Genomic DNA, 57,671 nt, shown 5'->3' with positions numbered 1-57,671 from the left:
GAGTGGATTTTCATATTTTTGAAATTGCAGATAGCGAACGCTATATAAATCGAGTAACAAATAACTAAGCAAACTAAGACAATACAGGAGGATTTTAACTATGCAAAAAACATTAGCTAAAGAATATATTGAATCTGTAGCAAAGGCTTTATTAGAAACATCTCCAAGAGAGGTAATAGAATTTAAAACAGTATTAAATGCACACCCACAAGGTAATGAAACTCATGCAGGGATTAACGAAGTAATTTCTCGTATTTTCACTGATCCATTATTGACAGAACTCTTATCTATTGTAGGAATTGAATCTGATGAGAAAACAATACAAGAACCAATTCTTGCTAGCTTATTAGCTTCTCAAATTTCAACTCAACAACTTTCTAAACAAATTCGTGAACAAGTAGCGAAAGTAGATATGGATTCTTCAGTAATGATTCCTTACATGAAATTAGAACCAAAGGCTAATCTTTCAGCTTTCATCAAGGAACAAGCTGCTTTCAAAAAACTTGTAGAAGACATAAAGGCTCAATCCGAAGTGAATACCAAAGAAGATTTTGCTGCAAATATTAAAGATCAAGTAGAACAACAAAGACCTGCTAAGACTACTGAGGGAAAAATAAAAAGTATCCTTGATGAAGTTGTTAACGAAATTATTGAAGACGGAGCTGCTAGTCAAACAGTTTGCTTAGACCCTAGTGGAATTAAGGTTTACGAAATTCTATTTTCTTCTGTTTTCTATAAAAAGGCAAATATGTTAGGTTTTAAAGAGTCTGTAGAGTACAAGCACGAATACACAGCATATATCCTAAGTGAACTTGCTACTTATTTAGTTGAAGAAGAAGGCTTTAAACTATCCTTTGAGGTGGTAGAAGATAAGGTAGTAGCAGGTTTAGCTTAATAGCCTGGTATTAAAGAATATAGGATGGAAAAGGCTACCCTTGTTTTCTGGAAATAGTGTAGTAGACAAATGGTAAAAACAGTGCGGTACAGAAAAAAATAGATATATCAGTTCTCTTCATTTAGGAGGGCTCAATAAAGTAGATTAAGTTTAACCTTGAACTAAAAAGAGGAAGTGGTTAATTTAGTCGTGCATTTTAATCTATACGGAGGTGTACGACTATGGCCATTCCAGTTATACAAAATCTTGTGGCTGCAAGTAAATATCCAATCAAAGCTCCTTATTCTATGAACGCAGAGTATATTACAGTGCATAATACGTATAATGATGCTCCTGCAAAAAACGAAATAAATTACATGATTGGAAATAACAATGAGGTTTCATTTCATTTTGCAGTAGATGATATTGAAGTTATTCAGGGTATTCCAGTTAATCGTAATGCTTGGCATTGTGGAGATGGCAGTGGGAATGGAAACCGAAAATCTATCGGTGTTGAAATCTGTTACTCGTTGTCTGGTGGTCCAAGATACGAAAAAGCTGAAAGTTTAGCAATTAAATTCGTCGCCCAACTGTTACGAGAACGCGGATGGGGAATTGATCGTGTGCGTACTCATAAGAGTTGGACAGAGATTGGTGTTCGAAACGGTAATTCTAGAGCAGTTAAGAATTGCCCACACCGTATCTTAGATGAAGGGCGCTGGAATAGTTTCTTAGCAGCAGTCCAAGCTGAACTTACTGGTACGGGTGCAACTATAGCACCACCAGTAACTCAACCGCCATCTTCAGATGGTATTGGTGTTGTTGAGATTCTTGTTCCAGAACTTAATGTAAGGGAATTTGCTAGCTTTGATTCACGAGTTGTTAAGACAGTGAAAAAAGGTGAAATGTATCAAACTTGGGGACTATCTAATGGTCTATACAATGTTGGAGGAAACCAGTGGGTGTCAGCAGGTCCTGCTTATGTTAAGTTTAATCCTGCAGGAAGTTCTAATGGAAATCCAGAAAATCTAGCGGGAAAACGTGATCCAATTGGGAAAATTACAACTACTGCAAATCTAAACGTTCGTACACAATCTTCTACAGATGGGGATATTATTCGTACTATCCCTAATGGAGAAACGTGGAATATCTACGATATTAGTGGTGGATGGGCGAGAGTGCATGATGGTTGGGTTTCTCTATCTTATGCAAATCTAACAAGATATTAATTTCCAAAAAAGTAGGCACATGTTGTGTCTGCTTTTTTATTTAGATAATTTAAAAGTTATTATTGACTTTATTTGATCATAGGGTTTTATTAATAATCTAGCAAATATATTTAAGATTAAATTAATAGATTTTAGGATGGTCTTCGCTGTGAGGAAGAAGAACCTAGTATTCGATACTAGATTAGGGGAGTGGTAGGAGCCCTTAATCTAAATATAAAAAGTAAATACCGGAAAATAAAAGAGAAGTACTTATGATTTTAAATATTATTTCTTCTCCGCTTAGCTGTGAGAACGCTTATCTTACACACATAGAGTTACAGGTTCAAGTTCGTCATTTTAAAAAATTATAGTTCTATAGCTCTGCATAGCCTATGCGGTAGCACGGATTAAAATACCGTTTGGGTCGTTTGTTTTTAATAAAACGAAAAGGAGTTTGATATTAGTTGAAAACATTTTTAAGCAACTTAGTCCCAAGGGTTTATAAGAATAGAAATACAATAATTATTTATTGGCTAGGTTATGAATTAGTACTAGGTAACTAATGTAACGATAATACTACAGATAGATATACTAATGGTCGAAGAGGATTCCTAGCTAAGTGGGTAGTAGTTGGTAAGGTTTACGCGATTTTGTAACCTGTTCTTTCTGGTAACTTATGATTATTTTCTCACTCGTACTATTAACAGATTAGATATATTTAAAATACTATATACGCCTAATGTAAAGAGTTTACTTGTGTAGAAAAAACTACGTGGGAAAGCTCTTTTTTTACCTTGATTTTTAATTTTTAAGTGCTTACGTTTTGAGAGGAGTTATTTATTAACAACTCATAAAAGCAGTTTGACGTTGTTTCATTAAAAACATTTTACTATAACATGAAATGTTTAAGGAGTACTTCTATTTTCATAAATCATGACACTACTAATGATAATCATATTTTAATAGAAATATGTAGGTATTTCTTTCAAAAAGATAGTAAATAAACTATCAGCAGTCTCCTTTTAATAAACTATAGAGAAAAATAGGGAAGAAATGCAATCTTCACGTGTCATAAATAGAAGTAAAGTTTTTATACAGGATTTTAAAGAAAAGTAAAATCTCCACTAAATCGGCTGTATTTCTGTTGTTAAAACTGCTTCATGACTATGTGGCAAATGAAACATTTTTACCAAATTAATTAAACATTAGTTGGAGGTAATTTATTATGCATCAAATTATTACAATTACGGGTCGCTTAACTCGTGATCCTGAGAGTAATACGTATGGTGAAAAGACAGTTTGTCGTTTTGCTGTAGCAGTAGATGATGGGTATGGAGATAAAAAAACTACTGATTTCTTTAATGTATCTGTTTGGGGGAAAATGGGTGAAAAGGTACAAAGATACCAAAAGAAAGGTTCTGTTGTGCAAGTAATCGGTAAAATGAAATCTTCTAAGAAGGATAAAATTACGTACTGGGAATTACGCGCAAATAACATTTTATTTTTTACCTTTGATAATAATAGTAATCAACAACAAAATAACTTTGAAATGTTCACTGGTGACATAAATATCAGTGATGATGATTTACCATTTTAAAGTAGGTTATTTATTGGTGGAGGTGATTATATGAGTGATCAGAGAAGGTTACGGTCGGAGTTAAAACAAGGGCTCCATCAATTTACGATGACCCTTTATAATTCTTATAGACAAACTTTATCGCATGAAAAATCTGTAGAACAAATATCCAACTGCTTAATAGAAGAGTATGAATATTTAACTAAACAAGTTATGAAACAAGAAAAAACTTTTAATCTTGGAAGCCTTGTTGAAAAGGTGGAAAAACGTGCTAAGGATGAAAAGGACCCCGTAAAACAGTTTGAGTTGTATGAAGATGTGGAAATTCTATTGCGTGCACAGGAACTTGTTACAAAATACGAAACGGGGAAGGGTAATAAATGAATATTGCAAAATTAATGTCTACAATTAATAAGTCTTGGTTTTGATAATAGAATGTTTTGTCGATTAAAAGATGATATGACCCATTTCATATCAACAAAGAAAGATAAATTTATTATGGATTATAAAAATTTTTTTACTCAGTCACAAAACATTAAAAATTGATTTAATACAGTACTTCCTATAAGAGATTCCAATACCTTTAAAAATAGATTATTTCTATTTAATAGATGTAAACTTTGTTTTTGGAGGATTTGATTATTTTCAATTTAGGGGTGAACAATTAAAGGATAAAGATATTGTTGTTATTGTTAGTCAGCAAACATATAAATTGTTCCTACCAATAGTTTCTCATCTTTATTCTACGCGCATTCATAATACACTCAATGAAGTAGATTCATACTTTCCTATGTTAGACAGTTCGGAATGGTCAACTAAAATACATTCCTGCTATAAAAAAGTGAGGATTACGACCATTCGTTCAGTATATATTTTTTGAAAGGAAGGGTTAGCTATGCTAAAGAATCGTTCATGTTCATGGTGTGATAGCACCGGTATTACGGAGAAAGGATTTTGCTGTATGTGTAAAGGGAAAGGGTATATGGAAGTAATTGATCAAGCAGTGTTTGCTGCAAAACAACAACCTAACTTATCATGTCTTATCCGCGCTATTTCTAAGCATACGACTCCGGAGCAATTTTCAAACATCATGAATGATTGTTAAGTCTTAGCCAATTAGTTCAAAAGCTCCTTGAAAGAGGCTCCCTTTTTTTAGAGTTAATACCCTTAACTAAAGTAGGGAGAAAGGTAAATGTACTAAGGTAAAGATGTTTGTAAGTCACTTGTTTGGTTTATATATGTATACAAGTTTAAATTTACCAGTTGATTATGATGATAAGGAACAAGAAAGGATCTAACCTGGCTTCCTAAAATTATTAAAAACCGCTACATTGAAATCCCTCGCTTAATACTCTAAAGAGATGTTTGAAAGAGGGATTTCAAATTAGGGGATGAAGCTGCATCAGAGGATATAGTTCATAAGTTAAAAGAAGCTTACGAGCAATTTAAAATTCCTACTAGCCTTGAAAAAAATAGTGGATGTAAAAATTTTGGAACTTGGATATGTGGTTAAGGTAAATTATGATAATTGTATGCACCAATGAGTGAAAGCTTAATAGCAACAATAATAGAACTTGTTTACTCTCCCTCAAGAACATGATTTTGTAAATGTGATTTAAGTTGGGAGAAGAAAAAGTAGGATATGGCTCTAATCTCTGTAATTCGTTATGGTGATTAAGTACCATATCTTCTTTTTTTGGGGTGTTGCATATGTTTAAAGATATTTTAATGAATAATAAAGGGGCATTAATTCGAATTATTGTCTTTGTACTAGCTTGGTTGAATCAGTATTTGACTTCTAAAGGCTATCAACCTTTACCTGTATTAGGTGAAGCAGAAGTTGCTGCTGTTGTTACATTTATCGCATCAGTGCTGACATTGATAAATGATAACAAGGTAACGTCAAAGACAAAAGAACTTAAGGAATAATGTCATCTTGTAAGACGGGCTTAAATGTTCGTCTTATTTTTTTACCGACTTATTGACGTTTTCAAATTAACTGCTTACGTTTCTATTGGGAGTTGTGAATAGGAGGATTTGCATTTATGAGTACTTACATTACCAAACGAAAATACAGCATTTAAATTGTAGCCACCAACTATAATAAATGCGAAAGGTAGGCGCTAAATCCGTTTGAAGAAGTTGAGCGCAATAGATATTACATTATAGGTAATGATGAAGTTGAGAGTTATGAAGAAAATTTAATAGATAACCAATTAGATAGAAAATATTTTTGTATAACCGAAAGGGGAAGCTCAAGATGATAATTACAGAACATGCCGTCAGGAGGTATAAGCAACGTGTTGGAAAAAGAACTGCTTCTAAGAAACGTGTTGTAATGCAAATTAATCGAGATCTTGCTCGTGATGTAAAATACCGCAAACCTTCTAAGGTTAAGAATCATTATATATTAGTAACATCTAGATACCAAGCTGTTTGTTACAAATCTAGAGTTGTTACCATCACTGGTCTGAAAGAGGATGTTACCAACTACAAGTATACCACTCGTTGTGATCAGGAGTTGAGTCTTGTTGCATAAGTGTAGTAAGAAACAAATGGCAAATATGAGAATGCAGTAATTTGTAAATTATGTAAAGAGATTCGGCTTTATAAGAACACTCAAGGAAGGGCCAAGAAATTAGAAACCAGAAAGAAAAGCAAACAGCTGGGAATGCCGTTTAGAAAAATAGAGATTTAAAACCCGGGATTACTTAATGGTAAAAGATAAAAAAGCTATAAATAAACGTTTTAAAAAATAATTATTAATCCTAAGTATTGGTTTTTACATATACATTTGAAGCGTTTTGAGAAAATTGCCCCCACTGCGTTTTTTCGTTTTGATGAAACATATCTACTTTATTTATCTAGTGAGATCATTCAATCAAGAAATAAAAAAATCCGAGAGGAAAATGAAAAGATAAATTAGTTAGAATATTTAGAAAGATGACAATGATTTCATTGAATGTTTATGTAAAGTTAATTGGTATCTTAAAAGGGAGTATGACAAAATTATTAGAGTGTAATACATATGTTTTTATATCTTAGGGGTGAAAAATTTGAATTCAGCAAACTTGGGTTGGTTTGTTTTATCTCAAACAATTTTGGGAATTGGCAGTTATGCAATTATGTGCGCTATATTCTGTTTAAGGTTCCATCGAAACATTACGATAATTTCTCTACTTTCATTTTTGACTAGTATTATTAATTACTCCATCTACTTTAATAAACAAGAAGGTATTGGTTATTTAGTACCGATTATAGGAATGCTGATAACTTTCCTTTATTTAGCTGTTATAGAGAAGCTTTCTATTATTTGGGCACTTGTAGTGACTGTTGCAGGAGGTGTCATTATACCTCTTATTATTCAAATTATGATCATATTTGCTTCACTTGGATTTTTTAGTCCTTCTGAATTGAAAGAGCATATTTGGAGGAATTATGCAATGGATATTACATCTGGTTTTAGCTATGCTTTATTAGCATTTGTTCTTTATTCTCAAGAGTGGACTTTTAAATTTGATTTCGAAAAAATACGTTTTAAATATGAGAAATATATAGTGATAGGAATTTCTCTTGTTGCGGCAATTGTTCTACCTGCTTCAATGTTTATGACACATGTAAAAGGTACTGATTTGAATTTAATATTTTTAACTATTAGCTCAACTTTAGTATTTATTCTACTTTTAATATTTTCCATAAGAAAAGAACGGACAGAAAAACAGTTTGACAAAACAATTAAGGAGGTAAAAACGAATGCTCAAAAAAATGATGTTTAATCTTTCAATGGCTGCAACTAAGATGTCTATTACTAGTAGTATTTCTTGGTGGTGGGAATAAATAATTAATGAAGAGGGCAGGCATCTTTATGATGATGGCTTTCTTTTTATAAATAATAATCAGATTTATTTGTAAATAAATAAAATGTCATAGAATCTTCATTCTAATTTAATTAGTTTTTTTATGTATAATATGGGAAAATTAAGTGGTACCAGTAATTATATCCATGGGATAATTTTACAAGAAATGTAAGCGGGAATGTCTATCTAAAAAAGATGTCCATGTGCTTATAATTTTTAGACAAGGTTCAGTTGGAAGAGTAGTAGGTTTTAATAATATTACTGAAAGAAGCCGAATTCACCATACTTATTCATATAACAAGGGAGTAGTAAATAAAATGTCAAACAAAGATAAATCAAATATATTTGAAAAAACATTTGGTGAACTACTAGAAAACAACAAAGAAGAGAATGATGCGGTGATTTATCAATCGAGAGATAAATTAGAAGAGGTCTTGTTAAGAGCAGAAGGGAAAAAAATCTTATCGCATGAAGATAGGGAAAAATCAACTGAGGGGTATATTTCTCCTTCCATTAAAGATGAAAAGTTGGAAGAGTTTGTAGGTGAAATGCCATTACCTCCTATTAATAGAGAACAAGAATCAAGGGCTGTATCTATTGGTTTACAAGAAATTCGGGAAATGAAGGAGTATATGTTGTATATTCATCGTTATATGATTAATGAATTTAATCGAATTTATGCTTCATTTCCAATTCTGTTTGCAAAAGACTTTGAAGATAAATTCGGCACTGCTCATAAGGAATTAGCCACAATAATGGAAGATATCGAGCGTTTCATTATTGGAGATATTTATAATGTAGAGGCAGTGAAAAATGATTTTAAACTCGTTCAAACCCTCGAAGGAAAGCGGCTGTCAATCCTCTATGATTTTTTAGAATATCAAAATAATAAAAAATTACAATAAGGACTTGTAAAATCAAGTGTAAGTGCTTATATTCTGTTTGGACATTTTATATTATGGTGTAAATGATTTTTAAGGTAAAACAACTGTTACAAATTTTGCGTAGGGATGAGGTAGTTTATATGGAGAACAAACAAATCGTATCATATAATGCACAATCAAGAGGTCATAAGACAAAGGGGAATACATACAAAGAACGTTACGTCGAGAATACATGCCCGGAGTGTCAAAATCCTCGTGCATATAAAGATGAATGGAAAACAAGGATTAAGTATACATGCTTAAAGCGTGCTTGCCGTCATCAGTGGTTTGAAAAGAAAGAGTTTCCTGAAGTTAAAGAATAAAAATAATGTATAAAGAGTCCGTTCTTTTAGGAGGGCTCTTTTTTATTTTACTTCTCTATAAAAACTTCTAACCTTCTCACTACTGTAACAACAGAAATATAATAATGAGAGGACTTGATTCAAAATGAAAACAAAAATTAAAAAGGGAAAAATAATACAGAACTGTTTAAAAGTCACGGCAGCAACCGTAGTGGCTAGCGGTGTAGGATTTCAATTTTATGAGATTCAAGAGTTAAACAAAGAAGTGAAATCCTTAGAGAAAAACCATAAACAAACTGTCCTAGAATTAAAAACCGCGAATGAAAACAACAAAGTATTAGAAGAACAAAAAAAACAAATTGCAGCTAATACAGAACAGCTTTCTATTGAATTAGAAGAAATAAAAAATGAAAACGAAGCTATTAATGAGGGGAAACATCAGTCTCAAGAAGAGAATCAGAAACTTCAAGCAGAGAATGCAGATTTAGCTAAGCAATTGCGCGAAGCGAAGGAATCTGCCAGGCCAGTGATGCCTGAAAAAACATCATCAGACAAATCTGATCCTCCTACTGCTAAAGATACTAGTGTTTCTAGAACGATTATGGGGATTGGTACTGCTTATACATTAAACGAGCCAGGAGTTACAGGTATAACAGCTTCAGGTAAGACAATACAACCAGGTATGATTGCAATGGATCGCTCGGTTCCAATGGGAACAAGAGTAAGAATTACATGTGATTCTTATCCATATATTAACGGAATTTACACTGTCGAAGATCGAGGTGGTGCTATAAAAGGAAACATAGTAGACATTTATATGACAGATGCTGACAGAATGAATGACTTTGGACGAAGAGATATCAAGATAGAATTTCTTAACTAGTTGATGATATGGATATCATTGGGCACGGTTGCTGAGAAAATCAGGAGAATATTAGAAGGAAAAGCAATTTTGGTATAACTATTATTTAGGTAAACAAACTGAAAGAAGTACAATGAATAGCGTAATACTTTATATTAAGAAAAATAGAATTAAAAAAGTTTTATAAAAATGGCCCATTGTATTATTTGATGGGCCATTTTTATGCATTCCTCAAAGAACGCGAAGTAAGTAGGAGAAGATGAGTTTGTTTCGGACAAGAGATGACAGGAGCCATATTAATTTTTCCACATACATAAAGTGGTACTATGTACCGAATGTATGTTTGGTGTATAATAGACCTATATCGAAATGGAGGTGAAAGAAATGAGGCGCAATAAAGTATCTAAATTTTGTATCTAACCAAATTAAGCACAGGCACTGGTAACTAATAAAATAGTTGGCTATTTACATGTTATATTCAATCACTTTCTATTCTCTTTGGGATAACGTATACAAAGATACAGGGAAAGGTTTGACATAGGGTATATGCTTTCACAAACTTTCTGCCATGAAGAAAGTGTTTATTTTGCCAAAAGAAGTGGATAGTATTGCGATTCAGTCGTCTATTTGCAACATTGCGGATGCATATACACTTTTTTTCAAAAACTAAACAGTATCCTGGGTTTCAAATCTAATAAGAACGAAGGAATCTTCTCATTAAAATAAACAGCTAGTAAAGGTAGCTAGAATTCATTAATATATGGAAAATTATTTGGACAAAGTCTCAAATTAAAGAATGAAGCGATAAGGTTTCTAACCGCATGGACTGTGAAGATGGTCTAATAAATTAGAATTCCAGAGAAATCTTTATTTAGGAATTTTCTCTTCTAAACGAAGTGAAAGTGTAGGCAGTTGAGTAAAGTATGTAATATAAATAGGAAGGAAAACGTTTTTCCACTAAATGAAATAAAAGTCTATACATCAGAAGAATTGAAAGATAAAATGGAACTTGACCTAAACCAACATTTAAAACAGGTAGTTGAAATGCCGAGTATGCTAGGTGTTTCACTAAGAATGGATTATGAAAGTATTGCTTCTATTTCAGATTGGTATGTAAATAAGAAAAAGCTATCGATTATATTGGCAGAAATACTGAATTAATTAGATTTTTTCTATACGATGACGTACTTAAATGTAGGATTAAATTCATTAGTGGCAAATATGTCGTGAAAGATGATTGAAGTGTGTAAACATTTATAAGTATGCTTTCAATCTTGAATAGGTAGGGCAGAATTTTAGGAATACGACAAAAGTGAGAAAATGAAGCACAATGTAGAATTACTCCAAGTTTTAAAAGAGGATTTAAGCAGAAAAGTTAATGTACATGTAGTTATAAAAAGTGTTTCACGTATAAAGGTTAAAAAATAATATGAGGAATTTGGACGATACTTATAAGATTGAACGTTACTCGTAAGTAGTACCTTTTACAGACATTAATTGCATTATGTACAAAAAAACTATGGAAAGATAAACGAATTCACTGCTTAATTTCGCCTTCTAACAGGGGATTTTTTGCGTTGTTTTCAAACATTTCGCACTTAAAAGACCTGTGGGAGGGAGAAAATTGTACAGATTATTATTACTTGAAGATGAAGTTGAAATCGGTAGCACACTTGAAATGATTTTAAGAAGCGAAAATTATCATATTGATTGGTTTACTACTGGTGATGAAGCAGTGAATGCTGCTGTATCTAATGATTATGACTTAATGATATTAGATGTCATGTTAAAGAAAACAGTGGGAGAGTTAAATACTCGTATTTCAAATGGCCTTGAAGTTGCAAGGTTAGTGAATCAAAAAAAGAAAATTCCATATTTACTCCTGACATCAAGAAGCGAACCGCTAGATATTATGCAAGGCTTAGATATGGGAGCAGAAGACTATATAACAAAACCATATGACTTAACGGTGTTGCTTGCGAGAATTCGAACAGTTTTAAGAAGAAGTTGTAGTAACGATATTTCTAACGGAGGAATTACTCGATGCGGTAATATTGAGATTAATTTATTAACGCACAAAGTAATTGTTGAGGGTAAGCATGTTCATTTAACTAAACAACTTTTCGAATTATTACATTACTTCATCATTCATAAGGGACAAATTATTTCTAAAGAAGAATTATATAAAAATATTTGGGGATATGATCCTTCAGAACTTCAAGAAACAAATACTCTGGAAGTAAATATCCGTAGGTTAAGAAATTCACTTGATGTTGATATAATTAAAACAGTTCGAGGTAAGGGTTATGTTCTTGAAGTCTCTAGTTGCTAGAAGGATAAAAAATAATAAATTACATATGAAGATAATGGCGGTGGCAGTCATTGCTGTTACCTTAATTACAATACCCATTCAGCTACTATTTTTTGTTTCTGTTGTTTTAAAAAATGGGGAAGAAGCGTTTAGTCATATGAAGTACAGGGCGATTCAGATTGAAAATGAAGCGTGGAGAATTGGCGGGGTTGATAAGATACATCAGGAATTTTTTGATGGAATTCTATTGAAAGGTGAAGAAATAAAAGTTTCATCTGCAGCAAAAAACACTGAATACACTTTCTACATTAAACAAAACGAAGAAGAAATAAGTAGTGTAGATAAATACTTTGCAGCCTTTTTAATAGAAACTTTAGTTAAAAGACATCAAAAAGAAATAAATAAATTAGGTAACATATCAATTCGTAACGATGAAACAAACGGCCTTTATTATATGACTTATAAGCATACTTTTAAACATAGAGATAATAATGAAACAATTATAGTAAAAAGAAACGTAACACCAATTGTTATAAAGCTAATAGAGAAATATCAAAAAGAATTTTTTATTTACTTATTGTATTTCATTATTGCTATAAGTATATTTATCTATTTTGGGCTGGGCCTAGTATTTCGCTTCTTTGGGAAAGCTCTTGAAAAATCATTTGTGGAGTTAAAAGAAAAGGATTACAAGGCTAGAATAGACATAAAGGATAGTTATGGAAAAGAAATAAGCAATGTTCAGCATAAAATCAATGATATTCTCGAGCAAATGCAAAATAATATTGAAGTTAATATAGAGTCCATGCAGGATGTTTCACATGAGGTAAACAATAAGTTAACCTCAATTAAACAATCTATTGATGTGCTACGATTTTACGGAACAAATAATAAACTAATTGTAGAACAAAAATTAAAGTCAATAGATGATAATATTGAACAAATTACAAAAGTTATGTCTACATTTCTCGATCTTGCAAAATTAGACCGGGGAATTTATATGGATGCTACAAAATCTCGGGATGTAAAAGAAATGATTGAGAATTACCTACAATATATAAAAAAGGTTTTTCCTGATTTTGATTTTATTGGTAAATATGATGTAAGCTCGCCAATTATTCATTTTAATAAAGAACATTTTGTATTAGCCTTAAATCCTATCATTGAAAATGCAGTTAGGTATTCATTGCATAGTAATGAGATAGTCATTCATATTCGAGAAGGTAAATATTCAAACTATGTATATATTGATATTATTAATTGGGGTATTCAAATCGAAAAAGAGGAAATCCCACAGTTATTTAATAGATATTACAGAGGGAAGAATATTGAAAATTCAATGAAAGGGTTCGGAATGGGTTTAACAATATCCAAAAAAGTGATGCATTTATATAAGGGGAAAATTCATGTAAAGAGTTATGAAGATGGCAAAAACATTTTTACATTAATCATACCCTTGCATCAGGAATCGAGAGGTGATACCTAATGGGAAATAAGATTAGGAAATTTCTCAATAATTTTGTGAAACGTGATAAACTACGTGTGCAAGTAGTTTTATTAACCCTTATACTTGTTCTTGTTTCAGCAATACCAGTCAATTTATTTTCTATTTATAATGAGCTACAACTAACAACTCAAAGAGAATTTGAATCTATGTTTTCCAGGGTAGAGAAAATACAGGACAAAATAGTTTCTTCAGGAATAGGTGCATCACAGGAACTTGATTCTGAGTTCTTTAAGCAGATTAGCTATCCAGGTGAATCAATGAAAATTCGCATGGGTGAACAAGGAGCACAAGATTATCATTATGCAGCTGAGTATGAACAGAATGATAAATTTGGTATGTTTGAAGCTCAAATACTGACCTTATTCGTCCCAACCTTTTTTGATTCTATTAAAGCACATATGAAATCACTAGATGCTACTGCTGATAAAGATAGTTATAGTTTTTATATTGATGAAAAAAATAAAGCATATGGTGAGATTTTACATTCTTTTAAACATAAAGGTCATTATGACACGATAATCATAAAAAAAGATATAACACCTAATTTGAAGATGCAAATGGTTAATAGCATGGAAAACTTCTTATATATGTTCATTTGGTTTTTCTTCTTTTCAGTTGTGTCAGTATTAGTATGTTTAAAATTTATTTTTAAACCATTACAAAGTGCAATCGATTCAAGTTTTGAAAATGTAGTAGATAATAATTATCAAACAAGGATTGAAGATCCTTTGTATGGAGAAGAAATATCAAAAATTGTTCATCGTTTTAATGCAGTATTAGACAGGATGCATGAGCTTGTACAAAACAATCTTAATTCCATGCAAGATGTATCGCATGAGATAAAGACATATCTTACGGCAATCAAACAATCTGTTGATGTTATTAAAATATATGGAAAAAGTGATGATAAACTAGTTGCTGAAAAACTAAATGCTATTGAAGATAATATAATTAGAGGAACGGCCATTATATCAACTACGCTGGAACTAGCCCGTTTGAAACAAATCCCAAATATTGATAGTGCCAATTACTATGACGTGAAATATTTAGTAAATTTCTTGTTAAGATTTAAGCAAGAAACCTATCCGAGTTTTATTTTTGAGACAGACTATGATTCTGAAGAAGTTGAGATATTTATAGACAGGAACCATTTTTTCTTAATGATGAATCCAATTCTTGATAATGCTGTTAAGTATTCAATGAATTCAAATATAGTTAAAATAGATACTATTTCTAAAAGAACTGATAATATGGTATATATTTCTATCACCAATACGGGGGTTGTTATTGATCAAAAAGAGATTCCTTTTCTCTTCGATCGTTATTATCGTGGGAAAAATTTGGGGAATTCAAAACAAGGATCTGGTTTAGGCTTGACCATAGCTAAAGAAGTAATGAATCTGTATAAAGGTCGAATAACTGTTCATGGCACAGCAGATGGAGTAACATCTTTTATATTAAGTTTTCCAAAGGCCATTAGAAGAGAAGACTCAGGAAATTTATCCTGAGTCTTTTTATTTTGATGGTGAGAAATAATAATTATATAGATACATTAATCTTAGGTGGCAAAGTATTTGTTGGAGTAATTTGAAAAATAATTTTTTGGGATTATAACTAGGGGCTGGACTTTTTCTACCCCAATCTACTTCAAACTTGCTGTACATTCAAACAATAGAGATTGAATGTATTCATCTTGTGGAACTTTAACGCTCGTATTTTTTTAAGTGGGCTAAGATATACTCCATTTTTGCAGTTGAGTCATTTGAATTTTGTTTGCGTTGGTACTCTGCAATTTCTTGGAATAGACTTTCTTCAAGAGCTTGAATGTCATCTCTATTATAGTTCATTATTTCATCCATCTCCAATGTATATATGAGGTTGAGCAAGTCATCAATTTTCTCTTCATCTACTATAAGTCTGGAGAATTCTTCAAGAGATAAATCTACCCCTATATTACCACGGTAAATCTTCAAGCAACCACACCTCCCTTATGTAAGTCTACAAATACCTAACATAGACAGCATCTCTGAAATCATTGTATCTCTTACTTTTTGTATCTCTTAATTTATAGATGAAACTGATTTTATAGGAAGTGTCTTATTTCTTTACTTTACCGGTACTATAAAAGATTTTACGCTAACTAATCGTGTAGATAGGTTCTATCTCAGTCCTATATTTTTTTATTTTCTCAAAAAGAGTTTCAATTCACTCAATTCTTCTGTATTTTCTTTTTAGAGAGTTTTTAAGAAGAGAATTTTTAAATCTTAATTCAAAACGGTTATATCGTCGTTATCTGTAATTTCTATAACTTTTCACCTCAAACGTTAATAAATTTAAGCACAATAATTCCTTCCTGGACTAACTTATTTTAAGAATTTGAACCATTAGAAATGAGGGTGTAAAGTATTATCTAAAATATTTAAAGGTGAGTTAGCTCAATTTAGCATTTATAAGAAAAGGTACCTTTTAGCTTTTTAGCAAATGTGGTATAAAGGAAGATGGAGTGCTTGAGGGAGGAATTAGTCATGAATAAGCAAGAAGCGATAGAGATCATTAAGAATTCTTTTTATCATTTAATGTTCGAAGAAAATGTTAAAGTGGGTTCAATTAATGTTCTTTTGTATTTTCCATCTATAGGCATAGCAGTGTTAGAACCTAATAAAGATCGAAGACACTTACTTACAGAGGATAATATTGAAGATATGGATGAGCTCTATATTAAAAAAGAATTAAAAGCTAAACCCATTTATTTAGATTTTGAAAACGATGAATTCAATATTGGATTTGTTATCAATGACATACTGTTGGAGGCAAGATTTGCACCAGCAGAGAATTTTTTGGAGAGTAGAGGTACCTAAGAGAAGGGGGTTAATTATTACATAAATCTTTTTGAAAGTCTCAAAATTTAATTATTGAGTCCTATTATAGGAGTATAAGACTTATCTTTCTTGATATGTACCTCACTATAAATGAACTATACTTGAAAGAAAGAGACGTATTTACGTCTCTCTTTTATTTTGAGGAAAATATAAGGTTTGTGAATTTCTGGTATAACTCTAAGTTAGAATGTAACGTTTTAAAATCAAAAAGAGCTTGTTCCTCTTAATTATTAAATTGAAAAGTTAGGCGAACAAGTTAATTTACTAGAAGAAAGCACAGTGTTTTATAATCAAGTCCAACAGAGTGTGTTGCAATAAAATGTTTAGGTAATAGGTTTAAATATTTTACTTATTGTGAAATTAAAATAGTGGACACAGTAAAGAAGACTATGCTTTAAAAGGATTAAGAAAATTTGTATTCATAGAGATTTCCCTTTTTTAGAACATCTTAAAATTAAAGAGAGAAAAGAAATTTAAATTTTTATTTATTTGGTAAAAAATATCAAAATTTTGTTTTAATTTCTTATTATTTTTTATATAATAAGAACATCAGTTCGTAAATGGTAGAAAAATCATAAACTAACAGAACAAGAGGGAATAGGAAAATGAGAGAAATGAGATATGGGTTATCGGGATATTTAGCACCGGATGGTATTTTCTATGAATGTGATTACGGTAAGCATAGCGAACTTGCCAATGAGCTTATTGAAAAATATAAAATAAAAAATAAAACGAACTATAACGAAATTGCAACTAGAGGAGAATTTTTAAAATTTGGCACATATCCTTGGTCAAGTAAAGAGGGGTGTAGTGGTTGCCACGTTTTTAAAAGTCTATTCCACCCATTATCTAATAAGCAATCTATATGGATAAATGAGAATTTGGATAAACTTACTGACAACCAACGTTCTGAATTGAATAGATTACTTGATCAAGAAGGGCTCATAAGAAATAAATTAGCTATGGAGAGTAAGAAAGATGTGGAAAAAATACAGATTTCATATAGAGTTGGTACAAGATTATCAGCTGTCGGTGTTTAACGCTAACATTTTTATTAATTTTACTTAAATAGATAAAAAGTATTAATTAAATAGTTTATTGATGCGGTCGTCTGAGTTAATAAATTTAGGAAAATGACAGCCTAGAAATACTAGGTTTAATCAAAAGGAAATTAAATTGTGGGGATAAGAACAATTAGAAAAGGAATTTGACTTATACTTTTCAGTTGATAACACTTGCTTGTTTAAAGCACATTAACTTTGTGTATTGAAGTGACTTTGAGGTTTCGAAATAAAATGTAACCGTAATGGATAACAAACTCATTTTGGTGCAGTTACTAAAATTTTTGAATTCGATGAAGAAGTTTATGTTCCAACATAGCATAAATAACATATAGACGTGTATTTGACGTGGTACTATATGAGCATCATATAAAAAGAAAACACGTCAATTAAAAACATATTATGGTTAATCTAATGATATTAATTATTTCAGGTGTATACAGTAGATGCCAGATGATATCTTCTCAAGATACGAGGTATTTGGGGATTTTTTAAGAATCTATTAAATGATTCCAATCTACATATCGATTAATTATGCTGGTGATGATGTATTTCTTTCGTATCTTACAATAGTGTATAACCTGTTTATAGGATTTGAGCTAAATCCTTAATATAGTATTACAATTCTTTGTATAAATGCAGGCCGTTGAGTTTGCGGACACGATCATATTCAAGGTAATTTTGGAAAAGAAGATATTTAATTTCATATGAATATAATTGGTTGCCCGAATTATTATTCTAATTACCTTAAAAAAATGTAATACCAGAAGGGATGAAAAATGAATACAAACCATTTGGTATTGAAGCATTTTATAATTTGGGCATAATAAAAAACCACGATTACTCGTAGTTTTCTTTTTTACTAACTTTAATCTTAACACTTTCAATTTCTTTCTCTAGATAATCAAAGTTTTGAGTGACTTTGTTTTCTAAGCTAGTGAAATTGAATTGTACCTCTTTTAATGTTGTAGCAATACCTTCAAGCTGTTGGGTGTTCTTTTCTAAGTTTACGAATAATTCTCTTTCACGATTGTCAGAGCGAAGCCGATCTTCCGCTATCATTTTATAATGGTCTTCACGCTGTTCTTTCATGTTTTCATTCATAGAGGTGATTTGTTCCTTGTGACTATCACTAACACTACGAACATATCCCATAACCTTTATGGACATAAAGATAACAAATAGCATGATAATCGCAAAGAGAACCATAAAAGGTTTATCACCCTCAGTAATGCTAACAAAAATCTTTTCGATAATGCCAATTTCATTCGGAGTCATGCAGCGACTACCTCCTTATCTGGAGCTAAATTTGTAATCCGTCGCAGTAGTTCATCATGGGACAAGGTTTGCACATGAAACTTCACCTGCTTTTTTCGGTACGAACTCCTTTTAGTACGCCCTTAAGGCGTTTTGCTTTATTCTCGTCTCTATATAAAGACAAATGTTTATCTGTGCAATGTAAAAATAAAAGAATTAATCAAGCTTGGATTAGAATAGTTCATAAAAAGGATAATAGTAGTTACCCGTAGACTATGTTTGAGGGGAAATTTAGAGGAAGTATCTGTTTTGTTATTGTTGATTTTAAAATTAATAATTTGCATCAATCAATAATTGTGTGATTCAATTGATGAACTTTCCAATCAGTTTAAATTCGTCTGTTAGGAATAGGTTGTCTTAAATGGGAATAGTTATTTCGGGATATCTATGTTTTCTTTGTAGAAAACATAGATAATTTCTATACCCGGATTTAAAATCTGTGATGTTTGTTGTTGGTTTATTCATATACGTGAAGGTAAGAAGGGTCTAATTGCTTCAAAAATCAAGTAATATTGGTACGTATTTTTTATTCAAACCATTCAATCGTATCTTCACATTGTTTTACTGTTGCTTCGTAATCAATCTCGCTCATCTTTTGTTCTTCTTCTATTAATGAAGAAATAGATTTTACCAATTGTTTAGCTAGTAAATTGTCGGAGTTTTTGAGTCGATACAATAATCGAACCTTGTTTTGAAAAGAATAGTTCGCCCATTCGTCTTCTCCGATATATATATTAACTTGTGGTTTATCTGAATTATTGTTTTCAATGTATTCGATCATTTTTTAAGCGCTCCAATTGCTATATTCACTTGCTGGATCTTCATGAGCATAAGAACCACAAACGGGGCAACCTTTTGTATCTCGCTCATCAATTACATACTCGATTACGTACTCTTGGGAACAGTTTAAGCATTCTACCCATTTTTCTGAAAATTCATATTCTTTTCTTTGACTTTTCAATTTTTATCACCTCTCTTACACGTATACAACAACCTTTAGTAATGTATATTGTCAAATTCTTGTTTGGACAATTCCTAACTGTAGTTCATGTTTAGTATTGATTTTTTAATAAAGGAAAGGTTGTAATAAGTTATTGTTGAGTGGTGGTGTTGAAAATGAATTATATGAAGAAGATTGATGAAGCGATTGAGTTATTCAAAAATTTAATTAGTGCAACTACAAATGAAGCAAAGTCAGCTGTTCTTGCAACTAACCAGGACAACGAGATTGCTGATAAACTTTTAGTTCTTTTAAAGAATAAAACGTTATATCTTCCAGCTCTAACTTTGTTGCCGTCCATTACTAAGAATGACAGCAATAAACGTTTAAGGAATTATGTTAGCTTTGTTAATGCTATTGATAAGTTAGAAGGCAAAGAGCTAAATGCATATGTCTTTGATTACGTACTTCGTCATATTGATGAGGAAGAATTGAAAATGTACAAAGCTATTTTAACGAATGCTGACTTAGTACCAGTTGTTAAAGAACCAGTGGATGAGACTGTGTTAGAAGAAAAAATTCAAGAAGAAGTGACTCAAGGAGAAAAGGTTCAAGAAGACGTTGAGTCAGCATAATTCTATATTTATGAAAAAACAAGCTGATAAGAGTTTCGGCTTGTTTTTTTATCTTGACTTTCTTCTAAAAAAGGTTATGTTACAAACGCTCCTGTGAGAGAAGCAAGACGTGAGACCAAAATGAATAATCAAATGATTGTCCTTGCTCTAATGGTTATGGATGAAATTGTAAATTTAAAAAATCCTCACAGAAAAAACAACTATGAATCTAATTATGAAAAACAAGTTATTAATGATATTGGAATTCGGCAAAATGAGTAGGGTTCAAGTGAGCAGGTGAGCGTTTCTTAAATTCGAATAGGAGGCATTTTTCTCTTTAAAAGCGTGATATAGTCTCAATTTGTGTAGTGAAATGTGGCTACACGTAATGGTGCGGGTTAGATGTAGTGAATCTACCTCAGGATAGTGGAATCCGTAAAGATTCTATATGAAGTAAAATTTGTAATGTTTTGCTACAAAGAAGTGTCTTGCTACGTGGCCAACAATCAACAGATTATTAGCTACGACCTGACATCCAAAATAAACAATCAGTTTATGAGGTTCATATTATTAAAAATAATTTAAGTAGTTTTGGAGAGAGACTTTTCTTCGAATTCATAGCTAAAATGGCATATTTGAGGGGAGTTTCTGGAGCAGGAGATAAGTACTATGCTCAAATGGTAAATGGAGAGAGAGGAAGAAATGAAATATGAAGAAATTTATTGAGTCATTAAAAAAAGAAATAAAAGAAATTCTTGACTGCTGCAAGCAACCTTTATGGAAATTAAGATATTTCTTTTATGGATGGGCATTGGGGGGAGTTATAGGTACGGCTTATTTTTACAAAATTGGTGAGATAGATGAATATGGAGTGCTTCTTCGTATAACCGCAGCCATAATTTTGTTTCTTCTCCCATTGGCTTATGGAGAGAAAAATGAGGTAGGATCTGGTTGAATCTATTGTTTAATGTTTATTCTGATATCAAGACAATGGAATCATTTATGTAACAAAAGCTGATTTGTGAGGCAGGCAAAGAAGTACTGTAGAGGAACTATAACAAGATAAAAGAATTTCCAGGCCATCTTTATATACATGCATTGGGATTGAAAAGATTCCAAGAAAGAAAAATGGCATCTTTGTTAAGAAAAAAAGAGTAATTCTATACCGCAGTGGTGCATATGCACATTACTTGGAAGGTTTTTGAATTTTTAAATGGGTGTTTAATGGGTGACCTAAAAAGGAAATAAAAAGAATATATGATGAAGAAAAATATCATCACTTTAATTTGCATAGGTTTAGTTGCTGATGGAAAAGGGAAGAGAACCCTTCTTACTGGAATAATATTGTCGACGTTATCCAGTCGAGAGCTCGTGGTTTAGAAGATTGAGTGTTATATAGCAATAGCTTATATATAATGTAGCGTTCATCATATGATTTTAATCCTCATATGTGCTTGTTATGTTATTTACTCCTTTTTACTTCTCTCTTTTCTTGGGGGCCTCTAATTAGAGGTCCCTATTTTTTTGCTAAAATTGGAAAGGTGGTTTGCAATATGATAGTAGGCGATATTATTGTCGTAAGTGGAAAGTCTCTTATCTCAAAGATGATTCAAAAGGTGGCAGGTTCCAAGTGGACACATGTAGCTTTGTATATTGGTGGAGGATATATCATAGAGATAGATTGGAATACTAAATCCTCTATAGTAAGGGAGACATATTCTATTAGTAATTTAGAATGCATGGTGTTAAGAAATAAGAATGCGTTAACGAAAGAAAAACAAGAAATTATTATCTCTACAGCGGTTTCATATCAGAGAAAAGGTTTTCAATATGATTGGCTCCGATTAATTTCTCTATATTTAAAGTCGAAATTTCCAAATAGCAAACTAATAGATAAACTAGATAGAAGGAATAAATTTATTTGTACAGAACTGGTGGATGAGATTTTAAAAGAAGCAGGTATTGATCTTTTTCCAAACCAAGGCGGGGATATTTTCCCTCATGACTACCTCACTTGTGAACAATTAATAGCGTTGAATAAAGTTAAATGGTCGAGTTATAAGAAGGCTAACTGAATCTTTTTACCCAAGTAGTTGACCCTGTAAGTTGTTAACTATTTATGTTTTATTCTTACTTTTGGTGTTACTTTCTTAATGTTAATGACAAGAAGACCATCAATTTCAAGGTGCTCCTATTTATACTTTTATCTTGTAATGAAGTAGTTAGGAGATAAAATACTTTCCTATTGAACCTTCTAAAAAAAATGGTTATCTTTAGTAACTATTATAATTATAGGGGGATTTCAATGAAGTTTAAAATCCAATCAGATGTAATTGATATTCAATCAGTGGCACCTATACAAGTAATTGATTGGGGTGTTAATTTGATTCAAGCTCCTCAAATGTGGTCAATTACAAAAGGAGAGGGGATTAGGGTTGCTATATTAGATACCGGTATTGATGCTACCCATCCGGATCTTGCTGCCAATTACAAAAAAGGAATGAATTTTACTACAAATAATTTTACTGACATAATGGATAGGAAGGGGCACGGCACGCACTGTGCAGGTATAATTGCTGGGTGTGACAACTCAATTGGTATCGTTGGGGTTGCTCCTAAAGCTGAGCTTTACATTGCTAAGGTATTAGCAGACGATGGTTCTGGTTCAGTTGAGGCAATTGTAAAGGGAATTGATTGGGCTATTTCTGAACAAGTAGATATCATTTCTATGAGTCTAGGTTCTTCGAATGATCCTGGTCCTGTCCTACGTGATGCAATTAAACGTGCCCATGAGGCAGGTATTATTATTGTTGCTGCTACTGGTAATGAAAATACTCATGTTGGGTGGCCAGCATCATATGATGAGGTAATTGCAGTGGGAGCGATTAATAGAAATCTTGATAGAGCCACCTTCTCTAACTTCGGCAGTGAAACAGATGTAGCTGCTCCAGGTGTAGATATTTATAGTACATATCCTGTCAATCGCTATGCAAAACTATCTGGTACGTCTATGGCTACACCAATGGTAGCGGGGGTAATCGCCCTTATTCTAGCTTACTATCGTGATATTGGCAAAAAATTAACTCCTGATCAAATCATGCAACTAATTCGTGAGCATTCGGTTGACCTTGGAGAAAAAGGTGCCGATGATATGTTCGGTAATGGACTAGTAAATGTTTGTGAACTAATGAAAATTAGTTGAAAAGAGGGGGCTCCTGCTCCCTTTTTTTATTTTTAAAATTTATTTCTAGATTTTTTATGAACCGTTTTATATTATCTTAAAATTACTATATATCTTAAGGGATATAATCCTAGTGTAAAAATAAAAGAGAATAAATTGTATATATTCCTAACGGAATCTCACCTTATGGTAGAAGTCTAAATAATTGATTGATGCATTATTGGTCGTTTTTGATAGGCTGATTTCGTAAATTAAGCTGTTCTTTTTTTATCATATGCACGATTTCTACTCTGGAAAGAATGGATAAAGCTGTGTGAAAATATTTGAATTCTAATATAGACGGAATTGCTTCTTTATAAAGGGATTATCGTGTTCTACTATGTGTTATGGATTTGAAATATGAAAAGGCTACAAAGCTTTCCTGAAAAAGCGCTTTGCAGCCTTTTAATTCGTTGTGTTGTTTAGGGGAAAATTAATTGTATTTCCTTTCGAATTAAAAATATCAAACAAATATATCTATTAAATTTTCACTTTGATATATGTTTGTTTCATTCTCCAAGAGTCATTTGTTTGAAGTGACGACGGATACGTTTATCCAATTCAGGTTCATGCTGACAATCTTAATGTTACCTATATAATTCATATTTATATAGGACCGGATCCATGTAACCAAGTTGTTCAAGTTTTCTATAAGATGCCGCAGCCCTTTCATAGGAAGAGTAGCGATGAGATATATATTTTAATGTCATCCATGTATCAGAGTGATAGAATTGCAGTCCTATATAATAGGAACTATCATCCACTTTGATAACGGATACTCTCGTTGGATAGTTTTTCATGTAATCATCTTTCTATTTGTTTGTATGACAGTTTGTTATTTTTCATAGTGGCAGTAATGAATTCGTTCATGATAATCTCCTTCTATTTAATAGACGACTTAACCTAACCCTCTGACTGGAAAATTTATAGACTTGTAATATGGTTGAAAATGTGATATTGAAATAGAAATTGGTAGTTATATATTAAAAAAAGAGAGTGGTTATTCTTTAAATCTTAATTTTGTTTCACACCAGACGTTAGCTTAGTCAACATGTGTTTAATTGTTTCAATATCTTCCTTAAAAGTTCTACCCGAGAGTTATCCTCTAGCGGGATTTCAGCTTTATATAATTAAGCTGAAAATAAAAAGAATGCAATCTGTTGAGGATGCATTCTTTGTTGAGGATTCATACTCGTGAACTTGTTCATTGCAAATTCCGTATACCATTTTGTAATTCAAAAAGTACAAAAGATTCGCCTGTGTACCAAGTTAGGTATAGGAGATTCTGTGATGAATCTAACAGTATTTGATTGAGAAAATATGACAAATTGGTTAGGTTATGCCTGAAGTCATGAAAGGAGGGCGAGGACATGGAAGGGCTTAGGTATGAACGATTTGAACAAAACTTACTTGATCATTGGGTGAAACGTAAGGAGTCAGCAAAGGTGGGACTAAAGACTACTGTTGTTTGTCTTCAAATGAACAATGGATTTGAAGTAGTTGGACAATCAGCTTGTATGAATCCAGATGAGTACGACTATGAACTAGGTGTCTATTACGCTACAAAAGACGCGCTTAAAAGAATCGCTGATATTGTAGCTTACATTGAACATGAAGGTACCTTTTAGGTGTTAAGTCAGACGAGAATCGCGTGATGGGTAATTTATGCTTTTAAGTGTTTTAACCTTTTCAAAATGAACCATACTTAAAAACCTTGAAATAACATTTATTTAAATAACTCACCTACATGAGGAATCAAATTGAATTTCGGAAAGTATTAATTTTAGCTTTGGCAAAAAAACTTTAAGAATAGTGTTAATTGTGTCATAGGCAAATTTCCTTGATAAGGAGAATCCATTATTGCAGACGTTAGATTATTCGTTGGTTAGTAATGCTTAGTTAAATCATTTTTATCATACACAGAAAGTAGGTACTATCTATGGCTACTAAAGATCGTGTAATTGAAATTTATGATACATCTAGTTTTCTACAAAAGAACAGGTCAAAGGTTGCAGTGGGTGCAGTTGGTGGTTTTGCCTATGGAGCGAAGCACTTAATACAAACTCAACCTGTGCAAGGTTTAGTAAAAAGTGAAATTTTTGATGAAGAAAAAGGAATTTCCAAGAAAGCTGACAAGGGAAGTAGAATGCAATTTTCGGGAAAGAAGCTTGGAACTGCTATGGGTAAAGGACATTATGCTGTTACTGCTGCTACTGTTTTAGATGTAGGACGCCGAATTGGAGGATATCATGATACAGAAGAGATTAAAGGAGAACAAGAATTTCAACTTAGGAAAAAAATGAAGAAGCAAAGAGAGAGGAATAGAAATTTATATGGCAACATAAATCAAGGAGAAGTCGTATTTAATCTTTTCGAATCCAGAACAGGTCATCATAAGATGGGGAATGCTAAATTTAATTAGGGTGGAGCAGTGTATGGTTTCAATTGCAGATAACTTGTTAAGAATCCTGAAAAATACTAATAAACTCCTTAAAAAAAGTAATTGATGTAGAGAAGTTTATTCGTTCTAAAACAAATTGTTCAAGTATGTTTACTATTGGATATGCGGATCCCAATAATTGACCATCAAATATAATGGTGACTCAGAAGTTAAATGTAGGTATAAAAAAACCTAAAATTTACTTATCTAGAAGCAAGAGCAGATAATCCAACAAACCTACTAGTTGAAAATTTTTAGAGAAGAAAAATCAGAAAACGCTTCTTCGGTAGAGGCTAAAAAACGGGCTGATATAGATACTCTTCAAGCAGTAGGTAAAGTGATGACAAGTAGGGATTAGTACAAACGGGTGCTATACGTAGTTCTTTAGTGGTTGCTTGAAATTAATGATTAAATGCGTGTACATACGCAAATGGTGGATTCGAAAGACATGGATCCTACTACTAAGAAATTATGTAGAATTTATACAAAAGCAAGAAACACCGCTATAAGGTGACGTGTCTACCCAATAAAAATGAGCATTACATCAAAAACAAGTGTCTCAAGTAACAAAAGGGATTTTTTAATCTAATAAATAGGAGGATAAAAAATGGCTATTTTAAATTCAATTAAAAATTTTGCTAAAATAGGTGTTCTAAATACAAAAAAGGCCGTAAATGGTGTTAAAAATGCTCCAAATAATATTATTAAGAGTGCTTTTATTGATACAAAAGATAAGAAAAAGACATTGGGTAACCTCTACACTGGTAAAAGAATAAATCCCAAACACTTTGCTGTTGTTGGAGGGGGATATCTTGCTTTTAATCAAGCTAAGATGAGTTTTGAATATCAAATGGAACCTCTTAAACGAGCGACCATGAATGACCATCAGTATATTGGATCTCCAGAAATTATGATGTACGACGGTGTAGGGCAAGAAAGAGTTTCTAAAAATTTAAACGTTGATGGAAGCATTGTATTTGATCTTCATAATAATAGAAGGGGGTAACATAGATGGTGTTAAAAAAAATAAAAGAAGCAGCCCCTAAATTAACTTTTGGGAAAGATGTTGCGGTTAGCTTATATGGAGGTGACGGCTTAGGTACATCATTGGCTAAAGCATCTATTAAAGGGGTTTTAAAAGCTTCTAACCCTGTTTTATATGGGGTGGTAGGCTGGGGAAGCTTAGCGCAAAAAGGTTACTGGGGTTTATTAGAATTCAATCACCAAAGGGAGCAATGGTGGAAAGCGCAGTATGCAACAAGTAACGTAGTTGGGGGTAACTTTTTAGATACGCGAGGGGCTCAAACAATGAGACAAGCAGCTGTACAGGCTATCCAGGGAAGTAAGATGAATGCAAGAAGTGCACTTGGTGGAGAAGCTAAAATATTAAGCCCTTACTAAGTTGCTACACATCTAGAAGGTATTAGAGAAGGGGATTGGAAATATGAGTGAAATTATTAATCTTGAACGTGAAATGCTCCAAATTATTCACGATCATGTTCAAAGGAGAGAACATCACCTAGGGGAGAGCCCAAGTTGGTATCAAGAGCAAATTATTCGACAGTCACATTATCGCGAAGGTTTACGTTATGGTGAGCGTGTCGGCAAATGTATAGAAGAAAACCAACGAATTATAAATCCTAACACGGGAGAATATAAATCGATAGGAGAGCTTTATCAGTCCCAACTAGATGGTATCGCTACACCATTATTAACATTGAATGAGTTCTATCAATTAAAGAATAGTAAAGCTTTTTCCATTGAAGATAACGGTGTTCAAGATACGTTTGCTGTTGTAACAAAACATGGAGCACGAGTTACCCTTACAAGAAATCATCCAATACTAACAGTCGATGGATGGAAAGAAGTAGATGCACTCTGTATCGGAGAAAGAATTGCTACACCTAAGTTCTTAACTGTGTATGGCACAAAACAAGTAGAAAAGAATAAACTTCGAATTCTTGCATATATGCTCGCTGCGGGACGTTTAAATAAGAATAGCATTAGCTTCCAAGTACGTTATGAAGGTGTTGGTGAGTCGTTGCAAAAATCTTGTGAGGCAATTGGTATTACAACGTATCATGAGCATCATAAGAAGGCGACAGTCTATCTAATGGACTTTAGAAGTTTTGAGTTTTATAGGGAGATAGAAGAAAAAAAAATCCCTTCATTTATTTACGAGTTGGATAGAGATCACTTAGCGTTCTTCTTAGGAAGTCTGTATTCGGCAGGTGGTTGGTTTTGCGCCGGACGTATTAGTGAAATTGGGTATGCTACTAAGTGTCGAAAATTTGCATTAGACCTAAAACACTTACTATTACGTTTTGGTATCCAAACGAATTTACTTCAAAAAGAAATGAACGGTTCTGTTTATTACCATCTTATGGTTTATCACTGTTCCTCTATTTTATTATTCCTCGAACATTTAGCTACATCAGAGCGTAATTATGAAGCAGTCCAACAAAGAGCACTGAAAATGAAACCTTCTGAACCAACACTCCCTAAAGAAGTATGGAAATACATTGAAAAGGAACGAATTGTTAAAGGAATGACGAAAGCTGAAGTGGTAGGAAAGGGTAATCGTCGCTATCGTACAGAAAAAGGTATCTCTTTAAGTAATGCTCGTGAATATGCAGAGAATTTACAATTTGCAATGTTACATTACTTAATTGATTCTCATGTATTATGGGAAGAAGTAGTAGAAATCATTCCTTATGGTAAGAGACAGACTTATGATGTCTTTGTTCCAGAGACTCATAACTTAGTAGTTGAAGATATTCTTGTATTTAGTCCATGTACAAATGTTTAGCATAGATAGAAATTGAATACACAAATGAAAAAAAGAGTAAGTGTTGTTACTATGATTTCTAACATCTTTACGATATATAACAACTTTGTAACGCCCCTTCAGGTAATCATTCCTGCTGGTAACGTGGTGAACGTAGGGAACCCTAATTTTTTAAAAGGAAATAACCACCTGATCTGAGGCTATATAGAGTGCGTTCCTAATATCAATAACAAGGTGCAACGACTATTCCATTGGATGTGAAATGCGTCAACAAGAATTGAGTCCATACGGGTGATTGAAGTATCTTGATTCAGAGCATTACGATCTTCTTCTATATCTAGGGGAGATGATAGAGTCACGCATCATGTAAGAGTATGAACAGTTCATGAGGAAATAATAAAATAGTAGCGTTTTTTAAGAAAATAGCAGAAGTAGATTACATGAGTGATAAAAATTTTGAATCTATATTCATCATTATCAAAGAAGCATCTATCATCCTATTTACTCCAATATGCCGAAGAGGGACATTCCTCAAAACATAGACTTAAATGAAAATGCATAAAGACGTAAAAATGAATAAAAAACGTTTAGAATATGAGGACATACTACCTTACTAGGGTTGCTTATGAACATGAGGTACTTGCTAAATTTTAAGTGTTTAATAAAAATATATTGACGAAGCAGCAAGCATTGGTTACAACTACACTACATTACTAACTCATAATAGTCCAGTTGCTATAGATATTGAATGGATAAAAATTGAGTAGTTACATAAGTCTTTGTTACTCAATACTATCTTTACGATTTTCGTCATACAAGACTAGAGTTTTGGAAAACAGTTATATTATTTGGGAAATTTCAATTTATTAACCGTGTTAAAATTTCTAAAGCGGAGTTTACATCAGGTAATTCAGCTAAGGAGATTATAAAGCAGGTAAGTCCGCATTTACTTAGACGAACATGTTTTAAATGGATTATTGTTCGGATTATTAGTGTTCGTTAATAAATACCCTAAATTTATAATTTTTATTAATATATCAAACACTATGAAAATAACGAAGGTAAAGAAAATATCTATCAATTCGTGTAAACAGCAGGAACGTTCAGTTAGTTCTATTGATTTAGAACAAATAGAGAAAGCAAACCCACCTAATTTAAAAAAGAGCTTGCAAAGTTTGGGATTGAGGTATTCATGGTTCCGATATGAATATGCCTTCCCGCGGAGTATGGTAATAAAGGCGATAGGTATCCGCAGTGGGCCTGTTGCTTTTTTTATACGAAGGAGGACAACAATATGGATGAAGTATTAGGAAAAAAAGTTGAACTGGATACCGAATTAGAGCGTTCCATTATTGAATACAGACCACGCGTAAAGTATGAACCAAATAAACCTTTTACTGTTAATTTACCAACAGAAGAAATCATAGAGGAAGATCAAAAGGAATTTGATGAAGATGGTTCGTTTATTCCGGAAGAAAAGCCAGCTAAACAATATGATAAATTTGTAGGTACACTAGAGCTTATTAATGAACTTATTGAATATATTGAGAAAAAAATGAAAGGCTTACAAGTTCCAATTTCTATAGAAGAACTTGAGAAGGTATATGAGTCACAACCATTTTTTGAACAAGATATAGGGGACGAAGGTTTCATTGACTTTGAAACATATCAGAAAACATTTGAAAATCCAGAAGCACCTGCAAATTCACTTATTCAAGATATTGTTCATTCGTACGCAGAAGATGTGGAGGGCAGCTTAGAGTTAGAATTTTATGAAGATCTAAAAGAGTTGCATTCGATAGTAGAGGAAGGATATTTCCTATTTAAAGAAACTGTTTTAAAGAATTATCTTGATGGAAATATTCCTAAGACACCAGAAAAGAATAACGGTTTTACTGAGCAAATTGAAAAAGCAGTTAAGAAGCAAAAACAATGGTTTGATCAAGTTACAAACCTCTATAGGAACAACGAGCGTAAATATTATGATGCCCTAAAAACACAGTACGGTTCACCTGAATTCTTCAAGATAAGTGAGGAATATACAAAAGCAAAGCGCCCTTATGACGTTGTGGTTCGTAAAGAAAAGACACTTAATGAGGTGAGTTCTCTTATAGATGGTCTTCTTATAGGTTCACAAGATTGTTCTGAATCTATTAAATTTGGATTAGCTATAGGTAGCGAGATTGATGGTGAAGGGGTTATGAATTTATTAGAAAATCAGGCTTCTACAAAAGAACAACTTACCGGTTTGCTCAAATTAACTCAGCTATCATTGAAGTTACAACTTAATCAACAAATTGAAGATAAGAAACAATATCGAGACGTGTTAAAAAACATTAACAATCTTTCTCGTAAAAAGCGTGCGCATGATGAATTATTAATGGCATTGGAACTTCGAAATACGATGTACCTAAACATGTACGATTCATTGCAACATTTGGAATCTCCAAGCAAGGCACCTGGTGTGGAATCATTCCTAAATCAAATGGCCGGGGGATTAAGTCTTGTACAAGAACAGTATGACTCATTTCTGCAAGATGTATATGCAATGTATATGTCTGAATACGAAGTAAGAAAAGAAAAAATCGATAAAACCTTAAACAAGGAAAATGCAAGAGCAGGTTATTCTTTGGTATCAGAGTACCTATAAAAGAGGTTTACTTCATCCTAATCCATATAAGGGTAGATGAGAAAACGCTGGCCAACTTATAGGAGGCTCTATTCCTTTTGAATATGGTGACATTAGACAAAGAAAAAAAAGTGACCTAAGAGGTGAATCCAGATTGTTCAGTTTATCTCGAGATGAATTATTTTTTCATCGTTGAAAAACATACCATTGGGATGTACTAAAAGTAGGTAGAAGGTGTTTTTGCAACAAAACTTAATAATTAGTAAAACAATTAAATGTAGAAGCAGATTGGGATAAATGCGGACAACCTTCTTATGAAAATGAAGGTATATGGAAATAACAAATGTGGGTCATACTTAAGATCTAGGAAAGTAATAAACTATCTACAAAATCTACTATACTAAGGTAGAATCTGTAAGAAGTAAGATGCGTGCTATCTGCATTTTAGAAATACAAGATTTTAAACAATACAATATTTTAATGGAGGGGTAAGAATGTATACGTACAATCAACTTATTTTCCCTTCTCATATGGAAAAGAATACTCGTTTTCTAGTATTAGCGGGCTTTTCTTTAAATGGGCCAGTAGGGACACCTTTTATTATTCGAGATAACATAGAGCCATCTTATATTCTTGGTGATTGTCGCCTGACGGAAAACGTAAGAATGGCAAAAAAATACGGAATCACCCCACTAATCCTTCGGTTAAATGGGTCTCATGGAGAATGCGTTGTTAATCATGATGAACTTAATACTCCAGTTTTCCGATTTAAAACATTAGAAGCAACAGATGAGTCAAATAACATAGCTATTCACCTATTTCCAACGTATATGATTATTAAAGGCATAAACACTAGTTATTCATACCTGTTTGCTGATTATAAAGGAGTAGATGACTTAGCTTTTGCTATCAAACAAGATCTTTATTTTGGGTCGGGAGAAGTTGATGTAGAAGTTATTAATCAAATTCCAATAAAAGGATTATGTACTTCTGAGAAATACGTTAGATTTACTGGAGCGGATGATGGCTTCCATTATGTAAGTAATCATAGCAATCCAGACTCAAAAGATAAGATTCAAATGCAATTACAGCTATTAAAAGATAGTTTTATTGCTGAAGATGGAATTGAGGTTTTCTTTACAGGAGAATTAAGTAGTTTTCAAGTAGATACACTCCTATTTACAGATATACCTTACGAGAAAGCACCTGGGCAGCTATCCTCTATATTCGGGGAATTTGCCAAGACTAAGACAAATGAACAATCTATTTTCTGCTCAGTTGTTTTATGCTCTGATCTATTCTCTAAAAGTCGTTTTACGGTAACAGGAGAAGATACATACGAGACTCAAGTGCAATCACTTGTAGAAAAAGCCTCTATTAATATAGAAGAACATCGTCATTTAGAGCACATAGAAGTTGTTGTTGGTATACAAAACTCTGAGAACCCTAAATATTCCTCTATGCCAGTTGCAGCAAATTATGCTTGTATGCGATATAAACTGCCGAATTTCTATAATTCAGCTACAAATAAACAACTACTAAACATAAATACATTACAAAATAGAGAACTCAAAAAGGTGGAAGTTGCTAAATTAACAAGTAGTGGTTATATATGTATAGTACCATCAATTAAAAAAGGATTTGTTCCTTATTCCTCAAGAAATCTTTACCCTCAAAACAAATTTTATTCAAAACCTCATTATCTCCGGAGTATAGGTTACGATGTTAATCGAATTGCTGGATTCTTTAATCAATACATTGGGGAACCATTAAACTTCGTATTACTTCAATCTATCATTACGCAAGTTGATGCCTTCATTGATAGTCTTGCAGAAGATCATCCAATCTACAGAGATATAAAAATGGAAGTCTTACATTATGATCAAGAAAATCTTACTCTATCTATTTCATTTGAGTTATATGGTGAGATTGAAACGGTTAGAACTTCCTTTACTTATATTTCGTCAAGTGAGGTGAGTGTTTCATGGCAGTAGAAATCAATAAGCCAACCCAAGCAAATGGTTCTATGGACTATGAAGACATGACAAAGACAATAAAGCATTTACTAGATGCTGCTTGGGGAACTCAGTGGGGAAGCTTTACCCCGGAAGAACCAACTGTGACAGTTGACAAGCCTGTAGCATATCCAGTTATCATTCATTACCTTAAGTTAATGCAACCAGGACTAATTGGTAAAAGCATCAGAGAAATTAAACCTCGTCAACGTTACCTTGCTTTTAATGAAGATCCTAAAGGAACTCTACCACCTGCAACTAAGGTTTATGGTCAGGTATTTGATGCAGAAGTTGTTTTTGAGATTTGGGAAGAAACCAATGCGCGAGTAGACAAGCTCACAAAGGAGTTTCGTCAAACGCTTGCAACATTCACGGGATTCCTTAAAGAGAAGGGGCTTAAAGAACTTCAATTCGTAAGGATGGAAACAGACTTATCAAAAGCAAATATAAGTAATGCTAGTAAGGTTCGTAGAATTGTTTATTTTGCTAAATTTGAAGAATTAACAGAAGTTCCTGTAGATATCCTTCGTGTGATAGATGTCGTAGAACAGAAACTTCAGGAAACCACAAAAACTTTAAGAAACAAAAAAATCCAACTGGATGAATAGCGCTTGTCGCTTTTCAAATATAACAAAATAAAGAGGAGGCAAACCTATGCTTTATGAAAATCTTCCTGGCATTAATGTCACACTAAAAGATGGTGGCTTAATTGTCCCAGAACGAGGCGGATCAGAATCGATTCTAATCATTGCTCCATCTCTTGCGAAAGATGCTCCTGAAGAACCAGTATTAATTCGTAGTTCAACTGAACTTGTACAAGCTGGATTCGGTGACTTTTATGTTGCAGGAGAAGTTAACCCAATTGCTGCAGAATGGAAAGCTGCTACTGATGCGGGAGCTAGAATGGTTTACTTAGTAGCCCTTAAAGAAATCAGCTTAGAGCGTGCTGCTGAACTTGAAAAATATGCAATTGATGCCTATGTGGCTGCAGGAAACCAACTAGTAGAAGCACAAGCTAAATTTAAAGACGTTTTAGTTGGCTCTACAGAAGCTGTTCGTATGCGCCGAAAATTCATCTATTTCTACGACATGCTAATGAGTGACCTACTTGATTTCACTGTGGATCACGTAGTTCTTAAAGGGGTTACACTTGAGGACGAAGCTACTAACTTAGTTGGTGAGTTTTTCCCTGAAGTTCCAAACTCTGAAGATTTCCCTTATATTAGTGGAATGGTTACTTCTTCTTATGTAATGGAGTCTCACGCTATTAATTACCCAGTAGAAATCAAAACTGGTACAAGCGATACGCTAGTAGTAAAGGTTGATGGCAAAGATGTAACGTTTACGCTTCCTGCTAAAACTTACAATGGTAGTTCATTAACAATAGCTGACTTAGTAAAAGACTTGAAGACTGTTATCAATACAGATGCAACTGGTATTAAAGTTAATGTGAGAGAAGACAGTGGTAAAATTGTCCTTTACTTCGATGCTCCTGCTTCTATCCAAGCTGGTACAACAGCGGCTGGTCTTCAATTAGATAAGCAAGTAGCAACATGGAAGAAAACAAGCTTTGGTGTAATTCACCGTGGTTCATTCGCTCAAACAGTTGCTGATTATTGTTCAATGAAAACTTTAATGAAATCAGCTGCGATTGGATACATTGGAGTTAAATCTCCAGTAGATACAAAGGTTTCTACAATCCGAAAATATGTGGAAGAACTATCTAAGATTGATACAGAAATCTCTCCTTATCTTCAAGTAGTGGGATCTGAAGTAGGAGTAATCATGCCAACAACAAACTCAATCCACTATGTAAATGGTGCGACTCACTACGCTGCACTACTTTCAACTCTTCGAAAAGAAAGTGCACCTACAAATAAACCAATCAAAGGTGTTAAAGCTATCCGTTTTGATTACTCTCTTCGCCAACTTTCTAAACTAACTAGTAAGAAAATCGTTACATTCCGTTTAAAAGATTCAAATCAATTAGTTGTTACAGACGGAATCACAACTGCGCCATCTATTGTAATGGCTGGAAAAGTACGTGAAAGTGACTTTGCTCGTTTATCTACTCTTCGTATTACCCAGCTTGCTATCCAAGTTGTTCGTGAAGCAGTAGAACCATTTATTGGTGAAGCAAACGAAATGCCACAATACAACGCAATGAACACCGCTATCAAGTCTGCATTAGAGAAAATACGCGAAGCAGGCGCTATTCAAGGATACAAATTCTCAATTGAAAACCTTGGAGTATACTTAGATGAGGTAACTGTAACTTTAGAAATTATCCCGGCATTTGAATTACGTCGTGTACAAGTTCAAGTTAACTTAACTCCTCCTGAGTATATGCTACAAGGACTTAGCCAGTAAGAACTATTAATGAGAAGAGGGGATCAAAGGCCCCTCTCTTATATAAAAGAATAACAGGAGGTTATTAACCTATGAGTACAACAGCTTCTCGCTATAGTAAAACTTTCACTACTTACGGTGGCTCTGACATCGTATGTACATTTAATGGACAGGTAGTTGGCCAATTACAAGCTATTACTTACTCAGTTACTCGTGAAAAAGGACCTGTGTATGTAATGGGTGATCCAAACCCAAAATCTTTCTCTCGTGGTTGAGATGTAGCCACCTTTCTATGGTGACATAGAATGACAAACTCCGTGAACTGCTGGAAACCCCTAAAGCTTTTGTTACTACAACGTAACTAGAAATGGTAAGCGTGAATGTTAAAAAAACAAAAGATAATTATATTCATGTTATGAATTGAAAAATTTATGGCGTAGAAAATAATGGGCAATCAGCAGCCAAGCTCCTGTTCCGAAAGGATGGAGAAGGTTCAACGACTAGAGTGTACTACCTGAAATGGTAATGAGACTTATTAGTGCGGAGCAAGTTGAACGCCCATGTAAGATGACAATGCTTTAATGGGCGAATTCACACCAAAATATAACTAAAAAAATAACCTTATTAAAAACATCAATTCACCAGAATACTGGTATATTGCAGAAATGCAAGCCTCAGATGTAAGAGACATCCTTTGTCCAGATAACCGATTGAAACAGAACTCCCAAGCAAAAAATTAAAATTTTTACAACACCATGATGGCTTAGTGTTTTAAAAAATGTTTTTAAAAAGGAAAAGAGAAAAGTATTTAGAGGTGTGTTATCAACTTGAAGATATAGTCTAGTCCGTCTGTAAAACAGAGTTAAAATATCTCGAAAGAGACGGTGTAAACGAAACGTGGTATTGCAGGAAGTTTAGTATTTACTATCTTCGACCGTGATGCACTATTTAATCTTAAGCAACAAGCTACTGTTCACCGTCATGGCTTAAATCAAACGGATGCACTTGCTAGTAGCTCTACTCAGGTATTAGATGCTGATGCAAATGCTGCAGCTTTAACTCAGCGTAATGACTTAGTTCAGGGATGGCAGACAAAACGTAAAGCCAACTTCATCGACGAAATCCCTCCATTTGATATCACAATCAACTTCCTTAACGAATATGGACAAGCTAGTAAAATGGAAATCTACGGTGTAGAGATTCTTAACGAAGGAATGGGCTTAAGTGTAGATGACAACACTACAGAAAAAGCTTGTACTTTCATTGCTCGTAATATTGTTGAGATGCGTCCACAAGATGATTGGGAAGTAGAATAATAAAACTTAAAGAGGTGCTTCGGCATCTCTTTTTGTATTTGGTAGCAAAAATATTATCGAGTGGTTATGTTCTATTTATAGAAAAATAGAAAGGCAGGTGTCTTCATGAGTAGTAGATATCAGAAGACTTATACGAGTTTTGCTGGTACAGATATTGTTGCTGTCGTAACCCCTGAAGGTGGTAAATCTGTAGTGCTAGGTCAATTGCAAACGATCTCTTATTCTGTTTATAGACCGACAGCTCCAGTATTTGCTTTAGGACAAATTGCAGCTAAAGGTGTTGTCCGTGGTGCAAGAACAGTAGCAGGAAGCTTAATCTTTACGGTGTTTGACCGCCATGTATTATACGAAGTTATGAAAGATCATAATGTGAATGGGAACAGTTGTCCTATCAATAAAAGTGACGAGCTACCACCATTTGATATAACAATTAACTTTATGAATGAATATGGGCAATCTTCAAAATTGGTGATATATGGAGTTAACCTTATCTCAGAAGGTCAAACAATGTCAGTTGAAGACATGATTACAGAAAATACAATGGAATTCATTGCTCTAGATATCGAAACAATGAAACCAGATGTTTTTGATGAAGGGTGGTAAGAGATATGAGTAATGGGGCTTATACACCGGAAGGTAAATCTAAAAGAGGTTATGCGAATTATTACTCAGGAACAGATATCCGAATTTACTTTGGAGATAACTGGATAGATGAAATTGTAGAAATAGAATGGACAATGCAGGAACAATTAGCACCAATCTACGGATATGCTTCTTATACCTGGGATAAGGTAGCTAGAGGGAACAGGTTGGTTCAAGGTTCTTTTTCTATTAACTTCAAAGAAGCTGGTTATTTACAAACGGTACTTAATAGTTTAAGTTCTGAAATGACAGAGGAAAATGAGTGGTTTAGCCTAGCAGAATTTAATGGTGAAAATGGTCAAAGTGCCCATAAAAATACAAAGGTTGAAGACCTTATAGGTAATTTTCAAGCATTAGCAGATGATTATGAAAATGCACTATGGGGAACAAACTCTAACTCTTCAAAGTTAATAGATAGCCGTAGAACTGATACATTCTTTTATAGCACAAATGAAAATGAAAAAAATAGGAATTTGAAAGAACATGGTTTTAATATCTTACTAACTTATGGAAATAATCCTTGTGCTGTTAGAGGGGCTGGAAGCTACAAGACCGTTCAAACAATAGTTGGAGTGCAATTAACAGGTGTTTCTCAAAGAGTAGATCCGTCTGGGAACCCTATTTCTGAAGTATATACTTTTATAGCAAAAGATATCTCGGGGAATGTACAAAAAGCGTACTAATTTTAATTATGGGATTTATATGACTAAATGATTTTAACTTTTAAATTTTTATATTAGCGAGAGAAAGAGGAGGAAGTATAATGGCAAAACATATTGAAAAAGAAGAAGCTTTAATGGAGGGTAATCAAGAAGAAACTTCGGTTGTTAAAGTAGGGGACAAATTCGATGAAGATGACGTTTCAAAAGCAGAACAAGAAATCTTCCCAGGTGGTCCGACTTATAACGAACTTGAAAAATGGAAGTCTATGTATGCAGGAGAAGTATACTTAACTGAGTTTGATGAGGAAAACATTTTTGTATGGCGACCAATTAAGCGTAAAGAATACAAAGATATTGCTAAAATTCCAAATGCAGATAATTTCTATAAAGAAGAGCGTATCTGCGAAAAAGCAGTTCTTTTCCCTGCTAACTATGGTTTCATGCAAATGACAAATGGTAAAGCTGGTATCCCGACACTATTACACGAATTGGTACTAGAGAAGTCAGGGTTCGCAGCGAAAACAGGCGCAATGCGCTTAAGCTAAGAGCGGAGGAGGCGTATAATCGCCTCCTATTTTTATTGTAGGGAGGAAAAAACATGCTAATCGATCCTAGTTTATTAGATGACAAGGTAAAAGAATTACCTATTGAATTTGAAACATATGAAGAAGAGGTTGATTTCAAGGAACAATTGCGTATTTGGCATGAGAAATATGGGCATATCTTTATGCAAGAAATAAACGATGTCATATTTTTCTTTCGTGCATTAAGCAAAGAAGAATTGAAAATTGCACAGGAAGTATACAATGATGACTTTGAAAGAACTGAGTATATATGTAAAACTTGCGTTATAGAGCCAATTATTGAAGACTACTCGTTAGATATTTTTGCAGGTGTTCCAGAAATTCTTTGTCTTTCTATCTTAGAGGAGTCAGGTTACACAAAAGCTCAAAAAGTTAAAATTATGATAGCTAGATGGGAAAAACATATGGAAGAAGTAGAAAATCAACTTCCATTAGTAATAAAAGAAGCATTCCAAGATATCCCATTAAGCGAAATTGAATCATGGACAATGGCTAAAACAGCAGAATATTATGTAAAAGCTAAATGGTTATTAGAAAATATACGAGGATTAAAATTATTGGGTGAAGAAGAAATTCAACAACAGTAGCCGTAAGGTGGTGAAGACGTATGGTCAATAAACGTTACGTGGGTGAAGAGAAAGAGAAAAATCATGTGCTTAGAAGTATAGCCAAAATTGGTTCTCTTATAGGGGAAGGGATAATGGGATATCGCGATTTTTCAATGATAGGTAAGTCCGTATTTAATTTATCTAGTAACGCAGCAGTTATAGGTAGTGTTACGTTAAGTAAAGATAATTATAAACACAGTACTGTATCCGATGCAGGAGCATTTATGCAGAGGAAATCTAATGGTCTTGGTAAAACTGCTTATGTTAGTAGAAAGTTACGCGGTGGTATTGATGGTTATACACAGGAGAAGATGTATAAAAAATTAGAAAATTATATCCGTAGAAATAGTAAAAAGAAGCAGATACTTAATAAGCGTCTAAGTCAAAAGAATATGGAATTCACTACCCGTTATTATAACGAATTCCACAAAAGAAATATGTGGGGTTTTAACAAATTTGAATACGAAGCTACTCAATTATTCCGTCAAAATAAAATTCTTGAAAAACTTCAAAAACTATCTTCTATTAAAAACAATGGTGGGGACAAGGTCCTCAAAGCTCTTATCCAATACTACAATCAGAATAAAGGTATTTTCAATAGTCCTGCCGATTACATTAATGATTTTATAAAGCAACTGGAAAATGGAAAATATGCTCATAAAGTTAAATTCCTAGGTGATACGCAACGAAATGTATTTCAGAAGCAAATGCTTCAAACTCTTGGGTGGTACAAGGATATTAAAAAAATATTTGAAGAAAATAAAGGTACAATATTACCCCAAGCTAAGGCAATTGAAACCGCGTATGCTTACGAATTTATCAAAGATGCAATTAATCAGACCAACACATTAATGACTTATTTAAAGAAAACAGGCTTTAATTACACTACATTAAAAGATGCTGAAAAATTTGATATAGCTACTAAGCGTAGGTATGGGTTAATCATTAATGACATTGATGAAAAAGGAAATGAAAAATCTATTGACGTTACTGCGAAGTTACGAAATTTCTTAGATAACAATAAATACAATGACGATTTAAATATATTGTTAGATAAAAAGGGAATATCTTTCGACTTTGAAAATATAATTCTTGATAGTAATTTATACACGCATGCTAAAACAGGTGAAATGATTGAAAACAGGTATTTAAATGCTGGTGCTATTAGTGCAATAGATTCTTTCCAGGAACGTGTTGAAGCTCCATTATTTATTACTGATTCGACGGATTTAACATCTTGGCAAGCTTTTTACTCTAGTCTATCTAAAGAAGAATTACAGGTATTAGATTCAGGACAAGTTCATAAATTCGCAAGCAACTTAGGCGATAAAGGATTTAATAGTGTAACTAAAACGATTCAAGAAAGGGATATTCGTAATCCATTAAATAATAATGGCAATTTTTATACTAGTGGTAATGTTTTTCGTTATACAGAATCTGGCGTGGGAGATTTAATTAATGAAGGATTTTATCTAACACCATCAAAATTCGGTGCGTTCTCACGTATGGATAAGTCTTATGCTCGTTCTGGGTATAAAGAAGAGGTAACAGGTAGAAATGCCTCGCAAGTTTACGAGGATAATTCTGTTGAAAAATTCGTAAGAAGGACATTGAAGTATATAAATCCCTCTAAGGGATTTATATCTTTAAATGAAGCAGCAGTGGATAAAAGTTTATCAACCTTAATGGAATTCATGACTCCGACATTTGATGACGACGTAGTACGTATCTCTGCAATCGAAAAACTGAGACGTTCATTCCATCAATTCGATTTAAGAGCATTAGATAATGAAACTGGAGTTTTTACACCGGATGTCGTGAAGAAGTATGCAAAAAATAAGGGGATTTTATCTGAATTAGATATAAAGAATATAAAGGGTTTAGAAACATTAAACGAGTTTCTGGGTTGTGACAATATTCATACTATTGATGCAAGGCTTCGTGAAGCAAGGGTATTCCTTGAAGATGTTATAAATAATGATAAAGATAAAGTTAGTTTTATTAGTACTAAATTAGTTTCAGATAGTGGCATAAGTAAAGTTGGAAAAGCAATTGCATCAGAGATTAATATTAACGACTTAAAGAGTTCTGGAGCTATTGATGATGAATGTGATCAAACATTTAATACAAAAATAAATACTATCGACGCGGTATCACCTCTAGTTGGGCAAGGGCTCGCTGTTTCGAAAGAAAGGTTAGCGGGAAGTCATATTAATGGAGATACTTTAGCAAACGGAAAAAAATCAACTCAAGTTATTGACGATATTAGTCGAATTGATGAGTTATCAGATTTTTTAAAAGAGAAATTTTATAGTGCTTCAAAGTTAGATGATATCTTTGGTTTCTTAATGAAAACAGGAGTTGGATGCGAAGATTCCGGGCGTGGGGAAACACTTGTATCATCAATATTAAGGACTTCTCCACATCAAGATTTTTTAGTTAGGAATCATCGTAGTATCTTATCAGGTATTGGTCGGCGTTATGTTTCTCGTGGTCCTAACAAAGTTTATTCTTCGCGAATCCTAAATAAGATGTTTGATGGTTTGCCTAGTATAGGTGAATCACCAGACTCATCGCTTAATAATCAAATACAGAAGGATGAAATAAAACTTTTTGATAAAGCACATGAAACACCTGATAAGTATCATTTGGATGGAACAGGTTCTGATGAGATTACAAGGCTGATTTACGATAATCAAGATACATATCATTGGAACAATAAGAAGTTCTTAAATGTTGAAATTCGAGAAAAAAATGGAACAGTTCCTAAAAGTATCGATACACATACGTTTATGGTTCAAGAGTTTGACACTTCAGTTAAATTAACTCAGGAAGATAATCAAGGTGTTATTGATTGGATGGCACAGTATTTTAAAGTCGGTGAGAAAGATAAAATTGGTTTTACTAGAGATTTTATTGCTCGAATGAATAATACATACGCCTCAATAGATGCTGTTGTATATACGAATAGAAATGAAGATGGACGCTTTAGTTTTGAGACTAATAAAGATCAATCATTTAATTCTCTTCTTGGTAAGCGCATTTGGAAGAAACGACTTCAGATTAACGATGACGGTAGTTCAACTTCTCCAAAGACTTTTAATTTAAACGCCTCGGTAGCTGATGGGAAATATATTGAAATGGTAACGCATGATATTCTTCCTAAAATACCTTTTGTCGGAAAAATAGCCGATATGTTCTTACAGAAACGTACATCGATTGAAAGTTATAAGAGAGACCAAGTATACGATTCAGATTGGAGACTTTGGCCCCAGCTATACGAAGGTAATACGGTTGTTTCTCAAAATCAAATTATTACTGGCGAGGAAATGACAAATATGGGTGCACGAAGAATTACTTCTGGACTAAATAATGTTTTTGTTCCTCAAGTGCGTGAAGGCGAAAGAGAAATTAATCAGTATTTTGATATTTATGAGAAATTTAGTAAATCTCTTCAAAGTAAAGAAAGTGCAAGTTTAGAAGCGTTCTTTGATGATGCAGATGGAAAAGAACGAAAGAACAAAGGATTAAAAGGCTACTCAACAGATAAGAAGAAAACATTGTCCTGGGCTGAAAAAATGGGTTATGGTGACACCGAAGCCGTTAAATCACAAATTAATGAACTTTTCGATGGACTAGAAGATATTTCGTCTACAAAAGAAACTAATCAAGCAGGTAAGTACATGCCCTTGGCTATAAAGTATCGACAAGAATATGAAGGTATTTTTTATAGTATGAGTGAGACTGAAGACTCTGATAGCACATCGTTAATGGGAGCCTTAACACCAAAAGGGAAAAAATATATTCCTCGATTCTTTGAGACGAATAGCAGTAAAGAAGGTCAAGAGATTCTACGATATGTTCCTGAAAACACAAAAGGAATTTTACAGGACAGTTGGGGGCTTAGAGTAGATAAGCAAGAAGGTATTGAAGATTATTTTAATACTCATTATCTACCAACTGAAAATTGGACTGGATGGAACGCAAGCACAAATCTTGGTGGTATAAAAATCAAGGTTATGCAGAAGAAGGGGGGAAATCCAACTACTTCTGGTGATTGGAGTAAGGATCAAACTAGAGCGGAAAAAACAGGAGAAAAAGTAATTCCAATACACTCTTTAAGTAGTTTGATTAATATCGGTCGCTTGCGTGATGTGTTATTAGGAATGGGACTATCAGATGTAGATGTTCAATTAACTACTTCTTATGGTGAAGGACCAGGTGGAATCAATACTTCCATCGACATCATGAAAGATGTGAAAAATGAAATTTTAGATGGTCTTAATGCGGGAGTACATTCCTCATTATTCTAGAATACATTAAGCGGCGTTCAGTCTTTTTAGACGAGCGCCGTTATTTATTAGGAGGGTATTATGGAAGATATTAAAAGAGTGCCTATTAAAAACAGGGTGTTAATACCCGATTATGAATCAGCAGAAGATTTTGGTGAAATTAGAATAGAAAATCAAACTGAACGTGCAGCGCTTAAATACAGACAAAGTGCAATAGCTCAAACATATAACGAATTAACGAAAGATAATCGTATAAGTTCGTTAGGTATTTGGGAGTTGGCTCGTACTCCAAATAGTTTTAATGTAAATGCTCAACAAGCATTAGACCCTTTTATAAAATTAAAAAATGAAGACAATGTAGTATTCTTTGATATAGAAGCAATTGGAACGCCTGAACACATGAAAAGTAGTAATGGATTAGACCTATTTGCTATGACTGGGTTATCTTTTGGTGGAACTAAGTTTAATGGAAAAGAATTTGTTAAAAAGAACGGGGGTATTGTTTCAATGGCAGTCGCTCCTGAAAAGGATGCGTATTCCCAATTAAAACAGCAAATTAATAAATTAAAGCAGAATCCGATGATGTCAGTTTCACAAGACATATATCGTATATTACTGGATCTGACTAGGTATTCTGATGCAAGTAAATTTAAGAGTGCAATAAGTAATGGGAAATCCTATATGTCTCTATTAGGGCATACACGTGTTCTTCCTACAGACACAGCTTTTACAAGAAATACAATAGAAGTAATTGAACGTGGTCTTAATAACCTGTTTCATAAAGGGACAAAACTTGAAGATGCATTATCTATTTTTCAAGGCCATATTAAGTCTAGTAATGCAAAATTAGGAGGATATAATATCCATTACTACGATTTACCAGCCATTCTTGGAATAATAAAGGACACAAGTACAAAAAAATTCTTTGTAGATGCAGCGAAAAGTTCGCTAGACTTTTTTCATGGATACTCTGCAACAGTTGAAAATCCATATTCATTAACTGGTGCTAGTTTACGTCAAGAACATATTTACCAAGCTATTTTAGCGAAAAGGAAAATTAAAGCGGGTAAAGTAGCAATTGACGGGAAAAGCCCTTCATATCTATATCATTTAGCAAAAAATGATATTCAAGCAAATATTGATATTGCTGGGTTTACTCACAAAAAAATCAAATCATTTATTGAGGGAGCAGAAAAGTCTGCTACTTATGATTTTTCTTCATCAGCAATAAAGAAAAATACTCTAGAAATAGGTAAGGAATTATTTTCTTATCAAAGAGGTTACTTTGACAAAGATAAACACAAATACAATCTTGTGGGTGAAATTGGTAAAAATAAGGAAAGCATAGTACCTCGGTTAGAAAATTTAAAGACATTACTCCCTTCAAATGAAACCTTCGTAATTCAAGAATTCCTCAAAGATGTAGCGTTAACAGGTGCAGATAAAAAAGGTTTTGGCGTAAGGCTTGATTCTAAAGATATAAAGGGGAAAGTCCTTTTATTAATGTCCGAAACGCAGGAGGGATTAGCACAGCAAATTCATAGTTCTTTCATGCCAATGGATGATGCAATTTCTAGAAATTTGCGTGACTTAAAGATAAAATATGACGCTTCTTTTCGTGAATATGAACGAATGTTCGCCACTAATGGATGGAAAAAAATGAAGGAGTACTATAACTATCTAGATAAAGCAGGTAGTGTTGAAGAAGATTTTGACTGGAGATTACACATTATCAAAAATGGTGGGACAGAAGAATTAGCTATGAAATTCCCTTATATGGTCGCACGATTAGAGGGAGAAAGAGATGTCTGGAGAACAGCTATTAGTACTCTCAAAGATTCAGGATTAAATGACGAACAGAAGTTAATTGCATTGCGCCACATTAAAAGCAAGTTAGATGAGAAAGGAGATAATAAAGCTCAAGTAACTGCTAAAGGAAATAAATTTTTTAATTTTAATTTTGATAAAGAAGACAATACAATATTTAATGCAAAAGACACGAATTCAATTAAAGCTTCTTTTAGTTCTTTTATTAATGACAGAAGAGGGAATCGTATTGGGAATCTGGAAAGGTCATATAAGTTAGCTCGTATTGATGAATTGCAAAAAATAATCATTAATAATTTCAAACTTTCACAAGATAGAAAAGCCTCTAATGATGTGAAATATCTTGTGAATCAGATGAAGAAGGAAGTTATGTCGGGAAATAAAACTGAAATAGCTCTGATTGAGATGTCAAACCTCGTTCGTGAAAAGATAGAAAACATGGGTACAGACAATTTTGTTCGTGAAGTAACCAATCAGATGACAGATAGCCGTGTAACTGCAATTAAAGGTTTGATGAAGAATCTACCAAATGTTATGCGTGAAAGTATTGAAAATGCTCGTTCATACAAAAATGCTAACGAATTATTAAACGGTAATAGTTCATTAAAGAAATTTTTAAAAGAGCAAGATAACCGTATTAAGAGATTATTTGAGAAAAAATTTGGTACACATGGAATAAATGATCTAAACGTAATTAGTAGGACAAGTGGTATGGCTGCTAAGTACGAAGAACTTGTTGAGAAAATCATGTCAGCTTACAGCGAATACTTCAACACTCAAATTCGATTTATGGACGGTGGTAATCCTATACTTATCTTAGCTAGTAAGAAGAGTGTTATGGATTTAAGCAAAGTAAAGACATATGAAGAATTAATTCGAAACCCTAGATTAGCAACTATTGAGCTTCCATCCTTTGATAAGAACATAAAGGTAAAATACGGTGGAAACCAAAAAGCCTCTGTTATTCGTTCAGGTATTGGTGTAAAAGGTGCTTATCATAGTACATCGGTAACAGATGCTCTTAATATGATTCTTGATTATTCTAAGAAAGCTAAAGAGCTGTCTGAGAGAGCTGAAAGTATAGGTGGCAAGAATGCATTTGTTCAAATAAGACAAGGGCTACGTCACCGTATTGGAAGACAAATAAATTCAGTGCCTACTGATGCAAGTCGTAAATTACACTTCGATGATAGGGAAATGTTTGATAGCAAATCAGTTATGAGTGACGAATTCCGTTCAAGCAAATGGGATATCACAGGATATGCAGAGTCATGGTATCGTGCAAATTCTAAACGATTAGGAATTAGTGCTTCTGCCGACATTATTGCTCAAAATGCAATTGAAAAAGGAATTACATTCTTTGAAGCGATGGGACAGAAGGCAAAAGATTACGCTATTGCCGGAGAACCTCTTGATTTTGCAAAAGGTGCTTCTGGATTAAAAGGAAGTGTGGTTGGGATTAATGACCGGTCAGCTTCAAAAGAGCTTGTTGGGACTACAAATATAAACGCTCGTACTTACATGGCATTAGGTAACTACTATGCTAAAACAATAGAGAGTCCACATAAGCCAATCAATTACCGAAAGGTAGACCACGAAGTTGCATCAAAAGTGTTACGTAACTTGGGTAAAGATCAATCGTTCCGTACGAAAAATAGTTTTATTTCATCAGCTTTATTCAAAGCTCTTGATGATGCAAATGAGGTTCGTGGTATTACAATGCAAACTGGTTATATGTCGAATGAAGAAATTGCATTAAAGCTGGAAGATGCTAACACTATTATGAAATATAAGAGTATGATTGACACAGCTCAATTAAAAAAACAAATCTCTCCTGTAGAAGCAAGACTAATGAAGGAGTCTTTAGACATAAGGATGCTTTCTAATAGTGAAGGTTACGCATTTATGGATTACAAGTTAATGAAGGCTTTTGATGGAATGGATGAGGTTCGTATCAATATGAACGCCGAAAAAGTAATGTTCAACAACTATATTGAGGTAGCTATAGAAAAAGAAGCTGAAAAACAAGGTCTTGGTAATGGTTTATGGAAAGAGAAAGGAATCGCTTTTAATAAACCATTAGAGATTGATATCAATTCTATGTTCAATGAGAGAAATCATCTTACTCTTGGAAAATATGAACTTAACAATATCAAAAATAAAATTATTGATAAAAAACGTTTTAAGAAAGGGGATACAGTATCTATCCTTGGCTTCAACGTAGATGACATCAATAAAAAATCGCTTGTATTAGGTAGACAACGTGAAACAGGAGACGGATTTAAAGTGGTAACTGAGGGTGGTTTCCGTGCTACTATGACCCCAATGCTTGGTGATATTCTGGGTGATTTATACGGCGTAGAAGGGGTAGAACAGGTGATTTCTCATCAAGTGGAAAAGGACGGTTCTACTGATTTACCGGCCTTAATTCGTGGTTACGATACTCAAATTCGTCAACAATTCAGTGGTTCTGTAATGAATAAGAAAATCACTACTGACTATGCTACTGAAGAAAGAGCGTTATCTTCATTCTATAAGGATGTTGAACAAATGCTTGGTATTAAAACAACTAATAAAGATGGCCAGTATGTAGTGGATTCTAATTTTGGTTTAAATGGAAAACAGCTAGACTATAAAGGACGTGAGAAGCTTTCATCTAAGTGGACGAGGAAGTTAGGTCTTAATCGTGAAGTATTTGCTGACATCACAATGGCCTATGAGGCTTGGGATTGTCAGGGTGGAATTAATCATAGTAAGAACACGGTTAAAGAGCCTGGGGTATTAGATGATTCTGATTTTCGAACAGGGTTATATGTTCCGGGAGAATCCTCTATATATTCTAACTTTATGCATGATATGGTTTATAGTTCTCAAGTAAAGCCAGAAATTAAAGCCCAACAAAAAGTATTTAATGAAATGGTTAAGTTTGTTGGTAACTATGAAAATAATTGGGAACCTAAAACAGGAGATGTAGTTATTGATTACACTCCTAATAGTACGAGGCTACTGACTGATGTAAATGCAAAGATGAAAGATGGTGTACTTCATGTAAGTAAGGATTCATTTGAAGCAATTCCACAAAAGTTTGATTATACCCAACCCTTCAATGTTGAGGATTACAGAAAAACTGTTATTAACGCTGGATTGATGGAATTTAATTTAGATCCTGGTGTTAAAGGTAAGAAAATTCAAGAACACTTACTTAGAACAAAAGGAACGGCATACTTGAAGCTTCCAGAATTTGCAGCAAATCAATACATTCCTCTTTTGGATATCAACTCAATGAAACTACCTGGTAATGTTAATTTTGTTGAGAAAACAGAATTCCTTGATACATTAAAAGGCTACTATACTTCTATTGTTAGAAAAACAGAAGAGTACAATGACTTGTTTACAACAGATAAGTTTTCCGCAAGCGATACAGTGACGCGACGTGGAGTTCTAGAAACGGAAATTAATAGAGAAATTTCTCAGCTTATTGCAAATTTTAGTGATTCAACTTCAAAAACGAGTATGGTTAAGCGTATTTCTGGGGATTTTAGTGGAGATAACTTAGCGGTGTTTTTAACTCCTTCTGGAATAAATGATGAGAAACAAAGAAATACTGTGGTGAATGATATCATAAGATTGCGTGATTCTGATAAGGAAAATAACAAATTAGCAGTTGATGTAATCAATGCTTCTGAAGCATTCTTCTCAGAAAATAGCACTGAGAACCTCACTCTTGGAAATCTATATGGTGCTGGAGCATACGAAAAAAATCGTAAATCACTTAAAGGTACCAGTGTATATAATGACTGGAGAACAGCTAAGAATGATGAACCCGGGGTTGGTAAAGCCGAACAAGAAAAATCAATTCTAGCTCGTGCTATTTCTTCTACAATTGGCAGTATAGATAATACAAGTATGAGAATATCTGCAGAGTTTATGAAGATGAAAGAATCAAAAAAAGAACCATTCGATGAGGCAGAAGGTTCAGGTCAAAACGTAGAAGAAGTAATGGATAAAAGAAGAGCAGTTGAGCCAGAATTTTTCTTGAATGAAGCAATGCCACTTCATCATACATTGCATAATGGGATGAATGAATCACTATCAGATATTGCGACTGTTGGTAAGAAAGTATTCAGTGGAAGTGCTACAAGTTTAGCTGGGATGGGGCCTATAGGATTTGATGAATTATGGGCGACAAGCGCTCTAATGAAAGGTACACCAACACCAGAAGGCCTGCAAGAGATGGCACCAGTAGCACCTGAAACTTTAGGGTCTCCTACGGCCCGTATAACACCTAATCAAAATGGTGAGTACATTAACATCTCTGTAAAGGCATCAGCTAGTAAGAGAATGAATCATAATAATCTAGCAGCGATGATAAACAATGAAATCATGGCAATGTCGAATGTCAAAATGAACACGAGTGTTAACGTAAATGATAATTCGAAAAAAATTGACAGCAAGTGGTTAGAGAGCGCTATTGCAAATGCGATGAATAAGGGTTATGCATATTAATAGACAAATGAGAGTTAACATTTTGTTAGCTCTCATTTGTTTTAATACAGAAAAAGAGGTGACCAGATTGAAAGAAAAAATATTAATTACCTCTCTAACAAGAGTTAGAAAAAATACGCCTTGGCGTGTTGGTATATACATAAATGAAAACTACACATTTATTCATGTAGGTGGTAAAGGGAATGTGGCAACTAGTCCAAGGTTTAACATGTTCCTTGGAGAGGTGGAAAAGAAAGTATCTCGTTACCCTGTAGATATTAGTTTCTATTCAATCGAGAATAATAGGGAGATGGAAGTCACAAAGATGCGTGACCAAATTGTTTATCTGGATTGTGGTTACAATTCTCATAGACTATTATCAAGTGCTCGTTTCTACTACGAAAAAGAAGTGCTTTCTAATCCCTTAGAATTAGCGCAGCAAAAGACAGAAAAAAACAATACACTCTTTAATGCAATGGAAGAACACAATGAAACAATTACTTCTTCAGATTACATCACGGTTGGTAGAGTAGAAAAAGTTACAGACGGTGATACGATTGATGTGAAACTACTGAAGGTGTCTAATTTTTTATCTAATCACTTAAAAACAGAACAAATAGTCACAGTTCGATATAATGGTGTAGAAACACCAGAAACATTTCAGTCGGGGGTGGAATCCAGCAAAGACTCTAAAAATACTAAGTTAGGAAAAACATACGGGATTACCATGCAGGATATGTATGCAATCGGAAAAGAGGCCCATGAATACAACGAGAAAATCTTAGGGTGGAACGCAAGTCAAAAGCCACTTGTTGTTGTTCACTTTGATCGTCAAAAAAGAGGAGAGGCACCTAAAAAGGACGGGAAATATAATCGCTACATTGCGGATGTATATGCAACAAATGAAAGAAGTGCAGATATCGTATTTGACAATGTTGAAAATGGAAAGCCATTTGTACATGTAAACAAGTCTCTTTTAGTAAAATACTCTGATCAGTTCACTCATGTTCCTCTTGGTATTTTCCCATTTGAGTTTGCAAATACCTTAACAGTTCTTAATCCCTTAAACTGGATTACTGAATTAAAATTAAAAGCATTTGATACAGGTATTGGTGCTCCGTCAGCAGGCTCAAGTGATGAAGAGAGTACTCCTGATATTGGTGAACCCTATAATGAAGATATCAATCCTGAAACGACAAATATAAAAGGAACAACAGGCCCTGCATACAACGCTTTAGATTTTTTCAGTCCTTATGACGATAGATTGACGGTCTTTACAGAGGGCATAAATTCAATCGAAGATTTAAAAAGACATTCCAAAGTTAGGATTGGTGATGTAATACTTACAATCCCACCTACTTCTATTGAGGTAAACAAAACTTCGAATATCTCCAAAATAAAAACACTTCGTACAAAATCCTCTGTAATAGTTAACAGCGGCCAATCGCTTACCACGTTAAGTATGGATCTTTATTTCCACGACCTTGAATCAGTTAATGGTAAGAAATATCCTTGGAAGAAAGAATACGGAAAAGGGGAAAAAGCTCAACATTTTTATGTGGATGGACTTAGACCATTACTGGCACAATTCGCTAAAGCACCGTTTCTTCCAGTTGATAACTATTACATTAATAACGTGCTAGGTATTTGTGACGTAGCTTTAATGAATATCGAAGTAACTACAGTTCCTAATTTCCCAGAGTCTTTAACTGCCAAGTTAACCCTTGTTGAATTTAATTCAGAGGCATACTTAATGAATCATAGTACGTTAAACGACTCAATAAATTACCCAATGCTAAGATGGTACTACAATCAATCTTTAGCAGATCGTGGGGATAAATATCGTTTCTTTAAAGGATTAGAGGGCCCAATTAAAAGTGACATCAAATTCACTCTTGCTGACGAAACGTTCCTGGCTACACGAAAGCACGCTATTGATTACATGAAGAATGCAGATTCTCCAGAACAAAGAAAAGTCGAATTAGAGACAAAGGATAGGGATTACAAAAATAGAAAAGAAGATGCATCTGTTGTTAAAGAAATCTTGGATCAGTATTATCGTTATAAAGATTCTAAAATCAAAAAACACACAATCATTGACTACTTTAGTAAGCCAGGACTAGATAAAGCATCTACAAGTATTCAAGGGTTAATTAGGGACCAGTACAAAATTAAAAAAGAGGAAGCAGAAAATGCTATTGTGGAGGCAGGCGAACTATTTTCTAATATATATGATAATAAATATAAGGATGTAAACACTATCTTAATGCATAAGGAAATTTTTCTCCCTTATGAGTCTCGTTTATTCTACAAAATCCGGTTTGATTGGAATTTTTTAGAGTCATTTAATAATCGTTATGATGAAGACCCTCATGTGGATTATGATAAAAAACAATATCGGGGAAAAGAAAAAGATGGTCTTATTATTTTAAAGAAATTAAAAGATGCAGGTAGCCAAAAAATACTTGAAAATAAATTCAAGGAGTTTTATGAGAAAGAAACATTCCGTATTCCGGCTAACGATACTGCAATCGACGCACTTAAAAAAATTGCAGAAGGCGCTAAGAAAATGGAAGAAGAAGTAGCTAAATATAAAGGCGAATTTGATGAATATATGAAAGTCATTGAAGCTAGTGAGCGCATGATTCCAATGAAAGAGTACCCTATATCTGGGAAGGTTATCCCAATCTCTATCAATGCTCGTTTCTCAAATGAGTTTAGCGTTTCTCATATTCAATCTAGTGAAGCTGCAACTCTTCAATATATGGGCGGTGGAGATCCCTACATTGATTTACTTTTAGAAGTAGATGAAGATGGTGCAAGAGATTTTAACAATCTTATTGCGACTTCCGATTACTACGCTAAGACATATAATCAAGGTATTACAAATGGATTTATTGGTATTGAAAATGATCTTTCTCAATTATTTGGTATTCGATTTGTAATGTTCGAAAGTATTTCTATAAACACAATTCCTAACTTCCCGGGAAGATACCAAATCATGCTACAAGGTATTGGGTTTGATAAAACACAACGTCAACATGAAGAATTAACTGCATTACCTGGTAACAGTAAGCAAATGGATCTTGAGAAATTGAAGGTTAACAAGATAGCATTTATGAATGACCGTATGATTGAAGCTAGACTTCACAAGCTGGAAGTATATCCTGATATGGAACTTCCGACTTATGCCCAACTTAATGCCGTATTACCAAAGATGGATGCAGGGGTAACAGAGTATCCCAACATAACGTCTGGGACATATCTTGATCCTGACTTCTATTTCTCTACAGGTAGCACATTAAGACAGGTAATCGAAGAGTCATACATGGGAAATCATCAGTTAAACATGTTTGATGCTACAGGTGTAGCTGCTTTCACAAGTAATCAATCAGACAAGCTATTTGATACAACTGAAGCAGACTGGGCAAAGCTTAAGGAATTAGAAAAAACTGAAGGTGTAGGACCCCTTGGCTGGAAATTTGATTGGGGTAAAAAGGAAGATGCTAAGAAATCTGACGCTCCAAATACATCGGCAGGACCTGTCATGGCTGATCAAGGAGGTACTGCTTCTGTAAAGAATGCAGATGTTCAAAAGTTTCTAACAGAGAAAAAAGATGATAAATTTGCTTATGAAACTTTCCCAACTATGGAAGAATGGAAAACACTGTTCCCTGACGGAGGAAATGACTATGGCACGATATCTCAAAAACCTAGTGGTGATGAAGCACTTATCTACCAAGAACTTAACAGTCTAGTTGATAAGTACTTTAAGAAATATTATTCAGCCCCTACATTCATTGAAGAGTGTCGAGGGGATTTAAAAGAGGCGGACAAAACTAAAAAGATAGTCTCTTATCAGCCTGCGGAAGATATTTATTATGCAAGTTTTAAAGTAAGAAAAAGTAAGTTAAGAGGACCAGATACTACTGCGATTAGTGATTTAATTAAGAAAGAAGTCATTAAAGAGCCTAAAAAACCGAATGATATGGATTATATGGACTTCGCTAAAACAGAATCAAAAATCACAAAAGAACGATTCATGACACTTATGAAAGCATTCCTTGATAAAACAAGTCAGTGGAAGCATTTCAAAGGGAAAAAACCTACTGTAAGTAAGGCTGGACGTGTAGGTTTAGCGCAAGTAGACGTTTCTTCAGCTGATATGAAGGTTGATGAAGTAAAACGCTTAATGTACAACTGGCGATACAATTTACAGACAGCAGTTAAGCAACTTGCGGAACACTACGAGAAGCTAGATAAGTTAGATAAGGATCGTGAGAACTATGAAGCTTATTGTCGTCCTTGGGATGGAATGTTTGCCCTGTATGAAAAGCCTGATGCTAAAATTAAATTTTCTAAGGATATCGAAGACAATAGTTTTGCAAGTGGTGTTATGAACCGGTTCAACCATTATGCGACTAAGCCATTTAATACATTTAATGGCTACAATAAGGATGTCTATAAAGGATATGCCGGATTAACTCTAGATGAGGGCGTTACGATGGGTGACGGGAATAAAGATGACTATGTGGATCAACTCTTAGAGCTTGAATACTATGATTTAGATGTATTAAAAGCAAACAACTTAAAAGTTGATTCTGATAAGAAAAATATCAAGAAGTTCATGAAAAAACATCTAGAAACAATGGATAAAAATTCACTATACTCGATTTATGAGAAGCATTTAAAAATGCTGTATGAATTAAGTAAAACAGATGGCTGGATTGAAAAAGCTGCAGACTTTGTTGGGAAGTATAATCTAGCTAACCTTGCTACAAGGGGCGCTGTTGGAAAGTTCGTCGATAAAGTTACAGACAAAATCGCTGGGAGTAAAAAAGATAAGAATGGATACGAGTATTCACAAAAAATCTTCGAAAAAGGTGCGAAGCTTTATGAAATAATTCATCAAGTTGATGAGACGGCTAAAGCCTCAACAGAGTCTACAGACCTGCGCTTGTATAATGATGTTGATCCACGCGTGCTGTATGAAGAAATGTTCTATGATTTAAGATATCATGATCAACGTGGAAGAATGCTGCGTGCATTTCCAGGATTCCAGATGTTTATCATCCATGAAGGTGATTACTTTGGTAAGTACAAATTCTGGGATAATATGTACGGATTCAACGCTATTCAAAGTATAGACGTTCATCGTTCTCGTAAGGTAGCTGCAGATACAGCGGTAATTTCTATGACTAATGTTTATTCGAACTTAACAACTCGTCGTACTGATGTTGACTATGTAGACCGTCAGTTAAAATGGTGGGACAACTATATCTGGAATGATATTCCTCAAGATTTAATTGAAAAAAAGGAAAACGAAATTCATAAGAATCTTTTCCTAGAAACAGGAGCGCGTATCCATTTGAGAATGGGGTATGGTGCAACAGCTAGTGCATTACCAATTGTGTTTAATGGTACGATTTCAGAACTTGAGATTGGTGATGTAATTGAAATCGTTGCTCAAGGTGACGGAGTTGAATTAGGAAACGTAGTATCTGGTGACCCTGATGATGACAACGATGGAATCTTCAGTGTAACTGAACCACGAGACCTAATTTGTAGTCTTATGAGTTCAAAAGGAAGTTGGTTTAAAGACTTCATGAACGGTGTAGTAGATGAGCGGTTATTCAAAGACAACCCTCTAGGGATTATGCATTTTGGCCAACCATTTGACGTTAACAGTTCAAAGGATTCAAAACCCATGGGTAATCTAATTTGGTTTAATGATGAATATGGAGAAGTTGCTCAAAATATCTACTCTTCAAATGGGACTCCTACATTTTCGGAATGGTTGCACCCTAACGGAGAACGAAATAATATTTTCGAAGATTTTAGCTGGAAACGTCTATGGGAAAATAAGTTTAAAATCTTTAACCCAGGAGATGCAGACAATGTAGTTGTTAAATTCTACAACAACACAGTTTGGGATATTATACAAACGATTACCTATTCAACTCCGGACTATATAGCAGCTGTTCATCCGTTTGAATTACGATCGACACTATTCTTCGGTAAACCGTACTGGCGTTGTTCATTCGAGTACGATTCTCGATATGAGTTTGACCCTATACAGAAAACATGGTCAAGATATCTTACAGGACAACCAAGACGCCCATACATGCAAAACAAGTTCTACATGTCTGCTTATGATATTATAGAAAATAATATTAAAGCTAGTGAGGATAATATTTTCACAAATGTTATCGTAAACTATGATGGAAAACAAACACCGGTGTTGTATGCAGATGCTGATATTCGTTTTGACAAGCAGAAAACAAGAGTAGTAGAAGCAGACATTGTAGCAAAGTTTGCAGACTTCTATACTTCAGAAGTAATGGCTACATACTTCGGACATTCTACTCTTAGAGATAGTATGAAAGATATGTATAAAGGAAATCTACTAGTATTGGGAGATCCTACCGCTAAACCTCATGATATGATGCACATCAATGATGAGATTAACGACCTGCAAGGAAATGCGTTAATCAAATCAGTAACACATCACTTTAGTATGGAAACAGGATTCGTTACTTCCATAGAACCAGACCTCTTGGTTGTAAACGATGATCAAGTAATGCTTGAAATGAGTAAGTGGTACACGAGTTTCGCTCAGTCATTAGCTGCTACAGCTGCAATACGTGCAGCTACTAATAAAGCTGGAAGAAACTTGGCTAAATGGATTACTAAATCTAAAGGAATCCCTGCGGATGTAGGAAAATGGGTATCTACAAAGGGGCTAAGACATACAGTGAGCATGGCGAATACTGGTGGGGATATGGATAAAATCCTAAAAACCATGGATGGCATTATCGCACAAGGGGATGGAGATGTTTCAAATCTGCATAAGCAACTAGTGCAAGACTTTGAAGAGGTAGCCCAAAAACTGCAAAAAACTTCAGGCGAAAATTCAAGTAAAGTAGGGTTTCTTAAAAACACAAGTAAAAAAGCTATATTGCAATCAGGAAATGCTTTTGCAAAAGTTTTATCAAGCTCTGATGATATAGCCAAGATTGGTAAAGGAGCATTAGGTATGATTCGGGGAGCAGCTTCCTTCACGCCAGTCGGATTCATTGTTAATGCAGGCATATGGATTGGTACAGAAATGCTGTTTGAACACTATCGCCGTTTTAAGGAAAACCTTCAATGTGTTGTGGCAATGCCATTAACTTATAGAGGGAAAGAATTAACAGCAGGTATTAACAACCATGCAGGTATGATTTATGGTGATGCACCAGGTCGATACGATGAAATGTTCAATGCAACATTATTCCATGACGATGGGGATGCAGAGTTCTTCGGTAACGCATTTATAGAAATAGCTAACTTCTTTACCGGTTCGGGGGGAGAAGAAGGTGTATATGCAAAAACTGAGAAAGCTCATCAACTTAATGAGTTAGCTAAGAAACAGCAATAATATAACGAAAGAAGAGGCATAGCCTCTTCTTTTTCAGGCTGTGGAGAAAGTCTTCTCCACAGCCTGTTTATGTGTCTGAACCTCTTTTTATGTGTCAACACTGATAAAAAAGAGGTAAAGGAGAGATTTTTTATGATGGGTGCTTTAAAAAATCATCGTGATG

The 57,671-nt window shown here is 33.8% G+C and carries 46 protein-coding genes and 3 pseudogenes; 42 read left to right on the top strand and 7 right to left on the bottom strand.

What is annotated here, in order from left to right; all coding sequences use genetic code 11:
• Nucleotides 1-100 precede the first annotated feature (100 nt).
• From DPQ31_RS28920 to DPQ31_RS28845, 17 genes and pseudogenes are all read left to right on the top strand, one after another.
• Complete coding sequence (locus tag DPQ31_RS28920) at nucleotides 101-895, top strand: hypothetical protein (RefSeq protein WP_208731439.1); 795 nt, start codon at nucleotides 101-103, stop codon at nucleotides 893-895.
• A 221-nt stretch (nucleotides 896-1,116) separates the two neighbouring features.
• A complete protein-coding gene (locus DPQ31_RS28915; protein WP_208731438.1) occupies nucleotides 1,117-2,103 on the top strand; it encodes an N-acetylmuramoyl-L-alanine amidase in 987 nt (328 codons plus the stop codon).
• Nucleotides 2,104-3,307: 1,204 nt separating this feature from the next.
• Nucleotides 3,308-3,679: a single-stranded DNA-binding protein gene (locus tag DPQ31_RS28910; RefSeq protein ID WP_208731437.1), complete on the top strand. Its 372-nt coding sequence runs from the start codon at nucleotides 3,308-3,310 to the stop codon at nucleotides 3,677-3,679.
• A 30-nt stretch (nucleotides 3,680-3,709) separates the two neighbouring features.
• The gene (locus DPQ31_RS28905; RefSeq protein WP_098820951.1) at nucleotides 3,710-4,042 is read left to right on the top strand and encodes a hypothetical protein; all 333 of its coding nucleotides are present in this window, start codon (nucleotides 3,710-3,712) and stop codon (nucleotides 4,040-4,042) included.
• A gap of 328 nt (nucleotides 4,043-4,370) precedes the next feature.
• The gene (locus DPQ31_RS29600) at nucleotides 4,371-4,538 is read left to right on the top strand and encodes a dihydrofolate reductase family protein (protein WP_257209475.1); all 168 of its coding nucleotides are present in this window, start codon (nucleotides 4,371-4,373) and stop codon (nucleotides 4,536-4,538) included.
• 15 nt (nucleotides 4,539-4,553) lie between these two features.
• Nucleotides 4,554-4,763: a hypothetical protein gene (locus DPQ31_RS28895; RefSeq protein WP_000916955.1), complete on the top strand. Its 210-nt coding sequence runs from the start codon at nucleotides 4,554-4,556 to the stop codon at nucleotides 4,761-4,763.
• 605 nt (nucleotides 4,764-5,368) lie between these two features.
• On the top strand, nucleotides 5,369-5,587 hold the full coding sequence (locus DPQ31_RS28890) for a phage holin (RefSeq protein WP_208731436.1): 219 nt from the start codon (nucleotides 5,369-5,371) through the stop codon (nucleotides 5,585-5,587).
• 331 nt (nucleotides 5,588-5,918) lie between these two features.
• The gene (locus DPQ31_RS28885; protein ID WP_208731435.1) at nucleotides 5,919-6,197 is read left to right on the top strand and encodes a hypothetical protein; all 279 of its coding nucleotides are present in this window, start codon (nucleotides 5,919-5,921) and stop codon (nucleotides 6,195-6,197) included.
• Nucleotides 6,198-6,705: 508 nt separating this feature from the next.
• Nucleotides 6,706-7,434 carry a hypothetical protein gene (locus tag DPQ31_RS28880; protein WP_261797494.1) on the top strand — a complete coding sequence of 243 codons (729 nt, stop codon included), beginning with the start codon at nucleotides 6,706-6,708 and terminating at the stop codon, nucleotides 7,432-7,434.
• Between the two features lie 398 nt (nucleotides 7,435-7,832).
• Nucleotides 7,833-8,420 carry a hypothetical protein gene (locus tag DPQ31_RS28875; RefSeq protein WP_198130964.1) on the top strand — a complete coding sequence of 196 codons (588 nt, stop codon included), beginning with the start codon at nucleotides 7,833-7,835 and terminating at the stop codon, nucleotides 8,418-8,420.
• A gap of 119 nt (nucleotides 8,421-8,539) precedes the next feature.
• On the top strand, nucleotides 8,540-8,761 hold the full coding sequence (locus DPQ31_RS28870) for a zinc ribbon domain-containing protein (protein ID WP_000428645.1): 222 nt from the start codon (nucleotides 8,540-8,542) through the stop codon (nucleotides 8,759-8,761).
• 124 nt (nucleotides 8,762-8,885) lie between these two features.
• Nucleotides 8,886-9,623, top strand: coding sequence for a 3D domain-containing protein (locus DPQ31_RS28865; RefSeq protein ID WP_098806135.1), 738 nt, complete (start codon nucleotides 8,886-8,888; stop codon nucleotides 9,621-9,623).
• A gap of 417 nt (nucleotides 9,624-10,040) precedes the next feature.
• Nucleotides 10,041-10,304, top strand: a pseudogene (locus DPQ31_RS29595) (hypothetical protein); the annotation flags it as partial.
• Between the two features lie 210 nt (nucleotides 10,305-10,514).
• Nucleotides 10,515-10,763: a hypothetical protein gene (locus DPQ31_RS28860; RefSeq protein WP_208731433.1), complete on the top strand. Its 249-nt coding sequence runs from the start codon at nucleotides 10,515-10,517 to the stop codon at nucleotides 10,761-10,763.
• A gap of 463 nt (nucleotides 10,764-11,226) precedes the next feature.
• The gene (locus tag DPQ31_RS28855) at nucleotides 11,227-11,934 is read left to right on the top strand and encodes a response regulator transcription factor (RefSeq protein ID WP_012259945.1); all 708 of its coding nucleotides are present in this window, start codon (nucleotides 11,227-11,229) and stop codon (nucleotides 11,932-11,934) included.
• On the top strand, nucleotides 11,909-13,399 hold the full coding sequence (locus DPQ31_RS28850; RefSeq protein WP_208731432.1) for a sensor histidine kinase: 1,491 nt from the start codon (nucleotides 11,909-11,911) through the stop codon (nucleotides 13,397-13,399). The genes DPQ31_RS28855 and DPQ31_RS28850 overlap by 26 nt, the downstream gene beginning before the upstream one ends.
• A complete protein-coding gene (locus DPQ31_RS28845; RefSeq protein ID WP_098806132.1) occupies nucleotides 13,399-14,928 on the top strand; it encodes a sensor histidine kinase in 1,530 nt (509 codons plus the stop codon). Before DPQ31_RS28850 ends, DPQ31_RS28845 begins: the two co-directional genes overlap by 1 nt.
• A 195-nt stretch (nucleotides 14,929-15,123) precedes the next feature.
• Here the strand turns inward: DPQ31_RS28845 and DPQ31_RS28840 are convergent, their stop codons facing one another.
• The gene (locus tag DPQ31_RS28840; RefSeq protein ID WP_097882128.1) at nucleotides 15,124-15,393 is read right to left on the bottom strand and encodes a hypothetical protein; all 270 of its coding nucleotides are present in this window, start codon (nucleotides 15,391-15,393) and stop codon (nucleotides 15,124-15,126) included.
• Between the two features lie 552 nt (nucleotides 15,394-15,945).
• On the opposite strand from DPQ31_RS28840, the gene DPQ31_RS28835 reads away from it, so the two are divergent.
• Together DPQ31_RS28835 and DPQ31_RS28830 are read left to right on the top strand one after the other, a co-directional pair.
• Entirely contained in the window at nucleotides 15,946-16,278 is a 333-nt protein-coding gene (locus DPQ31_RS28835) for a hypothetical protein (RefSeq protein WP_001041141.1), read from the top strand.
• A gap of 626 nt (nucleotides 16,279-16,904) precedes the next feature.
• On the top strand, nucleotides 16,905-17,339 hold the full coding sequence (locus DPQ31_RS28830; protein ID WP_208731431.1) for a hypothetical protein: 435 nt from the start codon (nucleotides 16,905-16,907) through the stop codon (nucleotides 17,337-17,339).
• Between the two features lie 861 nt (nucleotides 17,340-18,200).
• Here the strand turns inward: DPQ31_RS28830 and DPQ31_RS28825 are convergent.
• From DPQ31_RS28825 to DPQ31_RS28815, 3 genes are all read right to left on the bottom strand, one after another.
• A complete protein-coding gene (locus DPQ31_RS28825; protein ID WP_097881409.1) occupies nucleotides 18,201-18,638 on the bottom strand; it encodes a hypothetical protein in 438 nt (145 codons plus the stop codon).
• A 565-nt stretch (nucleotides 18,639-19,203) separates the two neighbouring features.
• The gene (locus tag DPQ31_RS28820) at nucleotides 19,204-19,458 is read right to left on the bottom strand and encodes a hypothetical protein (RefSeq protein WP_098000093.1); all 255 of its coding nucleotides are present in this window, start codon (nucleotides 19,456-19,458) and stop codon (nucleotides 19,204-19,206) included.
• Between the two features lie 3 nt (nucleotides 19,459-19,461).
• Nucleotides 19,462-19,638 carry a hypothetical protein gene (locus DPQ31_RS28815; RefSeq protein ID WP_000842045.1) on the bottom strand — a complete coding sequence of 59 codons (177 nt, stop codon included), beginning with the start codon at nucleotides 19,636-19,638 and terminating at the stop codon, nucleotides 19,462-19,464.
• Between the two features lie 155 nt (nucleotides 19,639-19,793).
• On the opposite strand from DPQ31_RS28815, the gene DPQ31_RS28810 reads away from it, so the two are divergent.
• From DPQ31_RS28810 to DPQ31_RS28790, 5 genes are all read left to right on the top strand, one after another.
• Nucleotides 19,794-20,252: a hypothetical protein gene (locus tag DPQ31_RS28810; protein WP_098126724.1), complete on the top strand. Its 459-nt coding sequence runs from the start codon at nucleotides 19,794-19,796 to the stop codon at nucleotides 20,250-20,252.
• 120 nt (nucleotides 20,253-20,372) lie between these two features.
• Nucleotides 20,373-20,513 (top strand): hypothetical protein, encoded by a 141-nt coding sequence (locus tag DPQ31_RS28805; RefSeq protein ID WP_176546839.1) that lies wholly within the window; start codon nucleotides 20,373-20,375, stop codon nucleotides 20,511-20,513.
• Between the two features lie 427 nt (nucleotides 20,514-20,940).
• Complete coding sequence (locus tag DPQ31_RS28800; protein ID WP_098000095.1) at nucleotides 20,941-21,186, top strand: hypothetical protein; 246 nt, start codon at nucleotides 20,941-20,943, stop codon at nucleotides 21,184-21,186.
• A gap of 598 nt (nucleotides 21,187-21,784) precedes the next feature.
• Nucleotides 21,785-22,306, top strand: a complete 522-nt coding sequence (locus DPQ31_RS28795) for a C40 family peptidase (protein WP_208731430.1) — start codon at nucleotides 21,785-21,787, stop codon at nucleotides 22,304-22,306.
• 230 nt (nucleotides 22,307-22,536) lie between these two features.
• The gene (locus tag DPQ31_RS28790) at nucleotides 22,537-23,433 is read left to right on the top strand and encodes a S8 family peptidase (protein WP_208731429.1); all 897 of its coding nucleotides are present in this window, start codon (nucleotides 22,537-22,539) and stop codon (nucleotides 23,431-23,433) included.
• 196 nt (nucleotides 23,434-23,629) lie between these two features.
• Here the strand turns inward: DPQ31_RS28790 and DPQ31_RS29930 are convergent.
• From DPQ31_RS29930 to DPQ31_RS28785, 3 genes and pseudogenes are all read right to left on the bottom strand, one after another.
• Nucleotides 23,630-23,796 (bottom strand): annotated as a pseudogene (locus tag DPQ31_RS29930) (IS6 family transposase); the annotation flags it as partial.
• Between the two features lie 63 nt (nucleotides 23,797-23,859).
• Nucleotides 23,860-24,026: pseudogene (locus tag DPQ31_RS29925) on the bottom strand (IS6 family transposase); the annotation flags it as partial.
• 12 nt (nucleotides 24,027-24,038) lie between these two features.
• The gene (locus DPQ31_RS28785) at nucleotides 24,039-24,251 is read right to left on the bottom strand and encodes a hypothetical protein (RefSeq protein ID WP_208731428.1); all 213 of its coding nucleotides are present in this window, start codon (nucleotides 24,249-24,251) and stop codon (nucleotides 24,039-24,041) included.
• A 570-nt stretch (nucleotides 24,252-24,821) separates the two neighbouring features.
• Between DPQ31_RS28785 and DPQ31_RS28780 the strand changes: the two genes are divergently transcribed.
• From DPQ31_RS28780 to DPQ31_RS28695, 18 genes are all read left to right on the top strand, one after another.
• Nucleotides 24,822-25,079, top strand: a complete 258-nt coding sequence (locus DPQ31_RS28780; RefSeq protein ID WP_000398755.1) for a Gp49 family protein — start codon at nucleotides 24,822-24,824, stop codon at nucleotides 25,077-25,079.
• Nucleotides 25,080-25,390: 311 nt separating this feature from the next.
• Nucleotides 25,391-25,873 (top strand): hypothetical protein, encoded by a 483-nt coding sequence (locus DPQ31_RS28775; RefSeq protein WP_208731427.1) that lies wholly within the window; start codon nucleotides 25,391-25,393, stop codon nucleotides 25,871-25,873.
• Nucleotides 25,874-26,498: 625 nt separating this feature from the next.
• Nucleotides 26,499-26,897 (top strand): hypothetical protein, encoded by a 399-nt coding sequence (locus DPQ31_RS28770; protein ID WP_208731426.1) that lies wholly within the window; start codon nucleotides 26,499-26,501, stop codon nucleotides 26,895-26,897.
• Between the two features lie 5 nt (nucleotides 26,898-26,902).
• Nucleotides 26,903-27,292: a hypothetical protein gene (locus tag DPQ31_RS28765; protein WP_098820940.1), complete on the top strand. Its 390-nt coding sequence runs from the start codon at nucleotides 26,903-26,905 to the stop codon at nucleotides 27,290-27,292.
• 43 nt (nucleotides 27,293-27,335) lie between these two features.
• Complete coding sequence (locus DPQ31_RS28760; protein ID WP_098820939.1) at nucleotides 27,336-28,700, top strand: LAGLIDADG family homing endonuclease; 1,365 nt, start codon at nucleotides 27,336-27,338, stop codon at nucleotides 28,698-28,700.
• 1,273 nt (nucleotides 28,701-29,973) lie between these two features.
• The gene (locus DPQ31_RS28755; protein WP_208731425.1) at nucleotides 29,974-31,329 is read left to right on the top strand and encodes a hypothetical protein; all 1,356 of its coding nucleotides are present in this window, start codon (nucleotides 29,974-29,976) and stop codon (nucleotides 31,327-31,329) included.
• A 473-nt stretch (nucleotides 31,330-31,802) separates the two neighbouring features.
• Entirely contained in the window at nucleotides 31,803-33,302 is a 1,500-nt protein-coding gene (locus DPQ31_RS28750; protein ID WP_208731424.1) for a hypothetical protein, read from the top strand.
• Complete coding sequence (locus DPQ31_RS28745) at nucleotides 33,293-33,931, top strand: hypothetical protein (RefSeq protein WP_208731423.1); 639 nt, start codon at nucleotides 33,293-33,295, stop codon at nucleotides 33,929-33,931. The genes DPQ31_RS28750 and DPQ31_RS28745 overlap by 10 nt, the downstream gene beginning before the upstream one ends.
• A gap of 46 nt (nucleotides 33,932-33,977) precedes the next feature.
• A complete protein-coding gene (locus DPQ31_RS28740; RefSeq protein ID WP_208731422.1) occupies nucleotides 33,978-35,693 on the top strand; it encodes a phage tail sheath protein in 1,716 nt (571 codons plus the stop codon).
• Nucleotides 35,694-35,764: 71 nt separating this feature from the next.
• Nucleotides 35,765-35,947 carry a hypothetical protein gene (locus DPQ31_RS28735; protein ID WP_000108095.1) on the top strand — a complete coding sequence of 61 codons (183 nt, stop codon included), beginning with the start codon at nucleotides 35,765-35,767 and terminating at the stop codon, nucleotides 35,945-35,947.
• A 903-nt stretch (nucleotides 35,948-36,850) separates the two neighbouring features.
• Nucleotides 36,851-36,988 carry a hypothetical protein gene (locus DPQ31_RS28730; protein ID WP_000409223.1) on the top strand — a complete coding sequence of 46 codons (138 nt, stop codon included), beginning with the start codon at nucleotides 36,851-36,853 and terminating at the stop codon, nucleotides 36,986-36,988.
• 105 nt (nucleotides 36,989-37,093) lie between these two features.
• The gene (locus DPQ31_RS28725) at nucleotides 37,094-37,591 is read left to right on the top strand and encodes a virion structural protein (RefSeq protein ID WP_098656983.1); all 498 of its coding nucleotides are present in this window, start codon (nucleotides 37,094-37,096) and stop codon (nucleotides 37,589-37,591) included.
• A 5-nt stretch (nucleotides 37,592-37,596) separates the two neighbouring features.
• Nucleotides 37,597-38,313, top strand: a complete 717-nt coding sequence (locus tag DPQ31_RS28720) for a hypothetical protein (protein WP_098000104.1) — start codon at nucleotides 37,597-37,599, stop codon at nucleotides 38,311-38,313.
• Nucleotides 38,314-38,393: 80 nt separating this feature from the next.
• Entirely contained in the window at nucleotides 38,394-38,837 is a 444-nt protein-coding gene (locus tag DPQ31_RS28715) for a tail chaperonin (RefSeq protein WP_137396594.1), read from the top strand.
• Between the two features lie 53 nt (nucleotides 38,838-38,890).
• Nucleotides 38,891-39,463, top strand: coding sequence for a tail chaperonin (locus DPQ31_RS28710; RefSeq protein WP_198130815.1), 573 nt, complete (start codon nucleotides 38,891-38,893; stop codon nucleotides 39,461-39,463).
• Between the two features lie 20 nt (nucleotides 39,464-39,483).
• On the top strand, nucleotides 39,484-43,797 hold the full coding sequence (locus tag DPQ31_RS28705) for a hypothetical protein (RefSeq protein WP_208731421.1): 4,314 nt from the start codon (nucleotides 39,484-39,486) through the stop codon (nucleotides 43,795-43,797).
• A gap of 60 nt (nucleotides 43,798-43,857) precedes the next feature.
• Nucleotides 43,858-50,109 carry a hypothetical protein gene (locus DPQ31_RS28700; protein ID WP_208731420.1) on the top strand — a complete coding sequence of 2,084 codons (6,252 nt, stop codon included), beginning with the start codon at nucleotides 43,858-43,860 and terminating at the stop codon, nucleotides 50,107-50,109.
• A 67-nt stretch (nucleotides 50,110-50,176) separates the two neighbouring features.
• Nucleotides 50,177-57,508, top strand: a complete 7,332-nt coding sequence (locus DPQ31_RS28695) for a nuclease (RefSeq protein ID WP_208731419.1) — start codon at nucleotides 50,177-50,179, stop codon at nucleotides 57,506-57,508.
• Nucleotides 57,509-57,671 lie beyond the last annotated feature (163 nt).

It is taken from the genome of Bacillus sp. COPE52, from assembly GCF_003355115.1.
Classification (GTDB): domain Bacteria; phylum Bacillota; class Bacilli; order Bacillales; family Bacillaceae_G; genus Bacillus_A; species Bacillus_A toyonensis.
Note: the sequence above shows the minus strand (reverse complement) of the source record. Positions and strands in the feature narration are given on the sequence as shown.

Excerpts from the sequence above, each read along its gene's own strand:
- DPQ31_RS28920 (WP_208731439.1), top strand. The coding sequence starts at position 101 with ATGCAAAAAACATTAGCTAAAGAATATATTGAATCTGTAGCAAAGGCT.
- DPQ31_RS28915 (WP_208731438.1), top strand. The coding sequence starts at position 1,117 with ATGGCCATTCCAGTTATACAAAATCTTGTGGCTGCAAGTAAATATCCA.
- DPQ31_RS28910 (WP_208731437.1), top strand. The coding sequence starts at position 3,308 with ATGCATCAAATTATTACAATTACGGGTCGCTTAACTCGTGATCCTGAG.
- DPQ31_RS28905 (WP_098820951.1), top strand. The coding sequence starts at position 3,710 with ATGAGTGATCAGAGAAGGTTACGGTCGGAGTTAAAACAAGGGCTCCAT.
- DPQ31_RS28895 (WP_000916955.1), top strand. The coding sequence starts at position 4,554 with ATGCTAAAGAATCGTTCATGTTCATGGTGTGATAGCACCGGTATTACG.
- DPQ31_RS28890 (WP_208731436.1), top strand. The coding sequence starts at position 5,369 with ATGTTTAAAGATATTTTAATGAATAATAAAGGGGCATTAATTCGAATT.
- DPQ31_RS28885 (WP_208731435.1), top strand. The coding sequence starts at position 5,919 with ATGATAATTACAGAACATGCCGTCAGGAGGTATAAGCAACGTGTTGGA.
- DPQ31_RS28875 (WP_198130964.1), top strand. The coding sequence starts at position 7,833 with ATGTCAAACAAAGATAAATCAAATATATTTGAAAAAACATTTGGTGAA.
- DPQ31_RS28870 (WP_000428645.1), top strand. The coding sequence starts at position 8,540 with ATGGAGAACAAACAAATCGTATCATATAATGCACAATCAAGAGGTCAT.
- DPQ31_RS28865 (WP_098806135.1), top strand. The coding sequence starts at position 8,886 with ATGAAAACAAAAATTAAAAAGGGAAAAATAATACAGAACTGTTTAAAA.
- DPQ31_RS28850 (WP_208731432.1), top strand. The coding sequence starts at position 11,909 with ATGTTCTTGAAGTCTCTAGTTGCTAGAAGGATAAAAAATAATAAATTA.
- DPQ31_RS28845 (WP_098806132.1), top strand. The coding sequence starts at position 13,399 with ATGGGAAATAAGATTAGGAAATTTCTCAATAATTTTGTGAAACGTGAT.
- DPQ31_RS28835 (WP_001041141.1), top strand. The coding sequence starts at position 15,946 with ATGAATAAGCAAGAAGCGATAGAGATCATTAAGAATTCTTTTTATCAT.
- DPQ31_RS28830 (WP_208731431.1), top strand. The coding sequence starts at position 16,905 with ATGAGAGAAATGAGATATGGGTTATCGGGATATTTAGCACCGGATGGT.
- DPQ31_RS28825 (WP_097881409.1), bottom strand. The coding sequence starts at position 18,638 with ATGACTCCGAATGAAATTGGCATTATCGAAAAGATTTTTGTTAGCATT.
- DPQ31_RS28820 (WP_098000093.1), bottom strand. The coding sequence starts at position 19,458 with ATGATCGAATACATTGAAAACAATAATTCAGATAAACCACAAGTTAAT.
- DPQ31_RS28810 (WP_098126724.1), top strand. The coding sequence starts at position 19,794 with ATGAATTATATGAAGAAGATTGATGAAGCGATTGAGTTATTCAAAAAT.
- DPQ31_RS28805 (WP_176546839.1), top strand. The coding sequence starts at position 20,373 with ATGAATAATCAAATGATTGTCCTTGCTCTAATGGTTATGGATGAAATT.
- DPQ31_RS28800 (WP_098000095.1), top strand. The coding sequence starts at position 20,941 with ATGAAGAAATTTATTGAGTCATTAAAAAAAGAAATAAAAGAAATTCTT.
- DPQ31_RS28795 (WP_208731430.1), top strand. The coding sequence starts at position 21,785 with ATGATAGTAGGCGATATTATTGTCGTAAGTGGAAAGTCTCTTATCTCA.
- DPQ31_RS28790 (WP_208731429.1), top strand. The coding sequence starts at position 22,537 with ATGAAGTTTAAAATCCAATCAGATGTAATTGATATTCAATCAGTGGCA.
- DPQ31_RS28785 (WP_208731428.1), bottom strand. The coding sequence starts at position 24,251 with ATGAAAAACTATCCAACGAGAGTATCCGTTATCAAAGTGGATGATAGT.
- DPQ31_RS28780 (WP_000398755.1), top strand. The coding sequence starts at position 24,822 with ATGGAAGGGCTTAGGTATGAACGATTTGAACAAAACTTACTTGATCAT.
- DPQ31_RS28775 (WP_208731427.1), top strand. The coding sequence starts at position 25,391 with ATGGCTACTAAAGATCGTGTAATTGAAATTTATGATACATCTAGTTTT.
- DPQ31_RS28770 (WP_208731426.1), top strand. The coding sequence starts at position 26,499 with ATGGCTATTTTAAATTCAATTAAAAATTTTGCTAAAATAGGTGTTCTA.
- DPQ31_RS28765 (WP_098820940.1), top strand. The coding sequence starts at position 26,903 with ATGGTGTTAAAAAAAATAAAAGAAGCAGCCCCTAAATTAACTTTTGGG.
- DPQ31_RS28760 (WP_098820939.1), top strand. The coding sequence starts at position 27,336 with ATGAGTGAAATTATTAATCTTGAACGTGAAATGCTCCAAATTATTCAC.
- DPQ31_RS28755 (WP_208731425.1), top strand. The coding sequence starts at position 29,974 with ATGGATGAAGTATTAGGAAAAAAAGTTGAACTGGATACCGAATTAGAG.
- DPQ31_RS28750 (WP_208731424.1), top strand. The coding sequence starts at position 31,803 with ATGTATACGTACAATCAACTTATTTTCCCTTCTCATATGGAAAAGAAT.
- DPQ31_RS28745 (WP_208731423.1), top strand. The coding sequence starts at position 33,293 with ATGGCAGTAGAAATCAATAAGCCAACCCAAGCAAATGGTTCTATGGAC.
- DPQ31_RS28740 (WP_208731422.1), top strand. The coding sequence starts at position 33,978 with ATGCTTTATGAAAATCTTCCTGGCATTAATGTCACACTAAAAGATGGT.
- DPQ31_RS28735 (WP_000108095.1), top strand. The coding sequence starts at position 35,765 with ATGAGTACAACAGCTTCTCGCTATAGTAAAACTTTCACTACTTACGGT.
- DPQ31_RS28730 (WP_000409223.1), top strand. The coding sequence starts at position 36,851 with ATGGAAATCTACGGTGTAGAGATTCTTAACGAAGGAATGGGCTTAAGT.
- DPQ31_RS28725 (WP_098656983.1), top strand. The coding sequence starts at position 37,094 with ATGAGTAGTAGATATCAGAAGACTTATACGAGTTTTGCTGGTACAGAT.
- DPQ31_RS28720 (WP_098000104.1), top strand. The coding sequence starts at position 37,597 with ATGAGTAATGGGGCTTATACACCGGAAGGTAAATCTAAAAGAGGTTAT.
- DPQ31_RS28715 (WP_137396594.1), top strand. The coding sequence starts at position 38,394 with ATGGCAAAACATATTGAAAAAGAAGAAGCTTTAATGGAGGGTAATCAA.
- DPQ31_RS28710 (WP_198130815.1), top strand. The coding sequence starts at position 38,891 with ATGCTAATCGATCCTAGTTTATTAGATGACAAGGTAAAAGAATTACCT.
- DPQ31_RS28705 (WP_208731421.1), top strand. The coding sequence starts at position 39,484 with ATGGTCAATAAACGTTACGTGGGTGAAGAGAAAGAGAAAAATCATGTG.
- DPQ31_RS28700 (WP_208731420.1), top strand. The coding sequence starts at position 43,858 with ATGGAAGATATTAAAAGAGTGCCTATTAAAAACAGGGTGTTAATACCC.